At 69.1% G+C, this 44101-nt stretch carries 40 protein-coding genes and 4 tRNA genes; 19 read left to right on the forward strand and 25 right to left on the reverse strand.

Going from position 1 to position 44101, the window contains the following annotated elements; all coding sequences use genetic code 11:
* Positions 1–825 (forward strand): chorismate-binding protein (locus PROPJV5_RS08735; protein WP_220474394.1); only part of this gene is annotated, 825 nt, incomplete at its 5' end.
* A 26-nt stretch (positions 826–851) separates the two neighbouring features.
* Here the strand turns inward: PROPJV5_RS08735 and PROPJV5_RS08740 are convergent.
* From PROPJV5_RS08740 to PROPJV5_RS08750, 3 genes are all read right to left on the reverse strand, one after another.
* On the reverse strand, positions 852–2342 hold the full coding sequence (locus tag PROPJV5_RS08740) for an aldehyde dehydrogenase family protein (protein WP_119715969.1): 1491 nt from the start codon (positions 2340–2342) through the stop codon (positions 852–854).
* A 279-nt stretch (positions 2343–2621) separates the two neighbouring features.
* Entirely contained in the window at positions 2622–4445 is a 1824-nt protein-coding gene (locus PROPJV5_RS08745) for a DUF6297 family protein (protein ID WP_119715970.1), read from the reverse strand.
* Positions 4442–5134 carry an ABC transporter ATP-binding protein gene (locus PROPJV5_RS08750; protein ID WP_182858654.1) on the reverse strand — a complete coding sequence of 231 codons (693 nt, stop codon included), beginning with the start codon at positions 5132–5134 and terminating at the stop codon, positions 4442–4444. The genes PROPJV5_RS08745 and PROPJV5_RS08750 overlap by 4 nt, the downstream gene beginning before the upstream one ends.
* On the opposite strand from PROPJV5_RS08750, the gene PROPJV5_RS08755 reads away from it, so the two are divergent.
* Both PROPJV5_RS08755 and PROPJV5_RS08760 read left to right on the forward strand, forming a co-directional pair.
* Positions 5124–5921 carry a demethylmenaquinone methyltransferase gene (locus PROPJV5_RS08755; RefSeq protein ID WP_420812722.1) on the forward strand — a complete coding sequence of 266 codons (798 nt, stop codon included), beginning with the start codon at positions 5124–5126 and terminating at the stop codon, positions 5919–5921. The genes PROPJV5_RS08750 and PROPJV5_RS08755 overlap by 11 nt on opposite strands.
* Before the next feature lie 3 nt (positions 5922–5924).
* On the forward strand, positions 5925–7772 hold the full coding sequence (locus PROPJV5_RS08760) for a TM0106 family RecB-like putative nuclease (protein ID WP_119715973.1): 1848 nt from the start codon (positions 5925–5927) through the stop codon (positions 7770–7772).
* Positions 7773–7789: 17 nt separating this feature from the next.
* Here the strand turns inward: PROPJV5_RS08760 and PROPJV5_RS08765 are convergent, their stop codons facing one another.
* Positions 7790–8677, reverse strand: coding sequence for a 1,4-dihydroxy-2-naphthoate polyprenyltransferase (locus tag PROPJV5_RS08765; RefSeq protein WP_119715974.1), 888 nt, complete (start codon positions 8675–8677; stop codon positions 7790–7792).
* A gap of 135 nt (positions 8678–8812) precedes the next feature.
* Between PROPJV5_RS08765 and PROPJV5_RS08770 the strand changes: the two genes are divergently transcribed.
* Both PROPJV5_RS08770 and PROPJV5_RS08775 read left to right on the forward strand, forming a co-directional pair.
* Complete coding sequence (locus PROPJV5_RS08770) at positions 8813–9055, forward strand: PLD nuclease N-terminal domain-containing protein (protein ID WP_119715975.1); 243 nt, start codon at positions 8813–8815, stop codon at positions 9053–9055.
* A 116-nt stretch (positions 9056–9171) separates the two neighbouring features.
* Positions 9172–9522 (forward strand): PRC-barrel domain-containing protein, encoded by a 351-nt coding sequence (locus PROPJV5_RS08775; protein WP_119715976.1) that lies wholly within the window; start codon positions 9172–9174, stop codon positions 9520–9522.
* 69 nt (positions 9523–9591) lie between these two features.
* Here PROPJV5_RS08775 and PROPJV5_RS08780 read toward each other — a convergent pair whose 3' ends face one another.
* Both PROPJV5_RS08780 and PROPJV5_RS08785 read right to left on the reverse strand, forming a co-directional pair.
* Positions 9592–10062: a deoxycytidylate deaminase gene (locus tag PROPJV5_RS08780; protein ID WP_420812726.1), complete on the reverse strand. Its 471-nt coding sequence runs from the start codon at positions 10060–10062 to the stop codon at positions 9592–9594.
* An 84-nt stretch (positions 10063–10146) separates the two neighbouring features.
* Positions 10147–11061, reverse strand: a complete 915-nt coding sequence (locus PROPJV5_RS08785; protein ID WP_119715978.1) for a cation diffusion facilitator family transporter — start codon at positions 11059–11061, stop codon at positions 10147–10149.
* A 171-nt stretch (positions 11062–11232) separates the two neighbouring features.
* Between PROPJV5_RS08785 and PROPJV5_RS08790 the strand changes: the two genes are divergently transcribed.
* Both PROPJV5_RS08790 and PROPJV5_RS08795 read left to right on the forward strand, forming a co-directional pair.
* Complete coding sequence (locus PROPJV5_RS08790) at positions 11233–12750, forward strand: patatin-like phospholipase family protein (protein WP_182858655.1); 1518 nt, start codon at positions 11233–11235, stop codon at positions 12748–12750.
* Positions 12743–13105, forward strand: a complete 363-nt coding sequence (locus tag PROPJV5_RS08795) for a PRC-barrel domain-containing protein (RefSeq protein ID WP_119715980.1) — start codon at positions 12743–12745, stop codon at positions 13103–13105. The genes PROPJV5_RS08790 and PROPJV5_RS08795 overlap by 8 nt, the downstream gene beginning before the upstream one ends.
* Positions 13106–13200: 95 nt before the next feature.
* On the opposite strand, the gene PROPJV5_RS12555 is transcribed toward PROPJV5_RS08795, so the two are convergent.
* Both PROPJV5_RS12555 and PROPJV5_RS08805 read right to left on the reverse strand, forming a co-directional pair.
* Positions 13201–14229 carry a hypothetical protein gene (locus tag PROPJV5_RS12555; protein ID WP_182858656.1) on the reverse strand — a complete coding sequence of 343 codons (1029 nt, stop codon included), beginning with the start codon at positions 14227–14229 and terminating at the stop codon, positions 13201–13203.
* Between the two features lie 553 nt (positions 14230–14782).
* A tRNA-Lys gene (locus tag PROPJV5_RS08805) sits at positions 14783–14855 on the reverse strand.
* 450 nt (positions 14856–15305) lie between these two features.
* On the opposite strand from PROPJV5_RS08805, the gene PROPJV5_RS08810 reads away from it, so the two are divergent.
* From PROPJV5_RS08810 to PROPJV5_RS08840, 7 genes are all read left to right on the forward strand, one after another.
* Positions 15306–16805: a C40 family peptidase gene (locus PROPJV5_RS08810; RefSeq protein WP_119715981.1), complete on the forward strand. Its 1500-nt coding sequence runs from the start codon at positions 15306–15308 to the stop codon at positions 16803–16805.
* 86 nt (positions 16806–16891) lie between these two features.
* A tRNA-Glu gene (locus PROPJV5_RS08815) sits at positions 16892–16967 on the forward strand.
* 180 nt (positions 16968–17147) lie between these two features.
* Positions 17148–18299: a lactaldehyde reductase gene (fucO, locus tag PROPJV5_RS08820; RefSeq protein WP_119715982.1), complete on the forward strand. Its 1152-nt coding sequence runs from the start codon at positions 17148–17150 to the stop codon at positions 18297–18299.
* Positions 18300–18674: 375 nt separating this feature from the next.
* Positions 18675–19328: a TetR/AcrR family transcriptional regulator gene (locus tag PROPJV5_RS08825; RefSeq protein WP_119715983.1), complete on the forward strand. Its 654-nt coding sequence runs from the start codon at positions 18675–18677 to the stop codon at positions 19326–19328.
* Positions 19325–20665: an MFS transporter gene (locus PROPJV5_RS08830; RefSeq protein ID WP_119715984.1), complete on the forward strand. Its 1341-nt coding sequence runs from the start codon at positions 19325–19327 to the stop codon at positions 20663–20665. The genes PROPJV5_RS08825 and PROPJV5_RS08830 overlap by 4 nt, the downstream gene beginning before the upstream one ends.
* The gene (locus PROPJV5_RS08835) at positions 20659–22977 is read left to right on the forward strand and encodes an FtsX-like permease family protein (RefSeq protein WP_119715985.1); all 2319 of its coding nucleotides are present in this window, start codon (positions 20659–20661) and stop codon (positions 22975–22977) included. The genes PROPJV5_RS08830 and PROPJV5_RS08835 overlap by 7 nt, the downstream gene beginning before the upstream one ends.
* A gap of 40 nt (positions 22978–23017) precedes the next feature.
* Positions 23018–23812, forward strand: a complete 795-nt coding sequence (locus tag PROPJV5_RS08840; RefSeq protein ID WP_119715986.1) for an ABC transporter ATP-binding protein — start codon at positions 23018–23020, stop codon at positions 23810–23812.
* Between the two features lie 109 nt (positions 23813–23921).
* Here the strand turns inward: PROPJV5_RS08840 and PROPJV5_RS08845 are convergent, their stop codons facing one another.
* Both PROPJV5_RS08845 and PROPJV5_RS08850 read right to left on the reverse strand, forming a co-directional pair.
* Positions 23922–26135, reverse strand: coding sequence for an ATP-binding cassette domain-containing protein (locus PROPJV5_RS08845; RefSeq protein WP_119715987.1), 2214 nt, complete (start codon positions 26133–26135; stop codon positions 23922–23924).
* Positions 26132–26734: an ECF transporter S component gene (locus PROPJV5_RS08850; RefSeq protein WP_239018445.1), complete on the reverse strand. Its 603-nt coding sequence runs from the start codon at positions 26732–26734 to the stop codon at positions 26132–26134. The genes PROPJV5_RS08845 and PROPJV5_RS08850 overlap by 4 nt, the downstream gene beginning before the upstream one ends.
* Before the next feature lie 210 nt (positions 26735–26944).
* On the opposite strand from PROPJV5_RS08850, the gene PROPJV5_RS08855 reads away from it, so the two are divergent.
* Positions 26945–27018, forward strand: a tRNA-Asp gene (locus tag PROPJV5_RS08855).
* Positions 27019–27032: 14 nt separating this feature from the next.
* Positions 27033–27106 (forward strand) — tRNA-Phe (locus PROPJV5_RS08860).
* 22 nt (positions 27107–27128) lie between these two features.
* Here the strand turns inward: PROPJV5_RS08860 and PROPJV5_RS08865 are convergent.
* The 6 genes from PROPJV5_RS08865 to PROPJV5_RS08890 all read right to left on the reverse strand — a co-directional run bounded on the left by PROPJV5_RS08865 (position 27129) and on the right by PROPJV5_RS08890 (position 33658).
* Positions 27129–28439, reverse strand: coding sequence for an alpha/beta hydrolase (locus tag PROPJV5_RS08865; RefSeq protein ID WP_119715988.1), 1311 nt, complete (start codon positions 28437–28439; stop codon positions 27129–27131).
* A 16-nt stretch (positions 28440–28455) separates the two neighbouring features.
* The gene (locus tag PROPJV5_RS08870; protein ID WP_119715989.1) at positions 28456–28656 is read right to left on the reverse strand and encodes a DUF3073 domain-containing protein; all 201 of its coding nucleotides are present in this window, start codon (positions 28654–28656) and stop codon (positions 28456–28458) included.
* 132 nt (positions 28657–28788) lie between these two features.
* A complete protein-coding gene (purM, locus tag PROPJV5_RS08875; protein WP_420812723.1) occupies positions 28789–29847 on the reverse strand; it encodes a phosphoribosylformylglycinamidine cyclo-ligase in 1059 nt (352 codons plus the stop codon).
* Positions 29844–31343 (reverse strand): amidophosphoribosyltransferase, encoded by a 1500-nt coding sequence (purF, locus tag PROPJV5_RS08880; protein ID WP_119716014.1) that lies wholly within the window; start codon positions 31341–31343, stop codon positions 29844–29846. Before purF ends, purM begins: the two co-directional genes overlap by 4 nt.
* A gap of 119 nt (positions 31344–31462) precedes the next feature.
* Positions 31463–32242, reverse strand: a complete 780-nt coding sequence (locus PROPJV5_RS08885) for a hypothetical protein (protein WP_119715991.1) — start codon at positions 32240–32242, stop codon at positions 31463–31465.
* 81 nt (positions 32243–32323) lie between these two features.
* Complete coding sequence (locus PROPJV5_RS08890; RefSeq protein WP_119715992.1) at positions 32324–33658, reverse strand: NAD(P)/FAD-dependent oxidoreductase; 1335 nt, start codon at positions 33656–33658, stop codon at positions 32324–32326.
* Between the two features lie 245 nt (positions 33659–33903).
* Here PROPJV5_RS08890 and PROPJV5_RS08895 point away from each other — a divergent pair, with 245 nt between their 5' ends.
* The 3 genes from PROPJV5_RS08895 to PROPJV5_RS08905 all read left to right on the forward strand — a co-directional run bounded on the left by PROPJV5_RS08895 (position 33904) and on the right by PROPJV5_RS08905 (position 36274).
* The gene (locus PROPJV5_RS08895; RefSeq protein ID WP_119715993.1) at positions 33904–34173 is read left to right on the forward strand and encodes an ACT domain-containing protein; all 270 of its coding nucleotides are present in this window, start codon (positions 33904–33906) and stop codon (positions 34171–34173) included.
* 3 nt (positions 34174–34176) lie between these two features.
* Positions 34177–35526: a PFL family protein gene (locus PROPJV5_RS08900; RefSeq protein WP_119715994.1), complete on the forward strand. Its 1350-nt coding sequence runs from the start codon at positions 34177–34179 to the stop codon at positions 35524–35526.
* Positions 35527–35632: 106 nt separating this feature from the next.
* Complete coding sequence (locus PROPJV5_RS08905) at positions 35633–36274, forward strand: P-loop nucleotide/nucleoside kinase family protein (RefSeq protein ID WP_119715995.1); 642 nt, start codon at positions 35633–35635, stop codon at positions 36272–36274.
* Here the strand turns inward: PROPJV5_RS08905 and PROPJV5_RS08910 are convergent.
* From PROPJV5_RS08910 to PROPJV5_RS08950, 9 genes are all read right to left on the reverse strand, one after another.
* A complete protein-coding gene (locus tag PROPJV5_RS08910) occupies positions 36269–37936 on the reverse strand; it encodes a formate--tetrahydrofolate ligase (protein ID WP_119715996.1) in 1668 nt (555 codons plus the stop codon). The two genes, PROPJV5_RS08905 and PROPJV5_RS08910, sit on opposite strands and share 6 nt — an antisense overlap.
* Positions 37937–37990: 54 nt before the next feature.
* Positions 37991–38875, reverse strand: coding sequence for a hypothetical protein (locus PROPJV5_RS08915; RefSeq protein WP_119715997.1), 885 nt, complete (start codon positions 38873–38875; stop codon positions 37991–37993).
* Positions 38865–39131, reverse strand: a complete 267-nt coding sequence (locus PROPJV5_RS08920; RefSeq protein WP_147385412.1) for a DnaJ family domain-containing protein — start codon at positions 39129–39131, stop codon at positions 38865–38867. The genes PROPJV5_RS08915 and PROPJV5_RS08920 overlap by 11 nt, the downstream gene beginning before the upstream one ends.
* A gap of 42 nt (positions 39132–39173) precedes the next feature.
* Positions 39174–40526, reverse strand: coding sequence for a dipeptidase (locus tag PROPJV5_RS08925; RefSeq protein WP_119715999.1), 1353 nt, complete (start codon positions 40524–40526; stop codon positions 39174–39176).
* 5 nt (positions 40527–40531) lie between these two features.
* Positions 40532–42796, reverse strand: a complete 2265-nt coding sequence (purL, locus tag PROPJV5_RS08930; RefSeq protein WP_119716000.1) for a phosphoribosylformylglycinamidine synthase subunit PurL — start codon at positions 42794–42796, stop codon at positions 40532–40534.
* Positions 42797–43131: 335 nt separating this feature from the next.
* Positions 43132–43287: an integrase core domain-containing protein gene (locus PROPJV5_RS13160; protein WP_119716001.1), complete on the reverse strand. Its 156-nt coding sequence runs from the start codon at positions 43285–43287 to the stop codon at positions 43132–43134.
* Entirely contained in the window at positions 43244–43528 is a 285-nt protein-coding gene (locus tag PROPJV5_RS13165) for a DDE-type integrase/transposase/recombinase (protein WP_420812727.1), read from the reverse strand. The genes PROPJV5_RS13160 and PROPJV5_RS13165 overlap by 44 nt, the downstream gene beginning before the upstream one ends.
* Positions 43529–43625: 97 nt before the next feature.
* On the reverse strand, positions 43626–43772 hold the full coding sequence (locus PROPJV5_RS12560) for an IS3 family transposase (protein WP_182858658.1): 147 nt from the start codon (positions 43770–43772) through the stop codon (positions 43626–43628).
* A 193-nt stretch (positions 43773–43965) separates the two neighbouring features.
* Positions 43966–44101: integrase core domain-containing protein (locus tag PROPJV5_RS08950; RefSeq protein ID WP_147385413.1), on the reverse strand; the 136-nt coding region annotated here is incomplete at its 5' end.

Genomic DNA, 44101 nt, shown 5'->3' on the forward strand with positions numbered 1-44101 from the left:
CCCCCCGGGGAGGTCACCTTCTCGACCAGCGAGGAGGCCAATCAGGAGTGGCTCGACCGGTTCAACCGGGTCAGGGAACTCATCAGGGGCGGGCACGCGGACCGGGTCGTCCTGCTGCGTCAGCTCGATGCCCTGGCGTCGGGGGAACTCGACCCCCGATGGGTGCTGCACCGGTGGCAGCTGAACTACGGCGGCTCGTGGACCTACCTGGTGGGCGGGCTCGTCGGGGCGACCCACGAGGTCATGGTGCGCCGCAGCGGCGGCCTGACCGTCACGCGGATCCTCGCCGGGTCCGTTCAGACCCTCGGCGGTGTGGACGAGGCCACCCAGACCGCGCAGCTGCTGTCCAGCGGCGACCGGCTGGCCCAGCACCACCACGCCGTCGCGGCGGCCGCCGATTCGCTGCGGCCCTTCATGACGGGCATGCACGTGCCCGGCCAGCCCTTCGCCCTCGCACTGCCCGATGGCCTCAACCTGGCCACCGACATCTGCGGCGTGGCCTCGCCGGGCCACTCGTGCCTGGCGCTCGCCTCCGCCCTGCACCCGCTGGCATCGACCACGGGCTCGCCCGTCGAAGCGGCCCGGCGGGTCATCGACGAGGCGAGCCCGGTCGACCGCGGCCGCTTCGGCGCCCCGGTCGGCTGGATCGACGCCCAGGGCGACGGCGAGTGGTTCGCCGCGCTGCGCGCCTGCCAGATCGGGCAGGACGGAGCCATCCGCCTGTACGCCTCGGCAACGGCCTCGGCGAACACGAGTGCCCACGACAAGCTCGTGTCCACGCAGGTCAAGCTCTCCCAGATGCGCCGCCTGCTGACCGAGCGCTGAGCCGGTGGCCGCGGCCGGCCACGGGCTCAGGCCCCGAACGGCATGCCGGCCGCGCCCGGGGCGAGGTTGACGAGGATGTTCTTCGTCTGCTGGTAGGCGTCGAGGATCATCTTGTGGGTCTCGCGCCCGATGCCGCTGTCCTTGTACCCGCCGAACGGGGCCCCTGCCGGGAAGGCGTTGTACTGGTTGATCCAGACGCGACCGGTGCGCACGCCTGTGGCGACCCGCAGGGCGCGGCCCAGATCGCTGCTGAACACGCCACCGCCCAGCCCGTAGTCGGAGTCGTTGGCCATGGCGATGACATCGTCCTCGTCCTTGAAGGGGATGACGACGCCGACGGGGCCGAAGATCTCCTCGCGGGCGATGCGCATGTCGTTGCGGCCGACGAAGAGCGTGGGCTGCATGAAGGCACCCCTGGCCAGGGGCCCCTGCGTGTACCGTGAGCCGCCGGCGGCGATCTCGGCGCCCTCGGCCTTGCCGATCTCGACGTAGTCGAGGATCTTGGCGAGCTGGCGCTCGTTGATCTGCGAGCCCATCTGGGTCTGCGGGTCGAGCGGATCGCCCACCTTGACGGCGGCGAAGGCGTCGGTGAAGGCCGTCATGAAGCGGTCGAGGCAGCTGTCCTGGACGAAGATGCGCGAGCCCGCCGAGCAGACCTGGCCCTGGTTGAACAGGATGCCCATCTGGAGGCCGTTGACGGCCACGTCGAGGTCGGCGTCGTCGAAGAAGATGTTGGCGCTCTTGCCGCCCAGTTCCAGGGTGGCAGGGATGATCTTCTCCGCAGCGGCCAGACCGATGCCCCGCCCCACCTCGGTGGAGCCGGTGAACGCCAGTTTGTCGACATCGGCTGTCTTGAGGTATTCGCCGGAGCGTCCGCCCGTGCCCGTGATGACGTTGAGCACGCCGGCCGGCAGGATGCCGGCCTCGTCGATGAGGCGCGCCAGCTCGAGCACCGACAGCGATGTGGCGCTCGAGGGCTTGAAGACGACGGTGTTGCCGGCGACCAGTGCCGGGGCGAGTTTCCACGCGGCCATGAGGAAGGGGAAGTTCCACGGGACGATCTGGCCGATGACGCCCAGCGGCTCGCGCAGGATGATGCTGAGTGTCCCCGGGTCGATCATCGTGGCAGCGCCCTCGTCGGCACGCATGCAGCCGGCGAAGTACCGGAAGTGGTCGATGGCCAGGGGCAGGTCGGCCCCGCTGGTCTCGCGGATCGGCTTGCCGTTGTCGAGCGACTCGACGGTGGCGAGATGCTCCGCGTTGGCCTCGACGAGATCGGCGATGTCCAGGAGCGCCTTGGACCGGTCGGCGACCGGGGTGCGGGCCCAGCCCTCGAAGGCTCTCCGTGCCGCGGCGGCGGCCGCGTCGACGTCCTGCCTGGTGGCGTCGGCGATGGCGGCCAGGCGCTCCGCAGTGGCGGGGTTGAGGGAGTCGAGCTCGGCTCCGTCGGCGGCCGGGCGCCATGCGCCGTCGATGTACAGGCCGTAGCTGTCCTGAATGGTTGTCCTGTCGTTCATCGGGTTCTCCTTACGGGATCGCAGGTGACCCGTCGACCGCGACGTGCTCCACTCCGCACGCACCCGCCGTGTGATCCGGAACGTGTTCTGAGCGCCGCCCCTGCGGGTGCGGCGTCACCGGGGCGGAGCCACCACGATCGGCATCCCTCGGGCGGCTCCTGCTGTGCCTCCCACCGTAGGCCGCGCCGATCGGTCCGGTCACCGGCCTTTCGCCACCAGCGCATCAGGCCGGCTGCGGCGCTGGGGGCGGACCGGGCGGCAGGATCCCCCGGTCCGGGTTCAGGTCCTGAGCCGCGGGCGCGACCGTCCGGCGGACCCGGTCAGCGGGGGACGCGTGCGACCGTTCGAGGTGGAGCGTGAGATGACCTGTTTGGTGCGCGGGGCCCGCCCGCTGCGGGACTCCGCGCGGGCCTTCTCCAGCTCACGACGGGACTCGGCCTGTGCCTCCAGCAGTTCCTCCTGGTTGAGGGACGCGCCGGAACGCAGGATCACCCAGGCGACGATCGCGATGACCGCCGAGATGATCGGCGACCAGTTCATGACGAGCGGGAAGTTGACCAGCACCACCATGTCGAGGCCGCGCACCATGTTGAACATGAGGCTCGGCGGCACGGCACCGGCACCGGTGGCGACCATCGGGGCACTGTAGTCGGCCGACTTCGCGCTGACCCAGCGCATGGCGCCCAGCACACCGCCCACGGCGGCGATGACGCCGTACCAGACCGTCCTGCCCGGGTCGGGCTGGGAACCGCCCAGTCCCAGGACGAAGGCGGGAGTCACGGCGATGGCCCACCCGAGGGCGAGGACGCCGGGCACCACGAGTACCGCGTCGCGCAGTTCCGCGTCACTCATCGGGAACAGGCGGGCGAGGCCCTTGGTCCGGCTGAGCACGCGCATCGAGTCGAGGAACGGCACGATGACGACCATCAGGACCAGCGAGGACAGGAACGGGGCGAACGAGACGATGCCCAGCGAGCTGAGCGCGTACGGCACGATCACGGCGATCGCCAGGCCGACGAGCGGGATGGGGTTGCGGCGCAGCCGGTGGATGTCGCGCCAGATGAGCGCGCGGGTCCCCCTGCCGCGGCCCCGGATGACGGCGACGTGGCCCTTCAGCTGGTAGCGGCGCTCGATGAGGATGTCACGCATGAGCGCGAAGTCGAGGGCGAAGGCGGCGCCCTGCATGCCCGAGACGAGTTCGCCGCCGCTGACGAGACGGGCGCGCCCGATGTTGCTCAGCCGACGCCGCGCGACGACCGAGGCGAGGACGCACAGCACCAGGCCCACGCCGCAGATGGCCCAGGCGATGCGGGTGGACACCATCGTGGTGATGCCGAGGGCGAACCAGCCGCTGGCCGTCGCGATCACGGTGAGCAGGATGGCCACTGCGAACGAGCCGACGAGCAGCTGGGCCACGCGGACCGCGCGGTCCTTCTCGGCGCCCTGCTGTGCGGCCGCGAAGGACATCCACCCGGTGGTCGTCAGCCCGGTGGCGACGGTCCAGGCGAGGACGGAGTCCCCGCCCAGGCCGGTGAGGGCGGTGACGAGAGCGCTGAGCGCCGCGGCGACCAGGCCGGCCCCGACGACCATCATCCACAGTCGGCGGGCGAGGACCGCCGAGCGCCGCAGCGGCGCGTCGAGCAGCCAAAAACCCTCCGCGGCCGAGGCGATGACCGGACCGAAGACGCGGCTGGCGGCCAGGACGATGACCCAGCAGGCGGCGAGGACGAGCCAGCCGATGAGTTCGCGGGCGGTGCTGCATCCCTCGGTCGTGCAGCCCGCGGCCTGGTTCTGGGCGCTGCGGATGGCGCTGACGACCATCGCGGCGATGATGACGATACTGAAGACCGCGACGTACCCGTCGGTGAGGATGGACAGGATCGACCGGGTGGCCCTGCCCTTGCGCCAGTCCTTGACCAGCAGCATGAGCTGGCGTTCGTCGACCTCGCCCCGGCCGTAGCCGTCGACGTCGGCGAACGGGTAGTCGGGGTCGAACCCGGCCACCGGCTCGGTCATCTCGGCGGCCGGCGCAGCGGCCTGCGGCGGTGTCTGCTGGGCCGGGCCCCGTCTGGTCCTGCGGCGCTTGTTCTTCGACCTGCTCATGCGAGCTGCTCCGGTTCGGCCAGGGACTGGCTCGTCGTCTCGGTGGCGCCGACGCGGACGACGCGCGCCCCGACGGCCTCGACGAGCGAGGGCTCGTGGCTGGCCATGATGATGGCCAGGCCGTTGCCGTCCTTCTCGTGGCGCAGCCGTTTGCCCAGCCAGTCGATGCCCTCGACATCGAGACGCTGCTCGGGCTCGTCGAGCACCAGGAGTTTCTTGGGGCGCACGAAGGCCGTGGCCAGGGCGAGACGGCGACGCTGGCCGCTGGACAGGGTGCCGGGCAGCTGGCCGGACTGCGGGACGAGCTGGACCTCCTCGAGGATGGCGTCGACGAGTTCGTCGGGGTCCTCCAGGCCGTGGGCGCGGGCGAGCAGGTCGAGGTGCTCGACGACGGACAGGTCCGGGAAGAAATCGAGATCGTCGATGACGGTGGCGACGTTGCGCCGGAACACGGGGTCGGTGTCCCTCGCCTTCTCGCCGAGCACCTCGATGAGTCCGTCGGTGGGCTTGTCGGAGCCGACGATGCACCGCAGGATCGTCGACTTGCCCGAGCCGTTGCGGCCGGTCAGGGCGACCGCCTCGCCCTCGTGGACGTCGAGGCTGAAGTGGGAGACGATCGTGTTGTCCCCGTACTTCTTCGCCAGATTGCTGATTCTCAGAACCGTGGAGCGCCGTGCCATGGGGTCCATTGTGCTGCATGCGCCGACACGGGCGCACCACGTGAGCTCCCGGCGGGCACACGCACGGGGCGCGTCACCGGCACCTGTCACAATGAGGACCGTGGCAAGCAGAGCGAATCTTGACAGGGACCGCGCCGAGGTCGCCGGCATGTTCGACGAGACCGCACCCAAGTACGACCTCATGAACGATGTGATGAGTCTGGGCCGCGACCGCGCGTGGCGCCGCGAGGTCGTGCGCGCCCTGGCGGTCGCCCCCGGAGAGCGCGTGCTCGACCTGGCCGCCGGCACCGGCACCTCGTCCGCGCCCTTCGTCCGGGCAGGCGCGACGGTCTACCCCACCGACCTGTCGATGGGCATGCTGCGCACCGGCAAGCAGCGCCAGCCGCGACTGGAGTTCGTCTGCGGCGACGCCATGAGGCTGCCCTACGGGGATGGGGTCTTCGACGCCGCGACGATCAGCTTCGGCCTGCGCAACATCGAGGACACTCTCGGCGCCCTGCGCGAGCTGCGCCGTGTCACCCGCGACGGCGGTCGCCTCGTCATCTGCGAGTTCAGCCGGCCCACCTGGGGGCCCTTCCGGTGGGCCTACCAGAGCGTCTACCTGACGCACGTCATGCCACTCATGAGCCGGGTGAGCGCCAACCCGGTGTCCTACGACTACCTGGCCGAGACCATCCTGGCCTGGCACGACCAGCCGCATCTCGCCGAGATCATGGAGCGGGCCGGTTGGGGCCGGGTCGCCTGGCGCGACCTCACGGGCGGCATCGTCGCCCTGCACCGCGGGCTGGCGATCTGAGCGATGAGCAGATCGGCCAGGCACCGCGCTGATGCGCCGGGCCCGTCCGCGCCCGGCGAGAGCACCCCGGCCGATCCCACCGGCCTGATACTGCTCGGCGCCGACGCGGCGGTCACCTGCCCGGTCAGGACGCACAACCGTTTCGACCCCACGGTCCCCGACCCGCCGCCGGACGCAACCGGGTCGACCGGGTGGCCGCCCGGAGGGCCGCCGGCGGACCGACGAGCCGCCATGGCCTTCCGGCGACGCATCCTCGACACCCTGGCCGCCATGCCCAGGGCCGTGGACCTGCGCCAGATGGGACCCGACCGGGCGGGCAGGCTCCGGGCGACCACGAGGGCCGTGGCCGCCGGGCGGCGCATCATCATCGGCCCGGCCCTGCCGCCCGATGTGACCGGCCGACGTACCGGCGAGCCCGATGCGATCGTCCTCGGCGAGCCGACGACGGCCGGCGGGCACGGCTACGACCCGGTCCTCGTCGTGCGCCACCAGGTGCTCGAGCAGGCGTCCCCCCTCGCACGCCAGCGGGTGAGCTCGCTGGCGCGCAACCTGCGCCTGGTCCGCCTGCGGGGCGCGACCGTGCGCCATGGACGCGGGCCGGACCTGCTGCGCCTGGCGCACTACCGCCGCATCCTCCAGGCCGCCGGCTGGGCCAGCGGCGGGCCCGCCTACGGCGGCCTGATCGGCACCGATCACGTCCGGTACGACCGGGGCGCCGCCACGGTGCAACCCGCCTCGCCGCGGCACACCCCGCCGGCCGCCCACCTGGCGCTCGTCTGGGCCGACCTCGGGGCTCGTCGCCTGCGCACGGAGGCCCGCACGGCGCAGCGCGGCTGGCGCACCCACTCCGCCCTTGCCCGCTACGACCACGAGTTCGGGTTCCGACGCAAGATCGCCCTCGAGGCGTCCGAACGGACTCCCGCAACGACGAGGGCGCCACGGGTATGGCCCATCGTCACCGCCGAGTGCCAGAGCTGCCCGTGGTGGTCGCACTGCCGTCGGCTGCTGGCCGACGACGACCTGAGCCTGCGCATCGACAAGGCCCGTCTGGGGCCGCAGGAGGTCAGCCTGCTGCGCTCCATGGGCATCTGGACGATCACCGACCTGGCCGGCCGCAACATCGACGACCTCATCGGGTCACTGCACTCCAGGCTGCGCCGCCCCGACGAGTCGGCCCGGCGCATGAGGCTGGCCGCCCGCCGGGCCCGCATGCTCGCCACCGGCCGTTCCGTGGAGCGCACCACCCGCGGCCCGTTGCCTCTTCCGCCCGAGGGCTACGCGATCGACCTCGACATCGAGACGAGCGCGGACGACACCGTCTACCTGTGGGGTTTCCTCGTGGACGACCCGCAGGAGCGGTCCGGGCCCCGGTACGTCTCGTTCGCCCGGTTCACCGACCTCGACCGGGCCGGGGAGCGGAGGCTGGCGCACGAGGCGCTGGCCTGGCTGGACGAGCAGCTCACCGCCCACCCGCAGGCCCGCGTCTACCACTACTCCGACTACGAGGTCGTGCACATCGAACGCATCGCGCGCACCAGCGGCGACCCCGTCATCACCAAGGTCGCCCGCACCCACTGCCGGACACGGTTCTTCGACCTCTTCGCCGTGGTCCGCGCCAACTTCTTCGGCGTGCACGGTCTCGGCCTCAAACGCATCGCCCACGACGGAGCCGGGTTCAGCTGGCGGGACGAGGACCCGGGCGGACTCAACTCGCAGACCTGGTTCGACGAGGCGGTCCACGCCGACGAGGCCGAGCACCGGCAGGAGGAGGCGCGCCGCGTGCTGGAGTACAACGAGGACGACGTACGCGCCACCCATGCCCTGCGCGCGTGGCTGCGCACGCTCACCTGAACGACGTCACCGGCGTCTCAGCCGAGGGCCGCCCAGATCGCCGTGCCCGCGAGCAGGCCGGCCGAGAAGACGAGTTCGCCCATGCTCGTCAGGCGCAGGGTGGCGACCAGACGCATGCCCCGGGCCCCGCCCAGGATGATGCGGGCGGCGCCCACGAGCAGGGTGACGCCGAGCAGGCACAGCAGAGCCCACCAGGTGCTCAGCGCTGCGACGAGGACACCGCAGACGGTCACCGCCGCGACCAGGCCCGCGTAGAGCATCCGAGTGGCCGGCTCGCCAAGGCGCGTCTCGAGGGTGCGCTTGCCGGCGGCGGTGTCCGAGGCGATGTCCCGCAGATTGTTTGTCACGAGCACGCCGTCGGCGATGAGCCCCATGGCGACGGCGGCGGCCCAGCCGGCCGCGCTGACGCGCCCGTCGAGCAGGTAGACGGTGCCCGCGGTGGCGACCAGTCCGAAGAAGATGAAGACGAAGACCTCGCCCAGCCCCAGGTAGCCGTAGGGATGCCTGCCGCCGGTGTAGAACCAGGCGGCCAGGACGCAGGCGACACCGACGATCAGCAGCCACCAGTGCCCGGTGACGGCAACGGCCACCAGCCCGGCCACGCCGGAGACGCCGAAGCAGCCGAAGGCGGCGTTGCGCACCGTCGTGGGATCGGCGGCCCCCGAGCCGACGAGCCGCTGCGGGCCGACGCGATGATCGTCGGTGCCGCGGACGCCGTCGGAGTAGTCGTTGGCGAAGTTGACGCCGATGACCAGGCCGAGTGCGATGACCAGGCACAGGGCGACGACGTGGAGCGGTGCCCTGCCCTGCCACCAGCCGATCGCCGTTCCCGCCACGACCGGCGAGACCGCGGTGGGCAGGGTGCGCATGCGTGCTCCTTCAATCCATTCAGCGGCGCTGGCCATGGCCCCCTCGCATCGATCCGGTGGTCGCGGCGTGCCCGCGGCTCCCAGCCCGATCCTGCCACGCCTTCCGCTGGACCGCCCGCCGGAACGCCGGCGTCCGCCACCGGCCCGCGAGCACCCCGTAGAATTGAGGCCATGGCACGTCTTCTTCCAGTGCTGGTCCTGCTTGCGCTGACCATCTATGCCATCGTCGACCTGGCCCAGAGCCGCGACGAGAACGTGCCCTTCATGCCCAAGTGGCTGTGGCTGTTCGTCGTGATCTTCGTCCCGGCGATCGGCCCCCTGGTGTGGATCATCGCCGGGTACAACGCGCGCCGCACGCCGCCGCCCCGCGACGTGCCCCCGGACGACAACGAGGACTGGCTGCGCCGTCACTGACGGCAGGACGCGCACGCTCCCTCGTCACGAACGGTGGACGGCATGACACGGGCGCCTTCTGTGGCATAGCGTGGGCACGGTCAGTGCCAGAGGCCGCCGCATCGGAAAGGAAACTCATGACGGACGACAGCTACGACGATCTGTACAACTCGGACGTCGTCGACCGGGATGGGAAGAAGATCGGCGGGGTCGGTCAGGTCTACCTGGACGACCGGACCGGGCGGCCCACCTGGGTGACGGTCAAGACCGGGCTGTTCGGCACCAAGGAGAACTTCGTCCCGCTGTTCAAGGCCGAGATCGACGACGGTCAGATCCATGTGCCCTACACGGAGAGCACCGTCAAGGACGCCCCGACGGTCGACCCCGACCGCCACCTCGACTCGGACGAGGAGGCCGACCTGTACAAGTACTACGGCATCACGGCCCAGCGCCCCGGCAAGGACGACGAGGACGCCGACACAGACTGACCGGCGCGCCCGGGAGCCGGCCGGCCTCGGGCAGGCACCGGGCCCAGGTCCGTCACGCGGGCGGCGCGGTCACTGCCCGCCGCCCGCACCGAAGTCGACGATCTCGTCCCCGGCCATGCTCCCGTCGGGCCACACGGCCCGCACGATGCCGGCTGCCGCGAGGGCCTTGCGGCAGCCGGGACAGGGCTCATCGGTGACGTAGATCGTGGCGCCCTTGGTGTCGCGCGTGCTGAACAGCAGCGCATTGACCTCCGCGTGGATGGCGATGCAGAAACCGGGGGTGCCCGGGCGGTCGTAGTCCCCCAGGCCCGGCACCTCGCCGTAGCCCAGGCGCCCACGCGGGCAGGCGCCTTCGAGGCAGTCCGGACGGCCCGGGGCGGCGCCGTTGTAGCCGGTGGCGATGATCCTGTGGTCGGGCCCCACGAGTACGGCGCCGACACGGCGGCGCGTGCACTTGGCCCGCGCCGAGACCGCCTGGGCAATGCCCAGGAAGTACTCGTCCCAGCCGGGAACGGTGATCCGCTGCCCTGGTTGCATCATGGCCATGCCCACTAGGGTACGGCCCGCGACGAGGCACCGAAGGCCTTGTCCCGACCGCGAACACGACCCGTCACGCCGTGGCTCTCAGATCTCGATGTCCTCGTACGACCTGGCGTCGTGGAGCGGCTCGACGTGCACCGTGACCCGCAGGTCCGGTTCGACGCCCCGCAGCTCGTCGACGATGTCCTCGGCCAGGTCGTGGCTGGTCTTGACACTCCACTCATCGGGCACGAGCAGGTGGAACTCCATGAAGCGGCGGTTCCCGCTCTCGCGGGTGCGCACAGCGTGGAAGCTGATGTCACGGGTGCGCCGACCCTCGAGCACCTCCGTGAGACGCGCCTCGAGCTCGGGCGGCAGGGCGATGTCCATGAGGCCGTCCACCGAGCTCTTCACCAGGCCGACACCGATGCGCACGATGTTCACGCCGGCGATGATGGCGACGATCGGGTCGAGGCGCGCCCAGCCGGTCAGCGCGACCAGGCCGACGCCCACGAGCACGGCCACCGACGTGATGACATCGGTCATGAGGTGCCGGCCGTCGGCCGAGAGGGTGGCCGACCGCAGCCGATCGCCGCGGCGGATGAGCAGCAGGCCGACGGCGGCGTTGATCACCGCGCTGACGCCGCTGATGATGAGACCGATCCCCAGCTGCTCGGGCATCTGCGGTCGGATCAGCCGCTCGATCGCCTGCCAGACGATGACGGCAGCGGCGATGAGCACCATGACGCCTTCGACCGCCGCGGAGAAGTACTCGGCCTTGGAGTGGCCGAAGGGGTGGTTCGCGTCCGGCGGGCGGATGGAGATCTTCAGCATGGCCAGGGCCATGACGGCCGCGGCCAGGTTGACGAGCGATTCGAGGGCGTCCGACAGCAGCGAGACCGAGCCGGTCAGGGCGGCGGCACCGCCCTTGAGCAGGATGGTCGTCAGGGCGGCGGCGATGGAGAGCCACGCGTAACGACTCAGGTCGACCGGCGGGCTGTACCGGGGCGCGTTCGTCATGGCCCCAGTATGACCGCGAATCCCGCCCCACGCACCCAAGCAAGTCCTTACTCACTAGGCGTTTTACCCTGTCACCAGGGGCTATGCGGCACCCCCGGCGGCAACCGGGGGCACTCCTGGCGCGCCCTGGACCGCCCGGTGGGCCGCCCCGCGCCGGTTAGGCTGGTCGCCATGCCACGTCCAGCATGGTTCGGCCTGCCGCCCTTCCTCGGCCAGGAACGCTCACCAGGGGAACACTCGCAGGTGCAGGGGCTGGTCATCGCAGGCGGCGGTGCGAAGGCCAGTTTCCAGATCGGCGCGCTGCGTTATCTGTACGAGCACGAGCACATCGCACCGACGGTGATCACCGCCACCTCGGCCGGTTCGATCCTGGGCGCGTTGCTGGCCCAGTTCGAGGACCCGGCCGAGCAGGAGGCGGCGCTGCGCCGTATCGAGGACCTGTGGTTGTCGATGCAGACCGACGCCGACATGTTCACCGAGCGGGCCTGGTTCACCCGTCTGCTCGCCCACCAGGACCTGCTCGCGAGCCTGCGCGAGATGGAGGAGAGGAGGGCCGGCAGGGACACCCGGGTCACCATGCGGCTGAGGGGCCGCCGTGGTGACGTGGCGGACGCCGCCGACGAAGGACGAGGAGCCGGGGAGGGCCCGCTGGCCGGGCTCACCCCGCAGGAGCGCACCCTGGCGCTCGCCATGTCCGAGGAACCGGGCGAGCCGGTGGAGTTCAACGCCAACCTGGTCTACCAGCTCCTGTCCGAGCTGCCCCGCATCGGCCGCATCGGTTCCGACCTGACCGCAGCGGTACGGGGGCTGGAGAGCAACCGCTCGCTCTACCGCCCCGGCCCGCTGCTGGAGCGACTGCTGAGCCGCGACTTCTTCCGATCGGAACTGGTGGCCTCCTCGGGCGTCACCTTCCGGTGCGCCATCGTCGGCCTGGGCAGCGGCGAGCTGCGGTACATGCGCGAGGACGGCAAGATCGTCGACCGCGACGACCACCCCCTGGACGGCCCCGGTTTCGACGTGACGATGGGCACCCTCGCCTCCTGCTCGGTGCCCGGGATCTTCCGGCCCGTCGAGATGAACGGCGAATGGTACGTCGACGGCGGCGTCCGCGAGAACGTCCCCGTCGAGGCGGCGGTCAAGAACCTGGGTGTCACCCAGCCCTTCGTCATCGTCTCCTCGCCTCCCGGCGCCTCGCCGAGCCCCCGGACCGGTGAGGGCAACATCCTGTCGATCCTGTTCCGCGTCGAGTCGATCCGCGCCGACGAGTCCGAACGCGACGAGGTCGCCTACGCCCGCGCGGCGGGCGCCACCGTCATCGAACCCGAGATCCTCATCCATGACGCGATGACGATCGACCCGGGTCTGCTGTCCATCAACCGTGACTACGGCTGGATCCGCGCCGCCGAGGCCACCCGGGAGGCGTCGTGCCAGGCCCAGGCGGCCCACCGCGAGATCATCCGCACCCGCCTGAGGGCGTGGCGTCTGGAGAAGGCCGCTCTGGCCCACGACGAGCACGTCCTCGACACCGAGCCCGGCTCGGTGCTCGCCCTGCCGGGCGACCTGGCGGAGACCAAGAAGGCGCTGCGGGCCATGATCGAGCGCGCCGACCGGAGTTTCCTACCGGACGGCGGCGAGGGCTGGTGGAATCGCTTCGAGGGCCACCCGCGGACGGGAGACGCGCATGTCTGAGCACGGGGACCACGGCGGCCGGGACGAGGGGACCGCCCCCGGAAAGGCCCTGGCCGGCGCCCGGGTGATGGACGAGTCCGGCGTCCTCATCGGCCGGGCCCTGGGGTTTTGGCAGGACGAGGACACCGGTGTGCTGACCTTCGTGGGCGTGCGGGACGGGGTGCTGGGCAGCAGACGCCACCTGATCCCGCTGGCCGCCGCCGAGATCGGGTACGAACGCATCGACGTCCCCTACAGCCGGTCTCAGGTGATGGCCTCGCCGGCCTTCGAGGCGGGTCGCGCGGTCCTCGACGAGGACGAGGCGGCGGTCTGCGTCCACTACGGCCTCACGAGCCCCACCCCCTGGCTGGAGTGAGACGCCGGCGGCTCAGGAAGAACGTTGCCCACCGACCCGTCGGCAGGGCCCATGGGACGAATACGCCGAGGAGCGCGGCGAATCAGCGTCTCCCACTAGCAACGCCGATAGCTCCAATAGCCGGGATGCCAGCGGCCCCACCAGTCGAAGTAGGGATAGGGCACCCAGTACTGGCAGTAGCCACCGTTCTGCGAAGAGTCCCGGCCTCTTCTGTACGCCGAGTCGTCGTCATCATCGTCATCGTCGTCGTCATCATCGTCATCGTCGTCGTCATCGGTATCGCGCTGGGGCGCCGGGATCTTGGGGCCGGTGTCGTTCCCGGCGCTGTTCCCGGCACCCTCGGCCTTCTCGTCCGAGGGGTTTTCCTCCTCCTGCTGCTGTTCCGCAGCAGCCTGCTCGGCAGCTTTTTGAGAAGCGGCGATGCCGGCGGCCGTGGCCGTGTCCTGTCTCGTCCCGGACAGCTCGAGTTTCACGGCCGACATCTTCTGCGTCGACTCATCGATGGGAGCCGGATCGTTGTCGGCCGAACCCTGGTCGCGGATGCCGGGTGCGGCGTCGTAGAGGGCGGTGGCCTCCTCGATCTTGGTCTTGAGGTCCTCGCGCACCCCGTCGTCGGGCAGCTGGCCGGCCGAGTCGTCGTACACGGTCCAGGCGGCCTTGATCTCGTCCTGGAGTTCATCGGCGGCCTGCATGTTCTGGTACGAGGAGATCGACACCGACAGGTGGAGGCTGTCGGTGTCGAGGGCATCCTTCGCGGCGTTGAGATCGGACGTGGCGCCCCTGAGGGCGTCGAGCTGGTCGCGGCTGGTGCAGGTCAGATCCATGCGCACCTGACGCTCCGCGCCGGAGACCGCGGCGATGAGCTCGGCGGCGCCCTCGCTGTCCTTGTAGCCGTCCGTGGCATCGGCGCTCTCGAGGATCGGCTTGGTCGCGGTGACCGCGTCCACGTAGTCATCAATGGCCTGGTCGGCGGCGCTGATGGCTGCGGCGCAGTCATTTCTCAGCTCCGTCTTGTACCGGTGGACGCCGAAGGCGGTGCCGGAGCCCGCCAGCAGGAGTGCACAGACAACAGCGCCGACGATGGCACGCCTGGGATGCCTCGCCCTCTCTGCCCTGCCTGTCATATGGCTCTTTCGTTCGCTTGCACGGGCCGCAGCAGACGGTGTGGACGACGACCAGTCGTCCCGCCGTTCAGCGCCCGACTCGTCCAAGCATGTGCCGGGGTGTACGCGGACCGAGTGACGTCCAGGCTCAGAGCTCGTTCTTGGGAGAACCTCAGCAGTCACACAGCCCTCACGGGAAACCTGAGTCACAGATTCCCAGGGTTCCGGTTGATGGCGCATGGCGCCCGGAACCCGAGGGGGATCTCGTGCCCAGACCTCCCTGACTGCTACTACTTCGGGCGGAGGGCACACCGGCCACCCGACCAGAAACAGACCGCAGTCGCCTTAGTCTATCGCGCAGGACACTGCCATGGCCAAAGTCATGCCACAAATCCTGCAATGTGGACAACCCGTGCGGGCCGGTCATGCCCAACAGCCCCTGATGCGTTTCCCGATGACCCGCACCGGCTGCATCCACCTGCCTCCCGGACCGGGATCATCCGGGATCGCCCCGACCGGGCGGGGAACGGCAGCCAACGCATTCAGTGTCGCATCCAGTCGCCGGCTGGACGAGTGCCCCCACGGGGGCTCGAACCCCGGACCCAAGGATTAAAAGTCCCTTGCTCTGCCAGCTGAGCTATGGAGGCAGGACTCATATTAGCCGCTCACCCGACGGGCGGTATCGTGCACGACGACGGCCGGTCCCGCGACGGGCCGAACCCTCGACCCTGGCGGCCAAAGGCTCAACCTCAACCTCGGCTTGAGGTTGAGCGCCCGACGACCCTCAGGCTGTTTTCAGCCTCCCCTCAGATGGTTGGGCACACCACCCGCGAGCACAGTAAAACACCTGGTCAGAGCAGTGTTTGACGGAGGCCGGCAGAAGCGCCGGGGCGCCGCGCCCAGGGTCGGGCGACAGTTCGGCCGAAGTCTCAACCGGCCCTTCAGGTGCCTTGTGAGCCCCTCGGACATCTGCCTAAGTTCCTTCCAGCCCTGGGGCACCGGCGTGACGACCGCGAGTCGTCGGGGAAGACGCCTCGCCTCAGGGCACAGACCTCTCACACCACGCGGCTCGAGCAAGGCCGTGGGAAGGACCAGCAGTGAACGACCCCTTCGCGAAAACGGCGCGCATCGCCGTCACCTCGTCGCTGGTGGCTGCCAGTCTGGCCACCGCCGGACTCGTTCTGAGCCCACTGGCGCAGGCCGACTACTCAGACCTGTCCGCGACGACCGACGTGAATGTGCGCACCTCGCCGGACACGAACGGCGAGATCGTCGCAGTGCTCTCCGCCGGCGACACCGTCACCCAGCGCGGTGTCGAGCAGGACGGCTGGCTGCCGATCATCTACAACGGCACGAACGCGTGGGTGCAGGCCCAGTACGTGTCCAGCACCACCGTCATCACGACCGACACCACCGTCGGCACCGCCACGACGACCGCTGACGCCTACGTCCGTTCCGATGCCGACCCGACCAGCTGGATCATGGGCACCCTGTCCGAGGGCACCACGGTCTCGATCACGGGCGACCCGGTCGGCAACTGGACGCCCGTCAACTACTACGGCCGCGCGGGCTGGATCGCCACGAGTCTCCTCGCCGATGCCGGCCAGGAGTCCGCCGGCACCATCGTCAGCGCCATCTCCCAGGACTACCTGTGGGTCCGCACCGGCACCAGCACCGCCTTCACCTCGATCGGCATGCTCTACCCGGGCGACGAGGTCGCCGTCACCGGAACCCCGTTCGCCGGCTGGGTGCCCGTGAGCTTCAACGGCCAGGACGCCTGGGTCGCCGCGAATTACTCGCGCTACGTCACCGATCCCACGACGATCGCGCTCGTGGCGAGCACCACCTCGACCGAGGACGCCGAGGCACCGGCAGAGGAGGCCACGCCGCCCGCCGAGGAGGCACCGGCAGAGGAGACGACACCGCCGGTCGAGGAGACCACGCCGCCGGCCGAGGAGGCACCCGTCGAGGAGGCACCGGTCGAGGAGGCCCCGGCCACGACCACCAAGTGGGCCGCCGATGACGTCAACGTCCGCACCGGCCCCGGCCTCGACTACGAGGTCGTCGACGTCCTCGACCAGGGCGACACCATGGAGGCCACTGGCGTCACCAATGGGGACTGGACCGAGATCATCTACGGCGGGGCCTCCCGCTGGGTCAACAGCGCCTACGTCTCCGACACCGAGGTCGCCCCCTACGAGGCCCCGGCTCCCTCCCAGCCCGAGGTCGCCAGCTACAGCAGCGGCGACGCCGTCCAGACCGCGATCGACTTCGCCTACTCCAAGCTGGGCGGGCCCTACGTGTGGGGCGGTACCGGACCGGTCGGCTATGACTGCTCCGGTCTGATGCAGGCCGCCTACGCTGCGGCCGGCATCTCGATCCCCCGGGTCACCTGGGACCAGGTGAACGCCGGCACACCGGTCTACTCGACCGATGACCTACAGCCCGGCGACTTGGTGTTCTACTACGACAACGGCCACGTCGGCATGTACATCGGCGACGGCCTGGTGCTGAACGCCCAGAACGAGAGCACCGGCATCGTCATCTCCGGGCTGTACGACATGGCTCCGATCTCGGCGATGGTGCGCATCGTCTGATGACGCGCTGAGACAAGGCGAACAGGTGGCGGCTCGGGCACCCGGTTTCTTTCCAGGGGCCCGAGCCGCTACCATGTTCGTCGCGAGTCCCCATCGTCTAGCGGCCTAGGACCCCACCCTTTCAAGGTGGTAACACGGATTCGAATTCCGTTGGGGATACCACGACCGGGGCGGCACCACGTGCCGCCCCGGTCTGCTGGTTCGGGCAGGCCCACGCGCAGCCGGGCCCTGAAGTCTTCCACCGGGTGAAAGCCGTGTGTCACCATTCACCTACGGCGCAGGGTCCATGGCGGAGCCTTCACGCGCCCGACACCGGCGAGCCACACCAGGGGAGCATTTCTCATGACCTACCGCATGATCTTCAATCAGACGGGCCACTTCGGACGGGGAGCCATTGCCAACATCCCCACCGAGATCAGCGCCCGCGGCCTGAGCAAGGCCTTCATCGTCACCGACCCGGTCCTGGCGGAGAACGGCACCGCCACGCGCATCACCGACCTGCTCGACGGGGCCGGCATCGCCTGGGAGATCTTCTCCGACGTGGTTCCCAACCCGCCCGTGGAGAAAGTCCAGGCGGGCCTGGCCGCCTTCCGCGCCTCGGGCGCCGACGTCCTCATCGGCCTGGGCGGCGGCAGCCCCCAGGACACCTGCAAGGCGATCTCGGTGATCGCCACCAACCCCGAGTTCGAGGACGTGCTCAGCCTGGAGGGGGCCTCCCCCACGAAGAACCCGGGCACGCCCATCATCGGCGTGCCCACCACGGCGGGCACCGCCTCGGAGACCACCATCAACTACGTCATCACCGACACCGCCAGCCAGCGCAAGTTCGTCTGCGTGGACCCGCACGACATCCCGGTGATCGCCGTGGTCGACCCCGACCTCATGGACGGCATGCCCAGGAGCCTGAAGGTCGCCACCGGGCTGGACGCACTCACCCACGCCATCGAGGGCTACATCACCCCCGGCGCCTGGGAGCTGTCCGACGCCCTGTGCCTGCGCTCGATCCAGATGATCGCCAAGAACCTGCGCAAGGCCGCCGAGGGCGACGCCGACGCGGTGGAGCAGATGGGCCTGGCCGCCTACATCAACGGCATGGCCTACTCCAACGTGGGTCTGGGCCTGGTGCACGGCATGGCGCACCCGCTGGGCGGGCGCTACAACGCGCCGCACGGGGTGGCCAACGGCATCCTGCTCGCCCCCGTCATGGCGTTCAACGCCGAGTACACCGGGGAGAAGTACCGCGACATCGCCGAGGCCTTCGGGGTCCCGGACGCCCAGACGATGCCGCTTGAGCAGGCGCGCGACGCCGCCGTCGACGCCATCGCCCAGCTGACCCGCGACCTGGGCAACCCGACCCGCATCAGCGAGGTGGGGGTGGACGAGTCCGGCATCGCCGCACTGACCGAGGACGCCTTCGCCGACGTGTGCACCCCCGGCAACCCCCGCCCGGCCACCCGGGAGGACATCGAGGCGCTGTACCGCTCGCTGCTGTAACACTCCACGCAGCTCCGACTCGGGGCGAATTGGCCGAGTCGACCGGGATTGACATGGGCCGCCCCAGCCGCCGGCTGGGGCGGCCCAAACACGTCAAGCGACAAAACCGGGGACGTCGACACACCGATGGTCGGTGTGTCGACGTCCCCGTGGCCTCACCTCCCGCGCCTTCCAACACTCGGGGCACCATCGGCCAGCACAGTCGAACACATACCATCCCGCGGGACGATCGCAGCGCGATGAGGCCACTGGACAACTCCACGACTGAAGGCTAGATTGTCGACCATCCATACCGACCGACGGTCGGTCGGTGGCGGAACGGCCTGTCCCCCACCACCGTCGGAACCGCCCGCGATCCCGATCAGTGAGGAAGCCATGACACCCGCCCGCATCTCCAAACCCGCCGCCCAACGCCGGGACGACATCCTGGACGCCGCTCAGCGACTGTTCACCACCAAAGGAGTCCAGGCGACCTCCGTGGAGGACATCCTCCAGGACGTGGGCATTGCCAAGGGCACCCTCTACTATCACTTCCGTTCCAAGGACGAGATCCTCCAGGGGATCATCACTCGCACCACCGAACGGGTCGCGGTCAAGGCCAGGCAAGTCGCCGATCGACCCGACCCCGTCATCACCAGATTCCTGGGCGTGCTGGCAGCCATGCGCGTCGATGCGCCCGAACTCGCGCTGGCCGAGACCCTCCACGGGCCCGGTAACGCCGAATTCCACGTCCTGTCCATCGTCGAGATGGTCCGTGCCATCACGCCCATCCTCGCCGAGGTCGTCGAACAGGGGGTCGCCGAGGGGAGCTTCTCGACCGAGCATCCCCAAGACATGGTCGAGATCCTCCTCACCAGCATGGGGATGCTGCTCGACGACGGCATCTTCAGGGGAGAGGCGGACCAGATCCCGCGTCGCACCGCCGCCCTCATCAGTGCCGCTGAAACGCTCTTGGGCTGCCGTCCGGGAGCGTTGGCAACAGCCGCACATGACATGCGGATCGCGGGCGCTACCGGGGGCGCGCGATGAAGTACGTGTACCTCCTGGCTCTCGGGGCCTTCATCAATGCCGTGGGCTCCGGCCTCAGCGCCTTCGGCCTGGCGATCTTCGCCTACCAGACCTGGGGCAGCGCCTCGGCAGTGGGCGTTGTTCAGCTGTGCGCCTTTACACCGATCATCGTGCTGGCGCCCCTGGCCGGCGTGTTGGCGGACCGCTTCGACCGGCGTGTCATGATGATGATCGGGGACGGAGGCTCCGTAGTTGGCTTGGCCCTGGTCTGGTTCGCCCTCGGCTCTCACTCGCCCCGCCTGGGCGCGGTGCTGGCCGGACTGACCCTTTCCGCCTGCCTGGCGGCACTGACCGAGCCGGCGCTGCGCGCCTCCGTGAGTGACCTCGTCAGTCCCGAGCATCACGTTCGCAGCTCTGGGCTCCTGCAAGTGGCCGCGTCCGCACGTTATCTGGTCTCCCCCGTCCTGGCCGGAGTCCTGCTGCCCATGACGGGTCTGCGCACCCTGGTCGCGCTCGACGCCGCCACCTGCGTGGTCACCGTTGCTTGCACCTGCATCGTCATGCGGGCCGTCGGCCACCCCCGCAAGTACGGCCGGAATGACCGATCGGGTGCTACCGCCGAACTGCTCTTGGGCTGGCGAATTCTGCGCCGCCGCAACAACGTGCGCATCGTCGTCGAGCTCATGACCTTCATGACTGCCACCGTCGGTACGGTGCAGATCCTGTTCAAGCCGATCCTGCTTCCCCATGTGAGTACCGCCGCCATGGGACGTATTGAGACCCTGTGCGCCGCCGGCATCCTCGCCGGGGCGGCACTCACCACCGTGGCAGGCAGGATCGTTCCTGAGCTGCTGCTCGCTCTGGGCACTGGCGGAGCCGGGCTGTTCATGGTCGCGCTGTCACTGCGTACCTGGCCCTGGTGGGTGGTGACGAGTGGATTCGGTGTCTTCGCGGCACTGGCACTGTGCAACGCCGGCGCCGAGACACTCGTGCGCCGCAGTGTCGACACCGAGCACCAGGCCCGAGTCTGGGGCGTCATCAGCCTGGTCACACAGCTCGGCTACGTCCTGGCATACGCCACCGCCGGCCCCCTGACGGACCGCGTCCTCCAGCCACTCATGGAGCCTCGAGCACCGCTGGCCCCAAGCCTGGGCGCAATCATGGGCGTCGGCGCCGGTCGCGGCGCCGCGCTGCTCGTAGCACTGGCGGGCCTGACCACCACCGGTCTGGCCGTGCTGATTCATGCCCGCCGCGCCGTCCTCGTCCCGGCCAGGCCCGAGTCCAGCGGTGACCAGTACGGCGGGCCGCAAGGCCGCGACGAGACGGTCAGGATCGGGACGGGGCCCGAGTCATGCTGACCCGACTGCTCAAGGCCGATCTGGCGCGTGGGTTTGCCGTTTCCCTGTCGCTGACCGTGCTCATCGCCCTGGCGGCGGCACTCGTGACAGCAGGCACGAGTCTCATCACCGGCACCGTCACATCCATCGGCCGTCTGTCCGCACATGCGCGGGTCCCCGATCTGATACAGATGCATGCCGGGCAGGCCGACCCCGGGGAGATCGACACATGGGCCGCCTCCCGCGACGACATCGTCGAGCATCAGGTCATCAAGACGCTGCGCGTCTCGAAGCAGACGCTCACGATCGCGGGCACCAACCAGGCAGACTCCTATACCGAGGCGGCCTTCGTCACCTCACCCGAGCACTTCGACCTGCTCCTGGGCGACGGCGACGCGCCCGTTGACCCGGCGCCCGGAGAGGTGGCCCTGCCGGTCCACTACCAGGCCATCGGCATCGCCGAGGTGGGGGACATGGTGACCGTGGACACTGGGGACTGGTCCACGAGCCTCAGGGTGGTTGGGTTCTTCCGGGACGCCCAGATGAACGCCCAGATGATTCCCTCCAAACGTCTCGTGGTCAGTACCGAGGACTTCGCCGTCATGGAGGACCACCTCGGCGACACCGAGTACCTCGTGGAGTTCATCCTCGCCGATGCCTCGGCGTCAGACACGGTCATCAACGACTACCGAGCAGCAGGGCTGCCCAGCACTGGTATCGCCGTGACCGCCTTGCAGATACGGCTCATCAACTCCCTGAGCACCATGCTCATCGCCGCCGTCGCCGTCCTCGTCGCCATACTCCTCGTCGCGGTGGCCGTACTGGCTCTGCGCTACACGGTACTGGCGTCCTTGGAAATCGACCTCCCTCAGATCGCCGTCCTCAGGGCAATCGGCGCGCCACCGGGGAGGATCGGTCGCCTCTACCTGCTCAAATACCTGGTTCTGGCTCTGGCCGGAGGAATCGCGGGATGCCTGGCCGGTTATCCGCTGTCCTCGGCCCTGGGCGCCCCCACACGGCTCTACCTGGGCGCGCCACCCGCCACATGGGAGTCCATCGCCATGCCGGTGGTCCTGACGGCGGGCATGGTGGGCGTCACTGTCGGCTTCGTCGCCCTGACCCTGAGACGTATCGGCGCGGTCTCAGTAGTCGAGGTCCTGCGCAGAGGCGCCGGTGACGGTATGCAGTCCCGCCGCCATTGGAGACTGTCGCGCTCGCGCCTCCTGCCGGTGCAGCAGTGGCTCGGGCTGCGTGCGGCGCTGCGTCCCACCAATGCGCTGCTGCTCGGGGTCATCACCCTGTGCACTTTCACCATGGCACTACCCACTGGTGTCGCCACCACTCTGGACGACCCGAGCCTCGCCACATATCTGGGCACCGGGCAGGCCGATCTGCGCATCGACGCCTCCACCGGCAGCCAGGACCTTTCCGCAGCGGTCTCCGCAGTGGAAAGGACTCTCACCGCGGACTCCCGCGTGACCAAGCACACCACGATTGCGCGCCGCGACTACCAGATGCCCGCCTCCGACGGCTCCTGGAGCTCGGTACTGATAGACATCGGCGACCATGACGCCTTCCCCATGAGCTACATATCCGGCCGTGGCCCCTCCACACTCGAAGAGATATCCCTGTCATACAGCAGGGCCGAGGAGTCGGGTGTCGGCGTCGGGGATACCGTCACCGTCCGTTCTCCCGCCGGCGATCGCAGTCTGAAGGTCACCGGAATCTATCAGGACATCACCAACAACGGCCTGACCGCCAAAGCACTCTTCGACGACGACGCACCCACGCTCTGGATGACCATCTACGCCGATATCGACGACTCGTATGTGATCTCAGCCGTCGCGGCCGACTTGCGCGCCTCGCTGCCTGGAGTGCAGGTGACGGGGATGAATGAATACGCCTCACAACTCTTCGGAGCCACCGCCGCACAGGTCCGAACTGTCGCGGCCATGGCCTGCACCGTCGCCCTGGCTCTTACCTTCCTCATCACCACTGTGTTCGTGGTCCTGGTCCTGGCCCGGGAGGAATCCCAAGTGGGCATTCTGCGGGCCCTGGGCTCCACACGACACGATATTGCGGGTCAGTACGTCACCCGTCTCGGTCTTCTGGCCGCGGCGGGGGTGGGGCTGGGACTGCTCCTGAGCGCGACCATGGGCGAGAGGGCGATCGGGTTGCTTCTGGGCACGCGAGGAGCACCCGCGGTTCAACTGCTGCCCGACCCCTGGCTGACGTGGCTGATCATTCCGACCATGGTGCTGCTCACCGTCGCCGGAGCCGCCGGTCTGACCATGCACAGACTGAAAACCATGACCTTGGCCATCATCGATTGAAATGCCCACATCTCTTGACCGGATACTGAGGAAACCCGACATGACCGACGCTGCCACCGCCCGCTCCCCGCACCTTCCGGCGCAGTCGTCCCCTGCAGTGCTGCGCGCACGCAACCTGTCGAAGCACTATGGCGACGCCCGAGTACTGGACGGGCTCGATCTGGACATCGACCGCGGTCAATTCGTGGCTGTCATGGGCCCCTCCGGCTCGGGCAAATCCACGTTCCTGCACTGTCTGAGCGGTATGACCCGCCCCAGCGGAGGCTCCGTCCTGCTGCGGGACACCGACCTGACCGCGCTCGATGAGAGGGCACTGGCGGCACTGCGCCTGGAGCACTTCGGCCTCGTCTTCCAGCAGCCGCACTTCATGAGCACTCTGTGCCTGTTGGACAACGTCCTTCTGCCCGGCTTCCTGTCCCGTCGGCGTCCTCGTGAGGAGGTCACGGCCAGGGGGCGAATGCTGCTGGAACGTATGGGTATAGCCGACTTGGCGGATGCCGATGTCACGGAGGTCTCAGGCGGCCAGCTCCAGCGGGCCGGTATCTGCAGGGCCCTCATCAACGAGGCGGCGGTGCTCTTCGCCGACGAACCCACCGGAGCACTCAACTCCGCGACCGCCGCCCGCATCCTCGACGTCTTCGGGGAGATTCATGTGCGGGGCACCACCATTGTCATGGTCACCCACGACGCCAAAGTAGCCTTGCGAGCCGACCGCGTCCTGGTGCTCGTGGACGGAGGCGTCGAAGAGGACCTGCTACTTGGTCATTACCGAGAAGACCAGTCGGCGGAGCGCCTGGTCCGGGTATCCGCGGCGCTCAACCGTCAGTCGGTGTAACGCGCCGACCAACCCGCGCGCCGGCCCCGGCACATCCCGCGTGAACCGGGGCCCGGGATGGTTCTCGTGCCCGGCGCCCCGACGGCATGGGAGGGGCCGGCGGATTCGGTCACCAGAGCACCCAGGCGACGATCGTCGCCGCCCAGACGACGAGAATGACCGCCGTGTCGCGCACCCGCCACGGATCGCGGACCAGCTCCGTGCGGTGGTCGAACGCGCCGAAGGCCCGCGAGTCCATCGACAGCGCGACCCGCTCCCCGTGCTGCACGGCGATGATGAGCAGCGGGACGATCGAGCCCGCCCACCGGATGGCCGGGCCGAGCGGCCCCCAGCGGCGACCGACCCCGCGCAGCGCCCGAGCGGTTCTCAGCAGGCGGAAGTCGACCCGGAACCTGGTCAGGAAGGCCAGCGCGGCGGTCCCGGCCGAGGCCAGGCGGTACGGAAGGTGCAGGCGAGCGGTCGCCGCCCGCAGGATCGCCTCGGGGTCGGTGGCGATGCCCGAGACGAGGACGAGCGCCAGGAGCGCCCCGATCGTCGTTCCGGCCTGGCCGGGACCGCCGATGTCGCGTATCCCGGTGTAGACATCGGGATTGATGGCCGTGGAGACCGCCCAGGTCAGGATCGCTGCGATCAACCAGACGGCGGTGATGGAGCCGGCGATGCGCCGCAGGCTGCTGCGCGAGCCGGCGATGGCGAGTGAGGCGAGGGCCATGATGATGAGGTTCGCCGTCACGTCACGGTGGGCGATGACGAAGGCCGCCGGCAACAGGATCGCTGCGAGCATGGTGAACGGGTTGAGCGAGCCGAGCAGTGATCTGTTGGGCTGTGGTGGGGGCGCCGGTGGTCTGTCCCGCTCCGCCCCCAACGGCAGGGCGATGATGTGCGTGGCGTGCTCGGCCGCCAGTTCGAGGTCATGAGTGGCCATGAGCACGCTCGCCCCCTCGGCGCGCAGCTCATGGATGAAGTCCATGAGCTCGCGGGTGTTGGCCCAGTCCTGGCCGTAGGTCGGCTCGTCCAGGGCGATGAGCCTCTTCCCGGCACCGACCATCGTCGCCACCGAGAGGCGACGAGACTGCCCGCCGGAGAGGGTGAGCGGGTGCTGGGTTCTGAACTCGGTCAGGTGGAACTGGTCCAGCAGCCGGTCGACCTGGGCCGTCTGGAGGCCGTCGAAGGCCAGCTCGGCCTCGACGCTCGAGGTGACGAACTGATGCTCCGGGTTCTGGAAGACGTAGCCCACGCGGGGATCCCCGGTCCTCACCGGGGTACCGTCGATCGTCGCCGTGCCGACAGAACCCCTGACGACCCCGGCCAAGGCGCCGAGCAACGATGTCTTGCCCGCACCGTTCTCGCCGATCAGGGCGATGAGCTCTCCCCCGCCGAGCCGCGCCGAGACGGCCGGCGAGCGGCCGGGGACACCGAAGTCGGTCAGCTCGCATCGTGCGGCCTCCCCGGGCTCGACGGTGGCGAGTCCATCGATGTCATGCCACCGACCGTCGGTCTTGGCGAGGTAGCGCACCGCGTCACGGCGACACAGCTCGGTCAGCGTCGGCGGGTCGGCGACCGTCGGCCGCAGTGCCCTGGGCAGCCAGATCCCGGCGGCGTCGAGTTCCGCCCGGTGCGAACCATAGACCTCGTCGGGGCTGCCGGCGGCGATCGTGCGGCCGTCCTCGTCGAGGGCGATGACCCGGTCGACCGCTGGCAGGATGGGGTCGAGATCGTGGTCGATGACCAGGACGCCCATGCCCTGCTCGATGAGCGGCGGCAGCAGCCGGTAGAAGTCCTCGCGCCCGTCGGGGTCGATGGTCGAGGTCGGCTCGTCCAGCACGAGCAGGGCCGGTTTCATGGCCAGTGCCACCGCCAGGGCGAGCCGCTGGCGCTGCCCGCCCGAGAGCACCCAGGGATCGTCCCACGGCCGGTCTCCCAGGCCGACCATGCCCAGCGCCTCCGCGGCACGCGCCTCGACCTCCTCGGGAGGCAGGCACAGGTTCTGCAGGGGGAAGCAGACCTCGTCGTGGAGGCTGCGGGCGACGATCGCCGCGTCGGGGTTCTGACCGACGAAGCCGATGCGGGTGGCTATCTGCATCACCTCGGCGTCGGCCATCTCGGCGCCGTCGAGGACGACGCTGCCCCGGTAGTCGGCCGGGATGCAGTGCGGGATGAGCCCGCAGGCCGTCCTCACGAGCGAGGTCTTGCCGCAGCCCGAGGGGCCGATGACGGCGGTGACCCGGCCCGCGTACTGGTCGAGAGCAGCCGCGTCGAGCACCCAGCGTTCGGTCCCGGGGTAACGGACGCCGAGCCCCCGGATGGTCAGCAGGGCGGTCATCGGCGTCGGGCGGAGCCGACCCCGGCCCTGGCGAGCAGGGAACCGATGAACAGGCAGACCGCCACACCGGCCAGGCAGGAGACGATGGAGACCCCTACGATCCCCACGGACACCCCGGTGGAGGTGGTGAACTGCACCATTCCCAGGTACAGCAGGCCGTTGATGCATCCGAAGACGCACCCCGAGATGGCGAACGACCACCATGTCCATACGCGGTAGAGCAGGACCGCCAGCGGCAGCTCGACGAAGGCCGCCCCCAGCACGTTGCCGATGATCGTCGCCGGACCCGAGGGAGTGGTGAAGGCCGCGATGATGCCCATGATGAGCCCGGCGATGATTGCGGCGCCCGGTTTGCGGACGACGACCGCCGGCAGCAGATAGGGGATGAGCCAGGCCCCCATGAACGAGCAGGCGATGAACAGGCCCCTGGGTGTGAGGAGCATGGTGGCGCTGATGTAACTGAGCGCCACGACGATGATCGAGCCCACCACGGCGAGCGCCGCGGTGATCATGAGATTGCGCGTCCCCAGGACGCTGTTGGCCAGCCCCTTGCGTGTTGACTGGTGGATGGTGTCCTGATTTGTGGCATCGCCGCTCACGGCAACCTCCTGTTATTCGGTGAGCCTAGCCTTACCATAAGGGGAATCCACATCCCCCGCAAAGACTCCCCCGGAGATACTATTTGAGAATGAGAATCAAAGATACGACTGGAGGGCCGATCCGGCAACCCACCCGCGCGGTTTTGGCTTTTGCGGACAGGCACGCTATTGTTGTGGAGCCCGCTCGCGCGGGCGGTACAAGTGAATCAAGGCCCTGTAGCGCAGTTGGTTAGCGCGCCGCCCTGTCACGGCGGAGGTCGTGGGTTCAAGTCCCATCAGGGTCGCTCATCCTGATCTAGGCCAGGTAGCTCAGTTGGTAGTAGCGTACGCCTGAAAAGTGTAAGGTCGGCGGTTCGACCCCGCCCCTGGCCACCCCGCCACGAACCGCAGCCGCTCAGCTGCGGTTTTTTCCGTGGCCCGGGCGCTCGAGGTCCGGATCGTCCGGCCCGTCCCCCGCCTGGCCGGGCCTGGACCACTTGAACCATGAGCCACGGCGTCCTCTGCGCTGAGGCCACCACCCTCTCTGGTCGCCCCGCGCCACGTCGTCCTCGCCGTCGCCCGGGGTGTCTGCGCCACCGGCCCCGGGCGCATCGCCACTCGGTCTCACGCCCCGGCGTGTCCTCGCGGCGACAGGGCGGGCGCCCTCGGATCCTCCCCGTTCGGCGTCAGGGGCCTGTTGACGAACAGCCCCCGCCCCATCGTGACGCAGGTTCTCGTGATACCGCCCGATGAGGCCGTCTGGGCGCACGTAGGCGTCGATCCAGCGGGCCATCTCGTCGAAGATCTGCCGGCGCACGGGCTCGCGGGAGAGCATGAGGTCATGGACTCCCCCGGTGACACGACGGATCGTCACCAGCGGGCCCAGGTGCGGCGCGGCGGCCGCGATGCGGTCGACGTCGAGCACGAGATCGGCCTCGTGCATGCTCTCGTCCCAGGTGCGCGAGAAGTCGCTCCGGTCGCTCGTCATGACCAGCACGGGCGTGTCGATGTGGAGGCCGGACGCGACCCGGGCGTGGCCGGCGAGCACGGCCCTGCCCCAGCCCCAGCGGTGGATGAAGGCGGGATGCGACTTGAGGTCGAGGTCCCAGTCCCATTCGCCGTCCTCATCGGCGCGCAGGGAGCGGCGGTAGAAGCCGGTGTCGACGCCGGAGCCGAGTTCGGCCAGCGGACTCACGACGGAGATGGCTGCGGCGACCGGCGAGAGCATCCGCCACAGGGCGGGTGATCCCTGCATGTCGAGCCATGGGGAGTTCAGGATGACGCCCGCGAGCAGCCCGGGACGCCGGGAGGCCCACAGGACTCCGGTGAGTCCGCCCGTGGAGTGCCCCATGAAGGTGATGGGGACACCTGGGTGGTCGTCGTGGATGAGCGCGACGGCCTGATCCAGCTCGGATTCGTAGTGGGCCAGATCGGTGACATACCCCGCGTACAGTCCCGGGACCAGATTCCGCCCGTAACGCCGCAACTCCACCGCGTAGAAGTCGAAGCCCTGGGCATCGAACCAGTCGGCGAGGTGGGTCTGGAAGAAGTAGTCGTTCCAGCCGTGCAGGTAGAGGACGGCCCGGTCATGGCGGGGCGCGCCCCTTCGGACGAGAGTGGCGGTGAGTGCCACCTCCGGTTCACCCTCGGCGAGTTGCGCGCCGGGGATGGACCAGCTGCGCGCTTGGTAACCCGCCAGCAGCGGGTCCCGGACCCACCCACTCATCAGGGCTCAGACAGCCCTAGTCGGACTCGATGTCCTGTTCGTACTTCGCCGCGAGATCGGCATAGTTGTCGGGAATCCCGTCGTGGCTGGGCTCATCGTCGTGATGCTGCTTGCTCCGGAGCTCCCGCTCCAACGAAGCGAAGTCAGTCTCGACCGAACGGTACTTCAGGTCCCTGGCAACCTTGGTCTGCTTCGCCTTTTGCCGGCCGCGCCCCATGTGGGTCGACCTCCTCGCTTGGTCCCTCGCGGCGTTGCCGCGGCATGATGAACAACTCTCGTGAGCCCTAGGCTACCCAATAGATCGGGCCGTCACCAATTGGTCTTGCACCGGCGTGACAAGCAATGCGGTTCAGGACCCCGGGTGTTCGCCGGTCAACTCGACGCTCGCCGCCCCCTCGTTGGACTCGGCACGACCGCAGACCCAGTTCTTCAGGCCGAACCCGTCCAGCACGCGCTGGGCCTCATCCACCTGGTCGGCAGGCAGCAGGGCGACCATGCCGACACCCATGTTGAGGGTCTCCTCGATGTCGTCCCGACTGACCCCGCCGGTGGACTGAACCAGGTCGAAGACGGGCCCGGGCCGCCAGCTGGCCCGGTCGATGGTGACCCGAATACCGTCGGGCACGACGCGGACGAGGTTGTTCGCCAGGCCGCCGCCTGTGATGTGACTCATCGCGTGCACCGTGACGGTCTTGAGGAGCGCCATGATCTCGCCGGCGTAGACGTGGGTGGGTTCCAGCAGTTCCAGCCCCAGGCTGCGCCCGAACTCGGGGATGTGCCGGTCGAGTGGCAGCCCGGCGTCCTCGAGCAGGACGCGACGCACCAGCGAGTAGCCGTTGGAGTGCAGGCCGGAGCTGGCCATGGCCAGGGCGACGTCGCCGGCGCGCACCCGCGCGGGCCCGAGCAGCTCGTCGGCCTCGACGACGCCCGTCGTGGCGCCGGCCATGTCGTACTCGTCGGCGCCCATGAGGCCTGGGTGCTCGGCCGTCTCCCCGCCGACCAGCGCGCAACCGGCCGCGACGCAGGCGTCGGCGATGCCCTCGACGATGGCCGCGATGCGCTCGGGCACGACGTGACCGCAGGCGATGTAGTCGGTGAGGAACAGGGGTTCCGCCCCGCAGACGACGAGATCATCGACGAGCATGCCCACCAGGTCCCAGCCGATGGTGTTGTGGATGTCGAGGGCCTGGGCGAGCGCGACCTTGGTGCCGACGCCGTCGGTGCTCGTGGCGAGCAGCGGGTGACGGTACGAGGCCAGTGCGGAGGCGTCGAAGAGACCGGCGAAGCCACCGATGTCACCGAGGACCTCGGGGCGTCTGGTGCGTGCGACGTGAGCCTTCATGAGCTCGACTGCGGCGTCCCCGGCATGGATGTCGACACCCGCGCGGGCGTAGGCGGACTGGCTCATGATTCATCTTCTCCACGGTCGAATTCGGCATTGCTGTAGCTGGAGCAGGACGCGGGGGCCTCCTCGGCGTTGAGCCCCATCTCGGTGGCGGCCCCGTGCGGCACCGGGATCGGGTACTCGCCGTCGAAGCAGGCGCGGCACAGGTTCTCCTTGGACACGTGCGTGGCCCGGATCAGACCCTCAAGACTGACATAGCCCAGGGAGTCGGCGCCGATGGAGCGGCAGATCTCGTCCACCGACAGGCCCGGGGCGATGAGCTGGGCTCGCGTGGCGAAGTCGAGGCCGTAGAAACAGGGCCATTCCAGCGGGGGCGACGAGATGCGCACATGGACCTGTGCGGCACCGGCCTCGCGCAGCATCCGCACGAGCTGACGCTGCGTGTTGCCGCGCACTATCGAGTCGTCGACGACGACGAGGCGACGCCCCTCGATGACATCCCGCAGCGGGTTCAGCTTGAGCCGGATGCCCATGTTGCGCAGGGACTGGGTGGGCTGGATGAAGGTGCGACCGACATAGGAGTTCTTCACCAGCCCGTTGCCGAAGGGGATGCCCGATTCGGCGGCGAAGCCGATGGCCCCGGGGATGCCCGATTCGGGGACGGGAATGACCAGATCGGCGTCGGCGGGCGCCTCCTCGGCAAGGATCTTGCCGATCTTGACGCGCACGTTGTGGATGCGCCGGCCCGAGATGACCGTGTCGGGACGGGCGACATAGACGTACTCGAACAGGCACCCCTTCGGCCTGGGTGGCGCGAAGTGTGTCGAGTGCAGGCCGGACTCGTCGATGCGGAGCATCTCGCCGGGTTCTACCTCGCGGACGAAGGTGCCGCCCACGATGTCGATCGCGGCCGTCTCTGATGCGACGACCCAGCCGTTGTCGAGCCGACCGAGCACGAGGGGGCGGACCCCCTGCGGGTCGCGCGCGGCGAAGAGCGTGTTCTCGTTGATGAAGACCAGACTGAAGGCGCCGACCAGGCGCGGCAGCAGGTTCCTGGCGACGTCCTCGAGCGGTTCGTCGTCCAGGGCCATCAGTGCGCTGACCAGGTGCGTGTCGTTGCTGGAGTCCATCTCCTCCTTGTGCGGCACCTGGCCCTTGGCCGCCCGGCCGAGGCGCTGGGCCAGCAGGTCCTCGAGTTCGTCGGTGTTGGTGAGGTTGCCGTTGTGGGCCAGGGCGAGCGAACCACGGGGGGTCGAGGCGAAGGTGGGTTGGGCGTTCCGCCAGACGCTCGAGCCGGTGGTCGAGTAGCGCGTGTGACCGACCGCCATGTGCCCGGTCAGGGAGTTCAGGGTCGCCTCGTCGAAGACCTGACTGACCAGACCCATGTCCTTGAAGACCATGATCTGTGAGCCGTCCGACACCGCGATGCCCGCCGATTCCTGACCGCGGTGCTGCAACGCGAACAGGCCGTAGTAGGTGAGTCTGGCCACGTCCTCGCCCGGCGCGAAGACACCGAAGACACCGCACTCATCCTGCGGCCGGTCCTCGTGTCGTGTCATCACCTGATCGGTGTCGTCCGGTCGAAGAACCACGCCCACAGCCTATCGTGGGGGTCTGTCTGCGGCGCCGGGCCGGTCACGAGTGGGACGCGACCCCGGCGTCGAGGCCATGACGCGGCTCACCGCAGGTAGACCACGGCGTTGTTGCCGCCGGTGCACGTGGTGACGGCGCCGGTCGCCACCACGCACGACATCGAATAGGTCCTGTTCGTCACGGGGCTGGTCGCCGTGACCTCGACGACACCGTCCGCGGCGGTGGAGGCCCTGAAGGCGGTCTCGACGTTCAGGGCGAACTGACAGGACGTCGATGAGTTGACCGCAACCGATTCACTGCACTGCGTGGCACCGTCGGGGAAGGCGACCGGAGTGGGTGTCGGGGTGGGGGTCGGTGTCGGGGTGGCGGAGGAGGACGCCGGGGCGCTCGTCGCCGCAGAGGCCTCGGGCGCCGCGGCACCGGACTGGCCGCGCAGACCAGCGATGATCACGCCCAGAACGATGCTCAGGACGAGCAGGTGGGCCAGCCAGCCGAGCAGGAACGCCCCCCAGTAACGGCCCGACGGGGCACCCGCCTCGCGGGCGCGGTGGGCGGCCCCGGAGGCCGGGGCCGCCCCGAAGGGGCCGAAGAAGAAGGAGATGACGGCCGTGAGTCGCACGCTCGGCGGCCTGGTGGCCTCGGGGATGACCGGGATCCCGGGGCTGGTGGGCCAGTCCGCCTCATCGTCGTGGCCGGGGTGCATGCCCCCGTAGCGGGCGTCGGAGAAGTGCTGTGAGAAGCTGCGTCCCGCGGCGGGGTCGAAGCCCCCGGAGGGGTCGTAGGGCGCGCCGAAACGATTCTCGTCGTAGCCGTAGTCGGCTGGCCGCAGCCGATCGTGCGGCCCCCGCTGCGAACCGGTCGACATGGCAGCACCCCCTCCAGCGGCCCTCCCCGGGCCCGGCGGGCCCGGGGAGGCCCATGCTACCCCGGCGGGGTGAGATAACAGCTAGTCAGATTCCTCTCGCTCCGCGCTGTTCGCGGCGGGACGCTCATCAACGATGTCGCCGATGATGCCCGAGGCCTGCTTGCTGAAGGTCAGGTAGCGTGCGGCGAGGTTGATCATCGACTGCAGACGGTTGCGCCCGCCGAGCAGGAAGTACAGGTGCAGGCCGACCCAGGCGACCCACGCGATGAAACCGGTGAAGTCGATCTTCAGACCGTGGAAACGGGCCATCTGGACGACGGCGGCGTTGCGGCCGATGGTGGCCATCGTGCCCTTGTCGAAGTAAGAGAACTTCTCGGTACGCCGCCCGGCCTCCAGGTTGATGATCTGCTTGGCCGCCCACACGCCCTCCTGCATCGCCGGCTGGGCCAGCTGCGGCAGCGGGTTGTCCTCGATGAGGGCGCCGTCGCCGATGGCGAAGACCCGGTCCTGGCCCTTGACCCGCAGGTCGGGGCCGACGAGGATGCGGCCGCCCCGGCCGAGTTCCACGCCCCACTTCTCGACGTCCTTGTGCGCCCCGACGCCGGCGGCCCAGATGACCAGGTCGGCCGGCAGGGTGGAGCCGTCCTTCAACAGGACCGAGTCCTCCCGGATCTCGGCGATGGCCGATGTGGTGCGGACGTCGACACCGCGCCGCTGCAGCTGGCGGCGCGTGTAGTGGCGCAGTTTGGCATCGAACGGCATGAGCAGGTGCTCGGCCATCTCGACCAGGGTGACGTGGACGCGGTCGATCGCCACATCGGGGAAGATCGCCGGGATGCCCACTGACTTCATCTCGGCCAGGGTGCCGGCCATCTCGACACCGGTCGGGCCGCCGCCGACGACGATGACGTCGAAGTTCTTCTGCGGGTTGGTGTCGAGGGCCTCCAGGTTCGACAGGATGACGTCACGTGTCTTCACCGAGTCCGTGCGGGTGTAGATGGTGTAGGCGTGCTCCTGCGCGCCGGGGGTGCCGAAGTAGTTGGCGCCGACGCCCTGGGCGAAGATCAGGTAGTCGTAGTCGATCGGGCCGCCGTTGTCGCACTCGACGCGCCGGCCCTCGAAGTCGACGCCGGTGACCTTGGCGCGCCGGAACCGGCAGTTGGGGGTCCGAGCGGCGAAGGAGCGCAGCCGATAGGTGACGTCGCCGGGGTTCAGTCCCCCGGTGGCCACCTGGTAGAGCAGGGGCTGGAAGGACGTGTAGGGGTTCTTGTCGACGATGATGACGCGGGCCCCTGCCCTGCCGAGGGTCCGGGCCGCGTTGGTGCCGCCGAAACCGCCCCCGACGATCACCACGCGAGGCCCCTGGCCCGGTTCGAATGGGTCGTCGGTCTTGCGGAAGATGGACGGGATGTTCATCAGGTCTGAACCCTCCTGTTCGTCGGAACGTCATGGGCGCCACACGGCACGCGCCCAATCCAACCATTCCGCCGGACGCAGCGGGCACCTGTCCGGCAGCCGTTCACCCCCAGCGGATTACCTTTTTCTTAGGTTAGCCTAAACAATTCTTCGGGGGAGGGGTTCGCCGGCCGATCCGGCGGGCCCGACGGCACCCCGGCCGCCGTGCCGTCCGGCTCGCGGCACCCCGCCGGTAGGGTTGGCCCATGATTGCGATCCTCACCGTGACGGGCCTCGATCACACGGGCATCGTGGCCGCGGTCAGCACACGGCTGGCCGAGCTCGACGTCAACCTGTGCAACATCTCCCAGACGATCATGGGCGACTACTTCACCATGATCGCCCAGTGCGAATTCGACGAGCAGGCCCACCCGATCGAGTCCCTGCAGAGTGATCTCAAGACCGTCGGCGACGAGCAGCAGGTGGTCATTCGCCTGCAGTCCGAGGCCATCTTCCGAGCGATGCACGAGCTGTGAGCCATGGACACCGAACACGAGATTCTCGAGACCATCGAGATGATCGAGGAGTACCGCCTCGACATCCGCACCGTGACGATGGGCATCAACCTGCTCGACTGCGCCGACCCCGACCCGCAGACCGCCTGTGAACGGATCTACGAACGCATCGTCTCGAGCGCCAGGCGGCTGGTGCCCGTCGCCGAGGGCATCGAGGCCGAACTCGGTATCCCGATCATCAACAAGCGCATCTCGGTGACCCCCATCTCCCTGGTCGCCGGTGCGAGCCGCACCGAGGACTACACCTGTTTCGCCGCGGCGCTCGACAGGGCGGCGCACGAGGTCGGTGTCGACTTCCTCGGCGGTTTCTCCGCGCTCGCCCAGAAGTCGCGCAGCGCGGCCGACCGCCACCTCATGGACTCGCTGCCGCAGGCCCTGGCCACGACGGACGTGGTCTGCTCCTCGGTGAACATCGGCTCGACCAAGGCCGGCATCAACATGAGCGCCGTGGGCCGCATGGGTGAGCTCATCCGGGAGATCGCCGACCGCACCGGCGGCATGGGATGCGCCAAACTCGTCGTCTTCTGCAACGCGGTCGGCGACAATCCGTTCATGGCCGGCGCCTTCCACGGGGTCGAGGAGGGCGACGTTTGCATCAATGTGGGCGTCTCCGGCCCCGGTGTGGTCAAACGCGCCCTCGACAAGGTCCCGGACGCGAGTTTCGGCGGCATGGCCGAGACGATCAAGAAGGCCGCCTTCAAGGTCACCCGGATGGGGCAGCTCGTCGGCACGATGGCCGCTGAGCGGCTGGGCGTGCCATTCGGCATCGTCGACCTCTCGCTCGCCCCCACCGCAGCCATCGGCGACTCGGTGGCTGAGATCCTCGAGACGATGGGGGTCGGTACCGTCGGCGGCCACGGCACGACCGTTGCGCTGGCGCTGCTCAACGACGCCGTGAAGAAGGGGGGCCTGATGGCCTGCTCGCACGTCGGCGGCCTGTCCGGATCCTTCATCCCGGTCAGTGAGGACGCCGGCATGATCGACGCGGTCACCAGCGGTGTGCTCGGCCTCGACAAGCTCGAGGCCATGACCGCGATCTGCTCGGTCGGGCTCGACATGATCGCGATACCCGGCGACACCCCGGCCACGACGATCGCCGCCATGATCGCCGACGAGGCCGCCATCGGCATGATGAACAACAAGACGACCGCGGTCCGGGTCATCCCCGTCCCCGGCGCGGCGGTCGGCGACGACATCGACTTCGGGGGGCTGCTCGGTCACGCCCCGGTCATGGCGGTCCACCGCAGTGACGCCGGGCCGCTCATCAGCCGCGGCGGACGGCTGCCCGCACCCGTGCACAGCTTCCGCAGCTGAGGGGGCACGAACCGGCCCGGCGTGGCGTGACGGACTCGCAAGTAGGGGTGCAGAGTTCTTCAGATCCCATTTCTGCTCCACGCATGACCCCTGGCAGACTGGGGCCATGCTCATTGCCATGTCGGGCCTCCAGGCCACCGGGAAGACGTACGTCTCGACGGAGCTGGCGTCCCGCATGAACGCGATGCGCATCGGCGTCCCCGGGATCGAGTCCGCCCTGGCCGCCGCCGGGCTGTGGCGCAACCAGGCCACCGGGCTCGCCGCCTACCTGGCGGCTCAGTCGGTTGCCCGCGAGAACCTCGTCACCGGCCACGACGTCATCATCGACGCGGCGAACTACACCAAGAGCAGCAGGCAGCTGTGGACGGACCTGGCGAGCGAGACGGGCACCGACCTGTTGTTCCTCATCACCGTCTGCTCCGACTCGGCGATGCACCAGGAGCGCGTCCGGGCCCGCCAGCACGGCGCCCCCACGACCAGGATCACCTGGGACGACGTCGCCGAACGCAACGCCCACACCGAGATGTGGGGCGCCGAACCGCGCGTGGCGCTGGACACGGCCCGCGAGATCGACTTCGACCACACGGTGACGATGGTGCGCTGCTTCGGCGGCGAGGCCGAGCCGATGCGCACCGCTCCGCGTTACCGGGCCGCCCGCCGCGCGGCCGAGGAGCCCGAGGACCAGCCGCTGAACGGCTTCGCCGTGCCCGCCCCGGAGCCGCGGGGTGCGGCGCGGCTCATGTCATGACAGGCCGGTGATCCGGCCCTCCTGGTCGATGTCCATGCCGAGGGCGGCCGGCTGCTTGGGCAGTCCTGGCATCGTCATGATGTCCCCGGCGAGAGCGACGACGAACCCCGCCCCGGCGCGCACGCTCAGTTCGCGCAGGCCGATGGTGAAGCCGCGCGGGGCCCCCAGCAGCGTGGCGTCGTCGCTGAACGAGTACTGCGTCTTGGCGATGCACACCGGGAGGTCGTCGAAGCCCTGGGCGCTCAGGCGTTCGAGCTGACGTCTGGCCTCGGGCGTGTAGTCGACGCCGTCGGCGCGGTAGATCTCGCGGGCGACCATCTCGATCTTGCCGCGCAGGCTCGACTCGCTGTCGTAGATCGGGGCGAACTCGCCGGGGCGCTCGCACAGTTCGACGACCGCCTCGGCCAGTTCGACGCCGCCGGCGCCGCCCTCGGTGAAGACGGTGGACGTGATGGCTCGGACGCCGAGTTCGGCGCAGCGCTCACGCACCAGGTCGGTCTCGGCGGCGGTGTCGGCGGGGAACGCATTGATCGCCACGACGACCGGGACCCCGTACTTGGCGAGATTGTCGAGGTGCTGCTCCAGGTTGGCCATGCCCTCGTCGAGGGCGGTCAGGTTCTCGGCGTCCAGGTCGTCCTTGGCCAGGCCCCCGTTGAACTTGAGGGCGCGGATGGTGGCCACGAGCACGACGGCGTCGGGCGCGAACCCGGCGCTGGGGCAGACGATGTCCAAGAACTTCTCGGCGCCCAGGTCGGCCCCGAAGCCGGCCTCGGTGACCGTGTAGTCGGCCAGTTTGAGCCCCATGCGGGTGGCCAGCACCGAGTTGCAGCCGTGGGCGATGTTGGCGAACGGGCCGCCGTGGATGATCGCCGGGGTGTTCTCGGTGGTCTGCACCAGGTTCGGTTTGATGGCGTCCTTGAGGAGCAGGGCCATGGCGCCCGTGGCGCCGAGCTGTTCGACGGTGACCGGCTCCTGGTCGTAGGTGTACGCCGGGATGATGCGGCCCAGGCGTGCCTTGAGGTCCTCGAACCCGGTGGCCAGGCAGAGGACGGCCATGATCTCGCTGGCCACGGTGATGTCATAGCCGCTCTGGCGGGGAACGCCGTCGACGCGGCGGCCGAGCCCGACGACGATGTCCCGCAGGGCCCTGTCGTTCATGTCGACGACCCGGCGCAGTTCCACCCGCTGCGGGTCGATGTTCAGCGGGTTGCCCTGGTAGATCGAGTTGTCGATGAGGGCGGCGAGCAGGTTGTGGGCGGCGCCGATGGCATGCATGTCACCGGTGAAGTGCAGATTGATGTCCTCCATCGGCAGCACCTGCGCGTAACCGCCGCCCGCGGCGCCCCCCTTGACCCCGAAGCACGGGCCCATCGAGGGCTCACGCAGCGTGGTGATGGCACGCCGGCCGATCCTGTTCAGCGCCATCGCCAGGCCGACGTTGGTGGTCGTCTTGCCCTCGCCGGCCGGCGTGGGGTTGATGGCGGTGACCAGGACGAGTTTGCCGTCGGGACGCCCGGCCAGCCGGTCGAGCAGGCCGAGGGAGAGTTTGGCCTTGTCCCTGCCGTATGGCTCGTACTCGGTCTCGTCGATTCCCAGGGACTGGGCGACGGCGGCGATGGGTTCCAGGACCGTCTCCTGGGCGATCTGGACGTCGGTCTTCATTGCGTCTCCTCTCGTCAATGACGGACCCGGATGGTCTGCCGGACACGTCGGCCACTACCCCAGGGCCGCCCGCAACGCGGCCGAGAACGGGCCCTGGACGAGCACTGCGGGCATCCCGTCGGGGTCGGTCCTGGTGATCTGCTGGGTGCCGCCGTCGGGGCCGATGAAGAACAGTTGGGGTGTGAGGGGGTGCGGGTCCGACTCGTAGTGCGACACGGCGAACGGCACCATGGCGTTGAGCGCGACGGCCAGGCCGGGGCCGCGAATGACGTGTACGAGCATGGCCTCCTGGACGGGCACCGCGACGACGATCCCGATGGTGCCGCGGGCGAAGTCCGGGATCACAGTGTCGAGGACGCCGAGTCGGCCGGCCACGTAGGGGTCTGGGGCGGTGATGAGCGTGACGATCGAGTCGGGCTGGTTCTGGGAGAGGACCGAGTGATTCTGGAAGAACGGGGCGCGCGCGAGGTTCCGCCTGCCGAGGTCGAGCATGGCGGCGGAACCGCCCAGTGGTCTGGTGCGTTCGTTGTTCGCGATGATCTTCTCAACTCGGTTCGGGTGGTCGATCGCCGGGACGAGGACGATGCCGGGCAGTACCTCGATGACGGAGGAGAGACACTCTTCCGGGATTGCTGCCCGCTGCGTACAGGACAGGAAGACACTGGCCGGGTCGATCGGCTCCGCACGGCGTTCCGGGGTGACGAGCATCTCGGCGATGAAGGAGTCGACGACCTGCGCCCAGCGTTCAGTCGGCTCCTCCCGCAGCATGCGCGCCAGGCCGTTGACCCTGATGACACCTCCCTCGTACCTGAAGATGCCGTCACCGTCGTAGCCGGCCCGGACGCCGCGGGCCGCGATGCTGCCGGTGCACAGTGTGACGAACTGCTGGTAGCTCTGCGGGCTCATCCAGGCGGCCCATTCGGGCACCTCACCGGTCATCGTCACCCTCCTTGTAGCTGCTGGCCTGTCGCTCGGCTACACGCTCTCCGCGCATCTCCCGGAGCGCGCGCAGATGGGCGGGCAGAACGCCCGAGAGGTCCTCCCGTTCGAGGCGTTCGATGATCCAGGGCTTCTCCGCCCCGGGTCGGCCCAGGTAGATGGGACGACCAGTGTAGGGGTTGTTGTCGAACTCTCCGCGCTCGATGGCCTCGCGGACGAGACGTTCGGGATAGCTCTCGAACCTGGGCGCGCTCATGGCAGCCGCCTCGGGCCGGGTGCCGGACTCATCGCCCACGGCTCATCGACCCAACCGGTCGAGGAAGAGGGCCTCTGCCCGGCAGGCACGCCCGAAGTCGCCCAGTTCGAGCGACTCGTTGAGGCCGTGCATGCGGCAGTCAGGGTCGGCGACGGCGGTGCACAGCACCGTGGCCTGCGGGAAGGCCTCCTGGAAGGAGGCGATCATGCCGATGGAGCCGCCGGTTCCCACGCAGACGGGGTCGCTGCCGTAGGCATCGCCGTAGGCGGAGCGGGCCTGTTCGGCGATGGGCCCCTCGAAGGGCACGGTCGACGGGTTGGCGGCCTCGGCGTTGGACACGGCGACCTGCACGCCCCAGGGGGCGTGCTCCCGGATGTGCCTGGCCAGGCACTCGACCGCGTTCTCGCGGGTGTCGCCGGGGGCGATGCGCAGGCTGATGCGTGCCCGGGCCGCGTCGATGAGCACATTGGAGCTCGCCGCGATGGGGGTGGTGTCCATGCCGATGACGCTGATGGCCGGCTTGGCCCACAGCCGGTCGACGAATGGGCCGGTGCCGATGAACTCGACGCCGTCCAGGACACCGGTCTCGGCCCGCAGCCGGTCGACCGGGTAGTCGAGTTGCTCGGCGGCGGTGCCGCTCACGAGACCGGCCACGGCCACGTCACCGGCGTCGTCGTGCAGGGTGGCCAGCAGACGGCACAGCGCGGTGAGGGCGTCGGGGACGACACCGCCGAACTCGCCGGAGTGGATGGGCTGGGCGAGGGTCCTGGCCTCGATGACCAGGTCGGCCACCCCACGCAGCGAGGTGGTGAAGGCCGGCACGCCGATCTGCCAGTTGCCGCAGTCGGCGATGACGTAGGCGTCGGCGGCCAGTTCGTCCCGGTGGGTGGCGAGCAGGTCGTCGAGGCTCGGCGATCCGATCTCCTCCTCGCCCTCGAAGAGGACGGTGACGCCGACGGGGGGTCTGCCGTCGAAGGCGCGCAGCACGGCCAGGTGCATGGCCAGTCCGCCCTTGTCGTCGGCGGTGCCGCGTCCGTACAGGCGGCCGTCGCGTTCGGTGGCCACGAAGGGGTCGGTGTGCCATGCGCCGGGGTCGCCGGTGGGTTGGACGTCGTAGTGCGAGTACAGGCACACGGTGGGCCTGCCCTCGGGGGCCGGCCAGTGGGCCAGGACGGCGGGCTTGCCGCCGGCCTCGATCGTGCGCACGTCGGTCCAGCCGAGTCCTCTGATGGCCGCGACGAGGTAGTCGGCCATGACCGTCACGTCGCCGGCGTGCTGGGGCTGGGAGCTGATGGAGGGAATCGCGACCATCGCGGCGAGGTCGTCGAGGGCGGGACGCACCTGGGCGTCGGTCGCCTCGAGGATCCGGGTGTCGCGGGCGTCGTCGGCTGCCATGAGGTTCAGGCCTCCTGCATCGCGGTCGGGATGGTTGCGGCCCAGGCGTCGCGGATCCGGTTCAGCGGCAGCGTGAACAGGCCCTCGACGGTCAGTTCGGCGTCGCCGGTGACCTCGCCGAGGCGGGTGGCTGGCAGGTCGTGCTCGGCGCACAGGGCGACGAGGTCGTCGTACCGGCCGGGGGCGACCGAGACGATGGCGCGGGCCGGGCTCTCGCTGAACAGCTCGGCGCAGGGGTCGAGGTCGCCGGGCAGAGTCACGGCGGCACCGAGATCCTTGCGCAGGCAGCTGTCGACGAGGGACTGGGCCAGGCCGCCCTCGGACAGGTCGTGGGCGCTGGCGAGGATGCCGGCGCCGGCGGCCGCCCGGCACACCGCGGCCAGGGCCTTCTCGGCCCGGAAGTCGGGGAACGGGGGCAGCCCGCCGAGGTGGTGGTCGTGCATGACATCGGCCCACACCGAGCCGCCGAGCTCCTGCTTCGTCGCCCCGAGCAGGACGATCACGTCACCGGGGTTGGCGAAACCCATCGGGGTGCGGGTGCGGACGTCGTCGATGACGCCGAGCATGCCCACGAGCGGGGTCGGGAGGATGTTCTTGCCGCCGGTCTGGTTGTAGAGGCTGACGTTGCCGCCGGTGACGGGGATGCCGAGTTCGGCGCAGCCGTCGACGAGTCCCTTGATGGCCTCGACGAGCTGCCACATGACCTCGGGGTCCTCGGGCGATCCGAAGTTGAGGCAGTCGGTGATGGCGACGGGCTCGGCGCCGGTGACGGCCACGTTGCGGTAGCTCTCGCTCAACGCCAGCTGGGCGCCCAGGTAGGGGTTGAGGTAGGTGTAGCGGCCGTTGGCGTCGGTGGACAGGGCGATGCCGAGGTTGGTGTCCTCGTCGACGCGGATCATGCCGGCGTCCTCGGGCTGGGCCAGGATGGAGTTTCCGCGCACGAACCGGTCGTACTGGTCGGTGACCCAGCTCTTGTCGGCCAGGTTCGGGCTGGCGACGAGCGCGAGCAGCGTCTCGGCGAGCTCGTCGCCCGAGCTCGGACGCGGCAGGGCGTTGGCGTGGTCGGCGTTGACGGCGTCGATCCAGTCGGGGCGGGCCTGCGGACGGTCGTAGGTGGGGCTGTCGTGGGCGACCGTGTGCGGGTCGACGTCGACGATGGTCTGCCCGTGCCAGTCGATGACGAGGCGGTCGCCGTCGGTGACCTCGCCGATGATCGTCGCCTGGACGTCCCACTTCGCGCAGATCTGCATGAAGCGGTCGACGTCGTCGGGTTCCACGACGGCCATCATGCGCTCCTGCGACTCGCTCATGAGGATCTCCTCGGGCGTCATCGTGGAGTCGCGCAGCGGGACGAGGTCGAGTTCGCAGTGCATGCCGCCGTCGCCGGCGCTGGCCAGCTCGCTGGTGGCGCAGCTGATGCCGGCGGCTCCGAAGTCCTGCAGGGCCGTGACGACACCGGCGTGGAAGAGCTCCAGGGTGCACTCGATGAGGAGCTTCTCCATGAAGGGGTCGCCCACCTGGACGCTGGGCCGCTTCTGCGGCCCGTCGGCCTCGAAGGTCTCCGAGGCCAGCACCGAGGCCCCGCCGATGCCGTCGGCGCCGGTGGACGCGCCGAAGAGGATCACCTTGTTGCCCGCGCCGGTGGCCTTCGCGAAGGCCAGGTCCTCGTGCCGCATGACGCCCACGCACAGGGCGTTGACGAGCGGGTTCCCGTAGTAGGAGTCGTCGAAGACGAGTTCGCCGCCGATGTTGGGCAGGCCCAGGCAGTTGCCGTAGCCGCCGACGCCGGCGACGACGCCGGGCAGTACGCGCTTGGTGTCGGGGGCGTCGAGTGCACCGAAACGCAGGGCGTCCATGACGGCGATGGGACGGGCCCCCATGGCCATGATGTCGCGGACGATGCCGCCGACGCCGGTCGCGGCGCCCTGGTAGGGCTCGACGTAGCTGGGGTGGTTGTGGGACTCGGCCTTGAAGGTGACCGCGTAGCCCTGGCCGATGTCGACGGCGCCGGCGTTGTCGCCGATGCCGGCCAGCAGCGGGCCGCGCGGGGTGGTCTGCGGCAGGGCGGAGAAGCGGGACAGGTGCAGCTTGCTCGACTTGTAGGAGCAGTGCTCGGACCACATCACCGAGTACATGGCCAGTTCGGCGCCGGTTGGACGCCGGCCGAGCAGCTCCCTGATGCGGGCGTACTCGTCGGCCTTGAGGCCGAGCTCGGCCCACGGCTGGTCCACGTCGGGCGTCGTGCGTGCGTTCTCAACGGTGTCAACCACGGCACCAATCTAGCGGCCCGCGGTGGCGGGCCACGCAGGTGCCATGGGTGAAGCCGTCTCCCGCACGCCGTCTTACCCTTGGGGATTGTCCCTGGTTGTGGCCTGGGTTGGGGTGGTGGGGGTGACGGGTGTCGGTGGTGGGATTTAGCGTTCTTGTCCGGTGGCCGTGCATCCCCTATGCGGCTGCTTGGAGTGATATAGGTTTTTCGGACAGTGGTTAATGGTTGGTTTTAGGCTGCTGTCTTGTGGTATTGTCTCCATTCGGCGTCGACTTGGTTGGGGGTCTGGCAGTCGATGGCGGAGTGGAGACGTTTGTGATTGTAGCGTAACTCGATTCAGGCTGTCACGTCCCGGATCGCATGGTTGTGGGTCGGGTAGACCTTACGGTTTACGAGTTCTTTCTTCAAGATCGCATTGAAGGACTCGGCAGCGGCATTGTCATAGCAGCTACCGGTCCGCCCCACGGACGGGAGAATCCCGTGATCGGCCATGAATTTCGTGTATTCGGCCGACGTGTACTGGGAGCCTCAGTCCGAGTGAAAAACCGTGACACCACGGGTTGGTGGACAGTTCCGCGCGGCCATGGCCAGGGCCTTGGGTGACGAGCTCGGTGCGCATGTGACCAGCGATCGTGTGCCCGATGATCTTCTTCGAGAAGCAGTCCATGACCACCGCGAGGTAGGCGAATCCCTGCCAGGTCGGAACATACGTGATGTCGCCCACCCATTTCATTCCGGGCGCGGCGGCGGTGAAGTCTCGGCGCAGCCGGTCGGGCCGGTCGGGAAGGTCTGGGGCCGGCACGGTCGTCCTGGCTCGTTTCCTGGGCTGGTCAGGCGACAAGACCCTCGACGGCCATGATTCTGCGGACCGTGTCGGGTGAGGCCTTGACGCCGCTCTGGGTCAGTTCGGCGTGGATCCGGCGGTAGCCGTAGGTCTGTTCGGACTCTTCGAAGAAATAAGTGATCAGTTTTACCAACTCTTCTTTGCGGTGAGCGGTCGCCGAGAGTGGACGATTGCGCCAGGCGTAGTATCCGGACTTGGATACTTTCGCCCACCGGCACATGGATCGGACCGGGTAGTTGCCTTATCCTGGTGATCTCCGTCATCACCACCTTCGTGCTCCTGGCTCTGTCGATCTGGATGCTCGTCTCCGTACGCCGCAACCACCCCTAGCAGTGTGCACGACGCTCATCGTTGTACTGATCGGGGATGTTGGTTAACCGTGTGATGGGTGGGAGGTTCCCGCAGGCCGTGTGGGGTCTGTGGTGATTGTAGAAGTGGATCCAGCTGGCCAAGGCATCGCGT

The organism is Propionibacterium ruminifibrarum (assembly GCF_900289195.1).
GTDB lineage: Bacteria > Actinomycetota > Actinomycetes > Propionibacteriales > Propionibacteriaceae > Propionibacterium > Propionibacterium ruminifibrarum.

Excerpts from the sequence above, each read along its gene's own strand:
- PROPJV5_RS08775 (WP_119715976.1), top strand. The coding sequence starts at position 9,172 with ATGACGGACGACAGCTACGACGATCTGTACAACTCGGACGTCGTCGAC.
- PROPJV5_RS08905 (WP_119715995.1), top strand. The coding sequence starts at position 35,633 with ATGCTCATTGCCATGTCGGGCCTCCAGGCCACCGGGAAGACGTACGTC.
- PROPJV5_RS13165 (WP_420812727.1), bottom strand. The coding sequence starts at position 43,528 with ATGAAATGGGTGGGCGACATCACGTATGTTCCGACCTGGCAGGGATTC.
- purM (WP_420812723.1), bottom strand. The coding sequence starts at position 29,847 with ATGAGCCAGTCCGCCTACGCCCGCGCGGGTGTCGACATCCATGCCGGG.
- PROPJV5_RS08825 (WP_119715983.1), top strand. The coding sequence starts at position 18,675 with ATGACACCCGCCCGCATCTCCAAACCCGCCGCCCAACGCCGGGACGAC.
- PROPJV5_RS08920 (WP_147385412.1), bottom strand. The coding sequence starts at position 39,131 with ATGAGCGCGCCCAGGTTCGAGAGCTATCCCGAACGTCTCGTCCGCGAG.
- PROPJV5_RS08750 (WP_182858654.1), bottom strand. The coding sequence starts at position 5,134 with ATGGACCCCATGGCACGGCGCTCCACGGTTCTGAGAATCAGCAATCTG.
- PROPJV5_RS08845 (WP_119715987.1), bottom strand. The coding sequence starts at position 26,135 with ATGACCGCCCTGCTGACCATCCGGGGGCTCGGCGTCCGTTACCCCGGG.
- PROPJV5_RS08760 (WP_119715973.1), top strand. The coding sequence starts at position 5,925 with ATGAGCAGATCGGCCAGGCACCGCGCTGATGCGCCGGGCCCGTCCGCG.
- PROPJV5_RS08910 (WP_119715996.1), bottom strand. The coding sequence starts at position 37,936 with ATGAAGACCGACGTCCAGATCGCCCAGGAGACGGTCCTGGAACCCATC.
- purF (WP_119716014.1), bottom strand. The coding sequence starts at position 31,343 with ATGACACGACACGAGGACCGGCCGCAGGATGAGTGCGGTGTCTTCGGT.
- PROPJV5_RS08915 (WP_119715997.1), bottom strand. The coding sequence starts at position 38,875 with ATGACCGGTGAGGTGCCCGAATGGGCCGCCTGGATGAGCCCGCAGAGC.
- PROPJV5_RS08865 (WP_119715988.1), bottom strand. The coding sequence starts at position 28,439 with ATGAGTGGGTGGGTCCGGGACCCGCTGCTGGCGGGTTACCAAGCGCGC.
- fucO (WP_119715982.1), top strand. The coding sequence starts at position 17,148 with ATGACCTACCGCATGATCTTCAATCAGACGGGCCACTTCGGACGGGGA.
- PROPJV5_RS08840 (WP_119715986.1), top strand. The coding sequence starts at position 23,018 with ATGACCGACGCTGCCACCGCCCGCTCCCCGCACCTTCCGGCGCAGTCG.
- PROPJV5_RS08780 (WP_420812726.1), bottom strand. The coding sequence starts at position 10,062 with ATGATGCAACCAGGGCAGCGGATCACCGTTCCCGGCTGGGACGAGTAC.
- PROPJV5_RS08785 (WP_119715978.1), bottom strand. The coding sequence starts at position 11,061 with ATGACGAACGCGCCCCGGTACAGCCCGCCGGTCGACCTGAGTCGTTAC.
- PROPJV5_RS08830 (WP_119715984.1), top strand. The coding sequence starts at position 19,325 with ATGAAGTACGTGTACCTCCTGGCTCTCGGGGCCTTCATCAATGCCGTG.
- PROPJV5_RS08790 (WP_182858655.1), top strand. The coding sequence starts at position 11,233 with ATGCCACGTCCAGCATGGTTCGGCCTGCCGCCCTTCCTCGGCCAGGAA.
- PROPJV5_RS08890 (WP_119715992.1), bottom strand. The coding sequence starts at position 33,658 with ATGAACATCCCGTCCATCTTCCGCAAGACCGACGACCCATTCGAACCG.
- PROPJV5_RS08870 (WP_119715989.1), bottom strand. The coding sequence starts at position 28,656 with ATGGGGCGCGGCCGGCAAAAGGCGAAGCAGACCAAGGTTGCCAGGGAC.
- PROPJV5_RS08885 (WP_119715991.1), bottom strand. The coding sequence starts at position 32,242 with ATGTCGACCGGTTCGCAGCGGGGGCCGCACGATCGGCTGCGGCCAGCC.
- PROPJV5_RS08770 (WP_119715975.1), top strand. The coding sequence starts at position 8,813 with ATGGCACGTCTTCTTCCAGTGCTGGTCCTGCTTGCGCTGACCATCTAT.
- PROPJV5_RS08740 (WP_119715969.1), bottom strand. The coding sequence starts at position 2,342 with ATGAACGACAGGACAACCATTCAGGACAGCTACGGCCTGTACATCGAC.
- PROPJV5_RS08795 (WP_119715980.1), top strand. The coding sequence starts at position 12,743 with ATGTCTGAGCACGGGGACCACGGCGGCCGGGACGAGGGGACCGCCCCC.
- PROPJV5_RS08835 (WP_119715985.1), top strand. The coding sequence starts at position 20,659 with ATGCTGACCCGACTGCTCAAGGCCGATCTGGCGCGTGGGTTTGCCGTT.
- PROPJV5_RS08895 (WP_119715993.1), top strand. The coding sequence starts at position 33,904 with ATGATTGCGATCCTCACCGTGACGGGCCTCGATCACACGGGCATCGTG.
- PROPJV5_RS08745 (WP_119715970.1), bottom strand. The coding sequence starts at position 4,445 with ATGAGCAGGTCGAAGAACAAGCGCCGCAGGACCAGACGGGGCCCGGCC.
- PROPJV5_RS08900 (WP_119715994.1), top strand. The coding sequence starts at position 34,177 with ATGGACACCGAACACGAGATTCTCGAGACCATCGAGATGATCGAGGAG.
- PROPJV5_RS08755 (WP_420812722.1), top strand. The coding sequence starts at position 5,124 with ATGGGGTCCATTGTGCTGCATGCGCCGACACGGGCGCACCACGTGAGC.
- PROPJV5_RS08925 (WP_119715999.1), bottom strand. The coding sequence starts at position 40,526 with ATGGCAGCCGACGACGCCCGCGACACCCGGATCCTCGAGGCGACCGAC.
- PROPJV5_RS12555 (WP_182858656.1), bottom strand. The coding sequence starts at position 14,229 with ATGACAGGCAGGGCAGAGAGGGCGAGGCATCCCAGGCGTGCCATCGTC.
- PROPJV5_RS13160 (WP_119716001.1), bottom strand. The coding sequence starts at position 43,287 with ATGGCCGATCACGGGATTCTCCCGTCCGTGGGGCGGACCGGTAGCTGC.
- PROPJV5_RS08765 (WP_119715974.1), bottom strand. The coding sequence starts at position 8,677 with ATGGCCAGCGCCGCTGAATGGATTGAAGGAGCACGCATGCGCACCCTG.